Here is a 45,013-nt window from a genome sequence, read left to right on the forward strand (position 1 = left end):
GCCGGATCCGCAGCGATTCGACGGGGCGGTCCACCGAACGCCGCGGGAGACGTCACGGGGGACGTCACGGGGGACGCGCCCGGGAGCATCACCGGAGACATTCCAAGACGATACGTATCGGTTCGTCCGGGGGTAGATTGGCCGCATGGCACCCACCAAGGCACCCGACTCCAGCCGCCGCAGCGACCGCTCCCGCCGCGCCATCCACGACGCCGCCCTCGCCCTCGTCACGGAGGTGGGATACCGGCGGACGACGATCGAGGGTATCGCCGCCCGCGCCGGGGTGGGCAAGCAGACCATCTACCGCTGGTGGCCCTCCAAGGCCGCCGTGCTGATGGACGCCTTCCTGGACCTGGCGGGCCGGGCCGCCGAGGAGGTCGGGGCCGGGCCCGGCGAGACCGCCCCGGGCATTCCCGACACCGGTGACCTGGTCGCCGACCTCAAGCTCGTCCTGCGGGCCACCGTCGACGAGCTGAACGACCCGACGCTGGAGGCCCCCACCCGCGCGCTGACCGCCGAGGGCGTCGTGGACGCGAAGCTCGGGGCCGAGTTCGTCCACAAGCTGCTCGACCCGCAGCTCGCGTTGTACGTCACACGGCTGCGGGCCGCCCAGGAGGCCGGGGACGTACGCGCCGACGTCGATCCCCGGATCGCCCTGGAACTGCTCATCGGGCCGCTGATGCACCGCTGGCTGCTCCGGACCCTGCCGCTCACCCACGCGTACGCCGACGAGATCGTCGATTACGCGATCGGCGGGCTCGCTCCGCGAACGTGACCACCCACCCCCTCCGTCGTATCCAGAATATGGGGATATCGGGCGTGATGGTGCTCACTCGGCGCAGTGGTACACGGCCCCGCTGGTGAACTCTGGCCACCCGAACCGCAGGATGGTGCGACCATGGACAGGCAACGCTGAGGTGAACTGCTGAGGTGAGGGGATAGATGGGCGCCGATTCCGGCCGTTTCCGCGGCACAGAGAGCAGGATCTCCCAGTGGCTGCGGCGACGTCCCAGATCATCGGGGGCCGACACCGACGAGTCGGCCCGGGTGGCGCTGCTCCTGGCGGTCGCCGAGGCGGGCATGCCGATCGCGCCCGCCGCCCACCCCGTCGGATACCGGTGTTCGTGCGAACGCATCGGCTGTCCCACCCCCGCCCGGCATCCCGTCTCCTTCGCCTGGCAGACCCAGTCGACCACCGACCGGGCCCAGATCGAGCGCTGGGCGGCCGGTCAGCCGCAGGCCAACTTCATCACCGCGACCGGCATGATCCACGACGTGCTGGACGTACCGCTCACCGCCGGCCGGAGCGCCCTGGAGCGACTTCTCGACGCGGGCATCGACGTCGGTCCGGTCGCCGAGTCCGGCGACGACCGGATGCTCTTCTTCACCGCCACCCGCGGCACCCCCGAGGACGAGGACGAGTGGTGGCCCTGCGAGCTGGACTGCCACCCCGAGACGATGGACGCCCACCCGGGTCTGCGCTGGCACTGCCGGGGCAGCTATGTCCTCCTGCCGCCCGCCCGGCTCCCCGGTGAGCTGGACGTCCGCTGGGTGCGCGGGCCCGAGCACGAGCTGCCCGACCCGCTGACCCTGCTGGAGACGCTCACGGATGCCTGCGCGCGGTACGTGGGCAGCGCCGAGCAGAGCGAGCTGGACCACGACGCGATCGCCTGGCCGCTGAGCCGCTGAGCCGCGCGGAATCGCGGAAGAGCTGAGCCGCGCGGAAGAGCTGAGCCGCGCAAAAGAGCTGAGCCGCGCGGAGGCGCCGATCCGCGCCGGGCGCCTATTCGCCCTTCGCCGCGATCAGGCCCGGCAGCCGGTTCAGCATCCGCACCTTGCCGCCGGAGCCCGCCTCCGCACCGGCCCCCGCGGCCCGCGGCGGCACGTGCACCAGCTGGCTGGAGACCCGCTCCTTGGTGAGGGTGCTGTTCACCTCGCCGGTGAGCAGCGCCTTCACATCCGGGTTGACCTCGGGCCGCAGCCCCTTCGCGGCGACCTGCCGCTCGAAGTGCTTGCTGTTGAAGAAGACCAGCGCCCCGCCGTCCTCGGTGCGCAGCCCCAGCGGCGCGAACGTGCTGCCCGTCAGCGGCTGGTCGACGTACTGGTACGAGAACCCCGCCCGCCGGGTGGTGCGGCGCGTCTCGCGCCAGCCGGAGGTCGAGGTGGACGGGGCGAACACGTCCGGGGTGCCGTTCTGCAGATAGCCGGTGTACGAGGCGCTCAGATCCGCGGGCGGCACGGCCAGCTCCTCATCCCGCGGCTTCACCGGGGTGGCGAGCCCGTCCCCGTCCAGAGTGAACTCCGGCACCTGGGCCGCCGGGAGGACGCCGAGGTAGGCCGCCTTCCACAGGGCGTCGGGGCCCGTCCGCACGAACACCACCAGCCAGCGGGTGTCCAGCTTCCCGCCGTCCTGGTCCCGGTTGGAGTCGGTGTCCGCGAGGAACCAGCGCGGCCAGCCCGCCTTCTTGGGGATGACGTAGGTCGCGTCGTCCAGCACCAACGGCTTGTGCGCCTTGTTGCCGTCCGGGTTGTACGTCCGGCGGGCCTTCAGCCCGGCCTGGTTGATCGCGCCGAGCGAGCCCGTCACCCGGTCCGCGTCCAGCGCCGGATCGAACGCCTTGTCCGCCGCGTTGTAGGCGTCGGTGAAGTCCTTGAGCGCCTGGGCGGCCTCGGACTTCTTCGCCCCGGGCAGCACTTCCAGCTCCCCGTGCACCGTCACACAGCCCGTCGCCGTCAGGCACAGCACCGTCGCCGTCGCGAGCCCCGCCGTCAGCCGGCCCAGCCCAGGGTGTCTCGTCATCCGCTGCTTCTGCGCCTTCCGCATCCGTCGCCCGCACTGACCGTCGAAACCCTACCGGGGCGACGAAGGGCGCGCGGGCACGGACCGGATACAGCGTCCACACCGTGACCTGCCGGCCTGATCGACAGGACACCCCCTGGAACCGCGTCAGTTCGGACGTACCGGCACGATCAGCGGTGTGCCCGTACGCGGATGGGGGAAGACCTCCACCGGCTGCCGGTAGACCTCGCCGAGCAGCTCGCCGCTGAACACCGCCTCGGGCGGGCCCAGTTCCGCGATCCGCCCGTCGTGCAGGACGGCGGCCCGGTCCGCGTACGCCGCCGCGAGCCCCAGATCGTGCAGGACGACGACCACCGCGTCCCCGGCGGCGGCCCGCTCCCGGCAGATCCGCAGCACCAGCTCCTGGTGGCGCAGGTCCAGGGCGGCGGTCGGCTCGTCGAGCAGCATCAGCGGAGCCCGCTGGGCCAGCACCCGGGCCAGCGCCACCCGCGCCTTCTCGCCGCCCGACAGCGCCGAGAACGGGCGGGCCGCGAACCGGGTCACCTCGGTCGCCGCCATCGCCGCGGCCACCGCCGCGTCGTCCTCGTCCTCCCGCTCCGTACCGGCCCAGGGCGCGCGCCCCATCCGTACGACGTCCTCCACCGGGAACGGGAAGGACAGCACGGCGGCCTGCGGCAGCACCGAGCGGCGCAGCGCCAGTTCGGGCGCGGACCAGGCGGCCGCCGGGCGGCCGTCGATCCGCACCTCGCCGCTTCCGGGGGCCAGATCGGCGGCCAGCGCGGCCAGCAGCGTCGACTTGCCGGCCCCGTTCGGTCCGACCAGGGCGACCACCTCGCCGGCGTGCGCGGTCAGGTCGACGGAGTCCAGCACCTGCCGCTGCCCGAGGCGGACCGAGAGTCCGGCGGCCTCCACGGCGGGGGAGCCGGGCGCGACGGGCGAGGGCAGCTCCCGGGTGCGTACCGCGAACAGATCTCTCAGCGTCCTCATGCCCAACCCCCTTGCTTGCGACGGGTCCTGCGCAGCAGCCAGAAGAAGAACGGGCTGCCGAAGAGCGCGGTCAGCACCCCGAGCGGCAGCTCGGCCGGGGCCGCCACCGTCCGGGCCGCGAGGTCGCCCGCCACCAGCACCAGGGCGCCGCCGAGCGCGCTGCCCGGGACGAGGAAGCGGTGACCGGGGCCGTTCGCCATCCGCAGCAGATGCGGGACGAGCAGCCCGACGAAGGAGATGATCCCGGCCACGGCGACCGCGGCCGCCGTCAGCAGCGCCACCACCAGCACCAGCACGATCCGCAGCCGCTCCACGTCCACGCCCAGGTGCCGGGCGGGCCGTTCGCCCAGCGCCAGCAGGTCCAGCTTGCGCGAGTGGAACGGGGCGATGAGCAGCCCGGCCAGCGCGCACGGCAGTACGGCCAGCACCTTGGGCCAGGTCGCCTGGGAGAGGGAGCCGAGCTGCCAGAAGGTGATCTGGGTGATCTGCGCGTTGTCCGCGAAGAAGATGAACAGGCCGATCAGCGCGCCCGCGAAGGCGTTGACGGCGATACCGGTGAGGATCAGCGTCACCACCTCGGTCCGGCCGCCGGAGCGCGACAGCGCGTAGACGAGCAGCACGGTGGCCAGTCCCGCGACGAACGCGAAGACGGTGATGGTCCAGTTGCCGAAGAAGGTCAGGCCGAGCGCGATCGAGGCGACCGCGCCGACCGCCGCGCCCGCCGAGATCCCGATCACGCCGGGTTCGGCGAGCGGGTTGCCGAACACGCCCTGCATCAGGGCGCCCGCGCAGCCGAGCGACGCGCCGACGAGCACCGCGAGGGCGACCCGGGGGAGCCGCACGTTCCACAGGACGCTCTCGCCGACCCGGTCCAGCGCCTGCCCGCCGAGCCCGATGCGGTGCTGCACGGAGGACACGACGTCCCCGAGCGGGATGTCGTACGCGCCGATCGCCGCCGACAGCAGACAGCCGGCGAGCAGGGTGAGCGAGAGCCCCACGGTGAGCAGATACGCCTTGCCGTGCGGGGACTTGGCGCCAGGCGTGTCGGGCGCGGCGCCCTTCGGCGGTCCGGCCGGGGACTTCTCCACGGGGCCGGTGCGTTCCTCGTACGAGGTGGTCACTGGCCCTTTCCGCCCTTCGCGTACAGCTGCTCGACGATCTCGGTGAGCACCCGGTCGGTGCGCGGGCCGTAGTTCAGCAGCACGCCGTCGTCGACCGTGACGACCCGGCGGTCCAGGCCGGCCGGGGTCTCCGCGATCCCCGGGATCTTCACCAGGCCGTCCATGCCGCCGACCGACTCGAACCCCTTGGTCATCAACAGGATCGCGTCCGGAGCGGCCTTGGCGAGCGCCTCGCTGGTGATGGCGGTGAAGTCCTTGTCCAGCCCCGATTCCTTCCCGGCGTCGACCGCGCCCGCGGCCTCCAGCAGCGAACTGGCCCCGGACTCCGCGCCGCCCAGCAGATAGACGGAGGCCGAACCGCGCAGATAGAGGAAGGCGACCCGGGGCTTCTTGCCGTCGGCGGGGGCCGGGACGGACTTCTGGACGTCGGCGATCCGCTTCTCGGTGCGCTTCTTCAGCTCCGTACCGGCCGACGGTACGCCGAGGGCCTCGGCGACGGTGTCGATCCGGCGGCCCACGTCGGACAGCTCCTCGGCGGGCTCGACGACGAGCAGCGGGATGCCCGCGTCCCGGATCTGGTCGATGGCCTCGGACGGTCCCGTGGTGGTGTCGGCCAGCACGATCGTCGGCTTCAGGGAGAGCACGCTCTCCGCCGAGACGTCGTGGGCGCGGGTCACCACCGGCAGTTTCTCGGCCTGTTCGAAGGTGGCGGTGATGTCCCGGGCGACGACCTGTTTGCCGAGGCCCAGGGTGAAGACGATCTCGCTGAGCGACCCCGTCAGCGGCACGATCCGCTCGGTGGAGTCGATCGTGACCTCCTTGCCGTCCGCCGAGTCGACCGTCACCGGCAGCCTCGGCGCGGGGGTACCGGCCAGCGGCTCGACCCGGTCCGCGTCGGCGGAGCTCCGGGCGGACGCGGACTTCGGCGCGGAATCGCTGCCTCCACCGCAGCCGGTCAGGACCAGGGCGAAGGCGACGGCAGCGGTGAGCGCGGCGGCGGCCCTGCCCCGGGCCGGGCGACGGCGGGCCGTCGTCGCGGCGTCCGGGCCCATCGAGGCGAAGTCCTGCGAGATGCGCACTGAGGCACCGTCCTGTCGTTCTGCTGCGTGCGGTGGGTGGTTCGGGTGCGTGGCGAGGGTGGAGGTGGCGGAGGGGTTCCGGCGCGGCCTGAACGTAGCTTAGGTTAGCCTTACCTGACTATCCAGTCCTCGGAGGGTCCCTCATGCCGTCGCCCAGATCCCCCCGCGCGCTCGCCGTCGCGCTCCTCGCGGTCCTGCTGGGAGCCCTGCTCCCCGCCGCCACCGCGCAAGCGGCAAGCCGCACGGTGCAGGGTGGACGGCTGGACTGGGGTATCAAGGCGTCCTTCCAGAGCTATGTCACCGGGCCCATCGCGAACGGCAGTTGGAACCTGACCGGCGGCGCGGCCACGGTCGGCGGCAGCCAGTTCCGCTTCCACTCGGCGACCGGCTCCTACGACCCGGACTCCGGGGCGTTCGCCTCCGGCTTCTCCGGGGGCGTGCACTTCACCGGTCACCAGAAGGCCGACGGCGGCAATGAGCTGGACCTCACGATCAGCCGCCCCACGATCCGCGTCAGCGGCGGCAGCGGCATGCTCCACGCGGATGTGGTCAGCAAGGAGCGGGGGACCGGCAAGGTCTCCGGCCGCTCCCAGGTGCCCCTGGCCAGGCTCGCCCTCGGCGGGATCAACATGAAGGGCGGTTCCACCCCCATCGCCCTCACCGGCGTCCCCACCACGCTGACCGCCGAAGGAGCCTCCGCCTTCGCCGGCTACTACACCGAGGGCACCCCGCTCGACCCGGTCAGCCTCTCCGTCGACACCAGGGGCGGCGCTGAGCCGAAGCCCTCCGCCCCCGCCAAGGAGAAGGACGAGGGCGAGAAGAAGGACAAGGCGGAGAAGAAGGACAAGGAGAAGGCGGGCCGCTTCGAGGACGCCGCCGTCGACTGGGGTGTGCGCCGCACCTTCCGCGAGTACGTCACCGGCTCCATCGGGCAGGGCACATGGACGCTCGCCGACGGTGCGGAGGACGGCGGGGCCCTGTTCCGCTTCCCGCAGGGCAAGGGAACGTACGACGCGAAGAAGGAGACGCTGGACGCGCAGTTCAGCGGCAGCATCCGCTTCACCGGCGCCCACGGCCTCGACCTGAAGTTCTCCGCCGTCACCGTCGCCGTCGCCAAGGGCGAAGGCACCCTCTCGGCCGACGTCACCAGCGAGGGCAGGACCACCACGGACGTCCCGATCGTCACCTTCGAGGCCGAGGACTTCGCGCCCGAGGACGGCCTCGCCGCCCTGACCGAAGCCCCCGCCGCCCTCACCGCCGAAGGCTCCGAGGCGTTCGGCTCCATGTACCGGGCGGGCACCGCGATGGACCCGGTCTCGCTCGCCGTGACCGTCGACGAGAAGGCCCGGCTGCCCGCGCTGCCCGACCTCGGCAGCGAGCCGACCGCGGCCGCCGAGCCCACCGGGAAGCCCGCCGAGGAGCCCTCCGCCGCACCGGCGGCCGCCTCCTCCGACTCCGGCCCGGGCGCCGGCACCTGGGCGGCCGTCGGCGGCGGTGCGCTGCTCCTTCTCGGAGCCGTGGCGGCGTTCTTCGCCCTGCGCCGCCGGTCCGCGCGGCCGGCCCCCGAGGCCGCCGACGCCACCGATTCCCCCCGGACTTCCTGACCCCGGCACCCCCATGTGTGCCTCATGGATCCTCACGCCCCTCCCCCCACGCTTCTCTTCTCTCTTCCGCCCCCTCTCCCCTTAGGAGACACACCGACATGGCAGCAAACCGCCGCCCCGCAGCCCTTGCCGCGGCCGTCGCCACGGCCGCCGCCCTCGGCGCCACCGCCTTCGCCCTCCCGGCGCTCGCCGCCGGCTCCCCGGCCGCCGGCCCTGCCGCCGCCCCGAAGTTCGAGATCGTGGACGGCACGCTGGACTGGGGCATCAAGGAGTCCTTCCGCACGTACATCGCCGGCCCCATCGCCCAGGGCGAGATCACCGTCGCCGACGGCGCTGAACAGGCCGAAGGCAACGGTGTGTTCACCTTCGTCGACGGCAAGGGCTCCTACGACGTCGGGACGCACGCCTCCGACACCGCGTTCAAGGGCGGCGTCCGGTTCGAGGGCCACCACGGCGCACTCGACGTCGAGCTGAGCGACATCAAGGCCGGCACGGGCCGGGAGACCGGCACCATCACCGCCGACTTCACCACCAAGAAGATGGACGGCACCGTCGTCACCAAGGACGACGCCCCCATCGCCGCCCTCGACATCACCGGCGCCGAGCGCGGTCGCGGCGCGAACGGCGAGACGGTCTTCACCGGCATTCCGGCCAGGCTCACCGCCGATGGCTCGGAGGCCTTCGCCGGCTTCTACGCGGAAGGCGCCGAGCTCGACCCGGCGACGCTGACGCTGAAGACCGCGGCCCCGAGCCCGACCCCGTCGGACGACCCGACCAAGGACCCGACGAAGGACCCCGACCCGACGAAGGACCCGGATCCCACCAAGGACCCGGACCCGACGACGGACCCGACCAAGGGCCCGGACCCCACCACGGACCCGACCAGGGGCCCGAGCACCGACCCCGCCCCCACCGCCTCCGAGACCGCCGCGCCCGTCAGCGGTCCGGTCGTCGACGGCACCCTCGACTGGGGCGTCAGGGAGGCGTTCCGCACGTACGTCGTCGGCACCATCGCCCACGGCAGGATCGAGACGAGCGACGGCGCGTCCGCCGGCGGCGACAGCTACCGCTTCACCAAGGCCACCGGTCTCCTCGACGCCGACAAGAACACCCTCGACGCCGCGTTCAAGGGCAGGGTGCGCTTCCTGGGCCACGAGACCCAGGGCGAGTACCTCCTCGACCTCTCCCTCAGCAACCTGAAGGTCGACATCGAGGGCACCTCCGGCACGCTCCTCGCCGACGTCTCCTCCAAGGACCGGAAGAGCGGTGAGGTCAGCGAGTTCACCGCCCTGTCCCTGGCCGACCTGAAGGTGCCCGCCGGTGCGCTCGCCGCCAAGGGCGGCATCGTGAACCTCACGGGCATCCCGGCGACGCTCACCGCGGACGGCGCCAGGGCGTTCGGCGGCTTCTACCAGAAGGGCGAGGCGCTCGACGCGCTGAACGTCGCGGTCTCCATCGACAAGGACGCCCAGCTGCCGGGCGACGCCACCGGCTCCACCGGAGGCTCCGGCTCCACCGGAGGCTCCGGCTCCACCGGCGGTCCGGGCTCCACCGGCGGCTCCACGGCGGGCGGTTCGACCGCCGCAGGCGGCACGGTCGGCGGCGGCTCCACCGGCGGTTCGGTCGGCGGCTCCGGTGCGCTGGCCTCCACCGGCTCCGACGTCCCGACCGGCGCCCTGATCGCCGCCTCCGGCGTCGTCGTGGCGGCCGGTGCCGGTGTCGTGATCGCGGCGCGCCGCCGCCGCGACACCACCGCCTGATCCACCCGCACATCCCCCGGGGCCGGGCGCGCGAGCACACCCGCTCGCGCACCCGGCCCCGGGGCCGTACCCGGCTCGCTTCCCGCCCGCGCGCCCGGCAGTGCTTGAATGCCCTGGTGAACGACTACGACGTACCCCGGGGCATCGACGTCCTGCGGGTGTTCTGCGGACCCGACGGCCGGTACGGCAACGCCCTCGGCGTCGTACGCGACGGAAGCGGCCACCCCGACGACGCGTCCCGGCAGCGGCTGACCTGTCAACTGGGCTTCAGCGAGACCGTGTTCGTCGACGATCCGGAGCGCGGCCGGGTGGACATCCACACTCCGGGGCTCCGGCTGCCGTTCGCCGGGCACCCGCTGGTGGGCGCGGCCTGGCTGCTGGACCTGGAGATCCTGGAACTGGCCGTCGGGGACGTGTTCGCGCGCCAGGACGGCGAGTTCACCTGGATCACCGCCCGCCCCGAATGGGCCCCGCCGCGCACGCTCCAGCAGTACGCGAACGCCGCCGAGGTCGAGGCGCTGCCGGGACCGCCGCCCGGCGAGGGCTGGCTCTACGCCTGGGCCTGGGAGGACGAGGCGGCCGGACGGGTGCGCGCGCGGGCCTTCCCGAGGCGGGGCGGGGAGGGAATCGTCGAGGACGAGGCGACGGGCGCCGCGGCCATGCTGCTGAGCGCCCACCTCGGCCGGGCCCTGAACATCACACAAGGACGCGGCTCCCAGATCCTCACCGCACCAGCGCCGGACGGCACGGTGGAGGTCGGGGGCCGCGTCCTGTTGGCCGCCCGGGGCCGAACCCGGGCGGCGGCAGACCGTGGAGCAGCGGTCACGCGCTGAGCGGGAAGACCTCGCCCAGCTCGCGGAAGACCGCGGTGTTCAGCGCGAAGGCGCGCTTGCACTCCTCGATGACGCGCTGCTTCTCCAGGTCGTCCGCGTTCACCCCGTCCAGCAGCTCGCGGTAACCCCGCTTGAAGGCGGCCGGGTTGGTGATCTGCTCGAAGACGTAGAACCGGACGCCGTCGCCCTTGCGCTCGAAGCCCCAGGTCTTCTCCGCCTTGTCGCGGATGATCTGACCGCCCGACAGATCGCCCAGGTAGCGCGTGTAGTGGTGGGCGATGTAGCCGGCGGGCCAGGTGCGCGCGCACTCCGCGACCCGGGCCGCGTACGCCGCGGTGGCGGGCAGCGGTTCGAGCCCCTCGCGCCAGTCGGCCCCACGCAGATGCGCCAGATCGCGCTCCAGCTCGGTGGAGCGCATCAGCTCGGGCTGGATGAACGGACCGGCGACCGGGTCGTCGCGCAGGGCCTCCGCGCCCTCCTCCAGCGCCCGGTACACGAACCACAGCTGCTCGGTGTAGCGCGTGTACGCGTCCACTCCCAGCCGCCCGCCGAGCAGGTCACTCATGAAGGTCGAGGTCTCGGCCTCGGTGTGCTGCTCGTGCGACGCGGTGCGGATGAGCGTCGAGAAGGGAGTGACGGTGGCGGTTGCGTCCAAGGCGGGCCTCCGGGGACCGAGGGGACGGGGCAGTCCAGAAAGAGACGGACATATCGGCAGGCGGCCGTCGCGACGGTGCGTGCCGATACGCCGATCCTCCTACTTAGGCTTACCTAAGTCAACTGGTTCCCGACTGCTTGTCGGTAAAAAAACACGCCAGGAAGGAGCGGAGGGCCCGATATCAGACAGTTCGGGGTGATCGGTTCGAGGTGATTACGGCAGGGTGAGGATCTCCGCTCCGGTCTCCGTGACGACCAACGTGTGCTCGAACTGGGCCGTCCGCTTCCGGTCCTTCGTCACCACGGTCCAGCCGTCCTCCCACATGTCGTACTCGTGGGTGCCCAGCGTCAGCATCGGCTCGATGGTGAACGTCATACCCGGCTGCATCACCGTGGTGGCGTGCGGGCTGTCGTAGTGCGGGATGATCAGGCCGGAGTGGAACGAGGTGTTGATCCCGTGGCCGGTGAAGTCGCGGACGACTCCGTAGCCGAACCGCTTGGCGTACGACTCGATGACCCGGCCGATGACGTTGATCTGCCGCCCGGGCTTCACCGCCTTGATGGCCCGGTTCAGGGATTCCCGGGTGCGCTCGACCAGCAGCCGGGACTCCTCGTCCACGTCGCCGCAGAGGTAGGTGGCGTTGTTGTCGCCGTGCACCCCGTTGATGTACGCGGTGACGTCGAGGTTCACGATGTCCCCGTCGCGCAGGACGGTGGAGTCGGGGATGCCGTGGCAGATGACCTCGTTGAGCGAGCTGCACAGCGACTTCGGGAAGCCCCGGTAGCCGAGGGTGGAGGGGTACGCGCCGTGGTCGATCATGAACTCGTGGGCGACCCGGTCCAGCTCGTCGGTGGTCACGCCCGGGGCGATGTGCTTGGCCGCCTCCTCCATCGCCTGCGCGGCGATACGGCCCGCGATGCGCATCCGCTCGATGGTGTCGGCGTCCTGGACCTCCGGGCCGGTGTACGGCGTCGGAGCCGGCTTCCCCACGTATTCGGGGCGCCGGATGTTTCCGGGTACGGAACGGACGGGAGTGATCTCCCCTGGTACGAGAAGCGACTGGCCAGACATGCCAGCGAGTCTAACCAGCGGCGTCGGGGCACCATGGCGGTAAGGAAAGGAGCCGTCGATGGCCCTGTTCAAGAAGCGCACGGTCGGCAAACCGGGCGAGTGGTACTACTGCCTGGAGCACAAGAAGGTCGAGGAAGGCCCGGAGTGCCCGGCGCTGAACCGTTTCGGCCCGTACACCTCCCGCGAGGCGGCCCAGCACGCGATGGACACCGCGCGCGACCGCAACCTGGAGTGGGACACGGACCCGAAATGGCACGACGAGGACAAGGGCCCATCAAGCCCGCCCGGCGGCAACCCGAGCACGTCCGGCGATTGAGGGCATCCTCTCGGCGCCTCCGGCGCTCGGGGCGCGGGGCTCGGGGCGCGGCCCCGGAACCGGGTCACCCCTCCACCCGGGCCTCCCGCCTGCGCACCGCGTCCTCGTCCGTCTCCGAGTCGTACCGCACCAGCTTCGGCAACGCGGCCGTCAACAGCGCCACCGACGCCACGCACGCCACCCCGCCCGTCCAGATCGCCGACCGGGTCCCGGTCCAGCCGGCCATCGCACCGGCCCGCACCTGACCCAGCTGCGGGCCGACGCTGTACGACAGCACCTCGATACCCGCCAGCCGCCCCCGCAGCTCCTCCGGAATGGTCTGGTTCCAGATCGTCGAGCGCCCCAGCCCGCTCAGCATGTCGCCCGCCCCCGCCACGGCCAGGCAGACCAGCACCACCCACACGCTGGAGAACCAGCCGGCCGCCGCGATCGCCAGCCCCCACGCCGCCGCCCCGAACACCACGAACAGCCCGTGCCTGCGCACCCGGCTCGTCCAGCCGCTGGTCAGCCCCAGCACCAGCGAGCCGACCGAGCCCGCCGCGTACATCAGCCCCAGCGACCACTCCGCGTCCAGCTCGTCCGCCAGGAACGGGAAGATCGTGTTCGGGAAGGCGAAGAACATCGCCGCCAGATCGATCGCGTACGTCCCCAGCAGCACCGGCCGGCTCCAGGCGTACCGCGCCCCCTCCACGATGCCGCGCAGCGACGGCTTCGACGCCTCCTTGGCGGGCGGCGCGGGGGAGAGCCGCAGACAGAGCACGACGGAGACGGCGAACGTGCACACCGTCACCGCGTACGCCGTGCCGTGACCGGCGTACGCCACCACCAGACCGGCCAGCGCCGGGCCCGCGATCGCCCCGATCTGCCAGCGCAGCGAGTTCAGTGCGGCCGCCGCCGTCTGCTGCTCGTGCGGCACGATCCGGGCCATCAGGGAGTCCAGCGCGGGCCGCTGCAGCCCGGCGAGCGCGGACACCCCGCCGGCCACCACGTACAGCGGCCACAGCAGCGGCTCCGGGAGCAGGGCGTTCACCAGCAGGATCCCGGCGAGCACCCCGAGCCCGGCCTCGGTGAGCAGGATCACCCGGCGGCGGTCCACCGAGTCCGCGAGCGCCCCGCCGTACAGTCCGAATACCACCAGCGGCACCAGCTCCACCGCGCCCATCGCCCCGACCGCGAGCGGGGAGCCCGTGAGGTCCTTGATCTGGAGCGGCAGCGCGATGAGCGCCATGAAGCTGCCGAAGTACGTGATCAGGCCCTGCACCCACAGCAGCCGGAAGTCCGGCGAGGAACGCCACGGCGAGAGATCCGGCAGCAGGGCACGCAACCGCCCCGGTCGTGACGGCGGCGGGGACGAGGGGGAGGCGGGGGGCGGGGGAGGCGCTGAGGTCACGAAGGGCCATGATCCGGACCCCGGGGTGGGGCGGGCAACGGGTTTTCCGCCCACCCCCCTCCGGCGGGCCCGGTCCGGCTACCAGCGGACCGGCGGTGGCTGGGTCAGCCGGTCGGCCAGCAGGGCGAGCCGGTCCCGGAACGTGCGCCGGCCGCCCGCCGGAGGCCGCCCGTTCTCCCCGGCGGCGGCGCTCACCAGGTGCTGCACGATGTCGAGGTCCACGTCGTCGTCCCCGGCGACCACCAGCGACTCGTGCGCCAGGCCGCCGACCTCGGGGTCGCCGCCGTCCAGGGTGAGCACCCGTGCCCCGGCCCGCCGGGCGTCGTGCACCCGCTCCAGCAGGCCCTCGCCCGGCCGCTCCGGTGCGACCAGCAGCACCGTCTCGCCGCGCCCCGCCGCCGCGATCCGGCCGAGCCCGACCGCCAGGTGCGCCGGGTCGCCCGCCGCCACCCGGTGCCGGACGAGGGTGGGTGTCAGCTCCGGCAGCCCCGACCAGGCGGACTCGTCGGACAGATGCGCCGCCAGATGCCACGGCTCGTACGCCTCGGTCCCCGCCAGCAGCAGGCGGCCGCGCGGGACGACGGAGGCGCGCAGGGCCAGCGCGAACCGGCGGGCGTCCTGCGGCCACCGGGTTCCCGCCAGCACATCGCGGAGCAGGGCGACACGTACGGCATCCATGGCCCGGCATCCTGCCCCGGTCCGCCGCCCCGGTCGCCCCCGGTCGGCCGCCCCTCACCCGAACGGAGGACGGCGCGCCGAGCGGAACCGGGCCGGAGGCCGGCCGGGCCCGCGGGGGCCGACGGGGCCGCTGCCCCGGGCGCTACCTGGCAGTAGGGTCGGCCCATGACTACACAGGACAGCAGCGGCAGCGCGCCCAAGCCCCCCGCCAAGGACCCCTGGGACCTCCCCGACGTATCCGGGCTGAGCGTCGGTGTGCTCGGCGGCACCGGACCGCAGGGCCGCGGCCTCGCCTACCGGCTCGCCCGCGCCGGGCAGAAGGTCACCCTCGGCTCCCGGGACGCGGCCCGCGCCGAGCGGGCGGCGGCCGAGCTCGGCTTCGGCGTCGAGGGCGCGGACAACGCCGAGTGCGCCCGGCGCAGCGACATCGTGATCGTCGCCGTGCCGTGGGACGGCCACGCCGAGACGCTCCAGTCCCTGCGCGAGGAACTCGCGGGCAAGCTCGTCATCGACTGCGTCAACCCGCTCGGCTTCGACAAGAAGGGCGCCTACGCCCTCAAGCCCGAGGAGGGCAGCGCCGCCGAACAGGCCGCGGCCCTGCTGCCGGACTCCCGGGTCACCGCCGCCTTCCACCACCTCTCGGCCGTGCTGCTCCAGGACGAGTCCATCGAGGAGATCGACACCGATGTCCTGGTCCTGGGCGAGGCGCGCGCCGACACCGACCTCGTCCAGGCGCTGGCAGGCCGGATCGCCGGGATGCGGGGCATCTTCGCCGGCCGGCTGCGCAACGCCCACCAGGTCGAGTCGCTGGTCGCCAACCTGATCTCGGTCAACCGCCGCTACAAGGCCCACGCCGGACTGCGCACCACCGACGTCTGACCGGGCCGGCCCCCGGGGGCGCTCCGAAACGGGTCCGGGCGCTCCCCGGGGCGGGGCACAACGGGGCATGGGGGACACTGGACGGGACCGCGACCGTTCCCGGCAGGGAGCGCGACCCGTTCCCGACAGGAGCCGTTCCCCATGCCCCGCATCGCCCTCTACGCCCTCGTCGTCTGCGTCCTCGCCGTCGTGGCGGCCGTGGTCTCCTTCGCCCAGGGCAGCCTGCTCGGGATCGTCTGGGTGCTCATCGCGGGTCTCTCGTCCAACATGACCTGGTTCTACGTACGCAGGCACCGCCTGGCCACCGCCACCACCACGGCGACCGCCTCCGACGCGGGCTGACCCCACCTCGCTCCCCGCTCCACCGCTCCCCGCTCCACCGTTCCCGGCTTCCGCCAATCCGGTCGAGCCCGCCCCTCCCCGGGCGTGCCCCGGCCGGGCGGCGCCCCCGGGGGCCGAGCATGTGACGGCCCTGCCACGCACGTGGCGGAACCGGACGAGGGAGGCCGTGTGGCAGACGCGAGGGACGACGTTTCGGGGTCGACCGTGCAGGCGGGGGACCGTACCCAGGGATTCTGGGAGGAAGTGCGGGACGCCGTCTCGACCCGGGCCGCTCTGGTCATGCTCGGGGTACTCCTGCTGCAACTGGGCTTCGCCCTCTCCTACATGGGCGCCTTCCACGCACCCGAGCCGCACCGGGTGCCGATCACCCTGGTCGCCCCGCCCGCCGTGCAGCGGGACCTGGTGGCCCGCCTCGACGCGCTGCCCGGCGACCCGCTTCGGGTCACGGCCGTCCAGGACCGTGCCGAGGCACGCGCGCGGCTGCTCGACCGCCGTACGGATGCCGCCCTCGTGGTGGATCCGGCGAGCCGCACCGACACCCTGATCGTGGCGTCGGCGGGCGGGCCCTCGGCCACCGCCGCGGCCACCGGGATCCTTCAGGAGGTCGCCCGGGCGGAGAACCGGACGATCGTCGTCCGAGACATCCGGCCGCCCGCCGCCGGAGACTCCCGGGGCCTCTCCTCCTTCTACATCGTCCTCAGCTGGACCATCGGCGGCTATCTCGCGGCCTCGGCCCTGAACATGGCGGCCGGTTCCAAGAAGCCCACCCTGCGCCGCACCCTCGTCCGGCTGGCGGCGATGCTGCCGTACGGCTTCGTCTCGGGCATCGGCGGCGCGATCATCGTGGGCCCGGTGCTGGACTGCCTGCCGGGCGCGTTCTGGGAACTCGTCGGGATCGGCACCCTCGTGGTGTTCGCCTCCGGCGCGGTGGGCGTCGCCCTCCAGTCGGTGGCGGGCACGATCGGCCTCGGCCTCACCATCCTGATCTTCACGATCCTGGGGAACCCCAGCTCCGGCGGGGTGTACCCGTCCTCGCTGCTGCCGCCGTTCTGGAGCGCGATCGGCCAGGCGCTCCCGCCGGGCGCCGGGACGACCGTGGTGCGCAACACCGTCTACTTCGACGGCAACGCCACCACCGGCGCCCTGTGGATTCTCGGCGCCTGGGCCTTCGGCGGCGTCGTGGTCGCGATCCTCGCCGCCGCCGTGCGGGCGTCCCGGGCCGCTCGCCCCGCCGCCCCGGCCGGCGGGCCCACCGCCCCGGCGGTCTGACACGGCGACCCGGGCCGCGCGGTCAGCCGACCGCGCAGCCCGGATCCTGCTCGTCGAAGAGTCCCCGCCAGAAGCGGTACAGGTCGTAGCCGCAGTACCGCTGGTACTCCTCGACGCCCAGCGCCCGCAGCAGCGTGTGGATCGCGTCGAAGAAGGCGATGTTCACCTCGGGGATCCACAGGATCGCGAACACGGCGATCAGCCCGAACGGTGCGATCGGCTCCACCTGGCGGCGGATCCGGTACGAGAGCCAGGGCTCGATCACCCCGTAGCCGTCCAGCCCCGGGATCGGCAGGGAGTTCAGGATCGCCGCCGTCACCTGGAGCATCGCCAGGAACGCCAGCGCGTACTGGAAGGCACGCGGCACCCCGTCCAGCGCGTCCAGCCAGAACGGGGCCGTACAGAGAAGCGCGAACGCCACGTTCGTCAGGGGGCCCGCCGCCGAGATCAGGCTGTGTTTCCACCGGCCGTGGATCCGCCCGCGCTCGATGTAGACGGCACCGCCGGGCAGCCCGATCCCGCCCATGATCACGAAGAGCACCGGCAGCACGACGCTCAGCAGCGCGTGCGTGTACTTCAGCGGGTTGAGCGTCAGATAGCCCTTCGCCCCCACCGACAGGTCCCCGCTGTGCAGCGCGGTGCGGGCGTGCGCGTACTCGTGGAGGCAGAGGGAGACGATCCAGGCCCCGGTGACGAACAGGAAGACCGCGAAGCCGGTGGCGTCCGCGAAGCCCGTCCACACCGCCCAGCCCGCGACCGCGGTGACGGCGGCGATACCGAGGAAGACCGGGCTGATCCTCCGGTCGCCGCGAGTGGCTGCGGTGGTCATCGGCGTTCGGCTCCTGGGGCAGGCGACGGGGAGATCGTACGGTCCGGCACGGCTGGAACGTCCGTGACCGCTCGTGGAGTTCCACCCGGTCAACGTCGGTCCGCCGCCCGTCACGGACAATGGGCTCCGTGCACTACTGCGTCCTCGGTACCACCCGGGCACTCCGCGACGACGGCACGGCCGTCACCCTCGGCGGGGCACGGCTGCGCGCCCTGCTCACCGTTCTCGCGCTGCGCCCCGGCCGGACCGTCCCGGCCGGACACCTCGTCGACGAGGTGTGGGGCGGCGACCCGCCCGCCGACGCGGCCGGCGCGCTCCAGGCCCTGGTCGGCCGGTTGCGGCGGGCCCTGGGCCGCGGCGCCGTCGAATCCGTGGCGGGCGGCTACCGGCTCGCCGCCCCGCCGGACGCCGTGGACCTGCACCGCTTCGAGCGGCTGGCGGGGGAGGGGAGCCGGGCCCTGGAGAACGGCAACGCCGCCGGTGCCCTCGCCGTCCTGGGGGAGGCCCTCGCCCTGTGGCACGGGCCCGCCCTCGCCGATCTGCCCGACCGTACGGCGATCGCGTCGCGCTGGGAGGCCCGCAGGCTCGACGCGCGGCGGGCCGCGCTCGGGGCGCTCCTCGCCCTCGGGAGACCGGGGGAGGCGCTGCCCGAGCTGGCCGTGCTCTGCGGCACCCACCCGCTCGACGAACCGCTCCAGGCCCTGCGCATCAGGGCCCTGCGGGACGCCGGACGCCCGGCCGAGGCGCTGGCCGCGTACGAAGAGGTCCGCACCCTGCTGGACGACCGCCTCGGCACCGCCCCGGGACCGGCCCTGCGGGCCCTGCACACGGAACTGCTCCGACCGGAGCCGTTCCCGCACCCCTCGGGCGCGCCCGCGCCGGGGCCTGACCCCCGGTCCTCGGGTGCGCCCGCGCCGGGGCCCGACGGCCGGTCCTCGGGTGCGCAGCGGCCCGCGCCCCGGCCCGGGTCCGGCCCGTCGGCGCCCTCGGTTCCGCGCCCGGCCCCGGACGCGGCGGCGGAGAGCAGCTCGCAGCCCGCGCCCCGGACCGCCGCAGGGCGGGAACAGGACACCGCGCAGCGGCCCGCACCCACGACCGGGGCCGCGCCCGGCCCCGAGGCCGTACCCGTGACCGGGGCCGCCCCCGGGACCGCGCCCGCGACGCAGCCGCCCGTCACCGGCCCCGGAGCCGCGGCCGCCCTCGCCCCGGAGGCCGCACCCGCCACGGCCCAGCCGCCCGCCCACGGAAACCTCCGGGCCCGGCTCACCAGCTTCGTCGGGCGCGACACCGACATGGCCGCCCTGCGCGAGGACCTCGGCCGCGCCCGGCTGATCACCCTGCTCGGGCCCGGCGGCGCGGGCAAGACCCGGTTGTCGCAGGAGGCCGCGGAGGCCGTCGCCGAGGCCTGGCCCGACGGCGTCTGGCTGGCCGAACTGGCCCCCGTCGACGACCCGGACACCGTGCCCGAGGCCGTCCTCACCGCGCTCGGCGCCCGCGAGACCGTGCTGCGCGGGGCCGGGGCGGAGGAGTTGCGAGCCACCGACCGCACGGCCGCCGACCCCGTCGTCCGGCTCACCGAACACTGCGCCCCCCGCCGGATGCTGCTCCTGCTGGACAACTGCGAGCACGTCATCGGCGCCGCCGCCGCCCTCACCGACCACCTCCTCACCCACTGCCCCCAGCTCACCGTCATCGCCACCAGCCGCGAACCCCTCGGCGTACCGGGCGAGTTCGTCCGTCCCGTCGACCCGCTGCCCGACCCGATGGCCCTGCGGCTGCTCGCCGAACGCGGGGCCGCCGCCCGCCCCGGCTTCCGTACCGACGCCGACGAGGCGACCGCCGCCGCCTGCGCCGAGATCTGCCGCCGGCTGGACGGGCTGCCGCTCGCCATCGAACTCGCCGCCGCCCGGCTGCGGATGCTCACCCCGCGTCAGATCGCCGACCGGCTCGACGACCGCTTCCGCCTCCTCACCAACGGCAGCCGCACCGTGCTGCCCCGCCAGCAGACCCTGCGCGCCGTCGTCGACTGGTCGTGGGACCTGCTGGACGCCGCCGAACGCGCGGTGCTGCGCCGCCTCTCCGTCTTCGCCGGAGGCTGCTCGCTGGCCGCCGCCGAGGAGGTCTGCGCGCTGCCCGCCGGACCGGGTGGCCCCGCCGTCGACAGCCTCGACGTGGCGGCCCTGCTCGGCTCCCTCGTCGACAAGTCCCTCGTGGTCGCCGCGCCCGGTGACGACGGGGAGATGCGCTACCGGCTGCTGGAGACGGTCGGCGAGTACGCGGGCGAGCGCCTCGACGAAGCGGGGGAGCGGGACGCGGTGGGCCGGCGCCACCTGGTCCACTTCCGGGAGCTGGCCCGGACGACCGGGCCGGCCATGCGGGGGGCGGGGCAGCGCGCGGCCATCGCGGCCATCCGCCGCGAGTACGAGAACCTGCGCACCGCGCTCCGCCACGCCGTCGCCGCCCGGGACGAGCACGAGGCGCTGTGCATCGTGCTGTCGATGTCCTGGTACTGGATGCTGCGCGACCTGCGCGCGGATGCCCGGCAGTGGGCCGAGTCCGCCTCCTCGCTGGGCCCCGACCCGTTCGCGCGGCCCGGGGTCCGGGCCCCCTCGCTGCCGGAGGCGGCCACCGACCGGCCGCCGCCGATGGACGACGACCAACTCGCGGAGGCGCGGCGCGGGTCGGCGCTGATCCAGATCGGCAGCGTGGACGACGTCTTCTCCGCCTGGTCGGACGCCGAGGGGCAGACGCGGCTCCAGATCATCGCCGACGCCTACCGGCCGGGACAGCCGCAGACCTGCCGCATGCCCGGCACGTTCTGGATGTACGCGAACATGTTCACCGGGGACATGGCCCGCACCCGCGAGGCGCTGGACGCGACGGTCGGGACCTGCCGCGCCTACGGCTACGAGTGGGAGCTGGCCGCCGCGCTTCAGCTGCGCGCCAACTTCCTGGCCGGCCACTCCGGTCACGCGGACCTGGCGCGCGTCGACGCCGACGAGAGCCTGGAGATCTTCACCCGGCTCGACGACGACTGGGGCATGGCCGAGGCCCTGGCGTCCCGGGGCGAGGCCAACGAACGGACGGGCTGCTTCAGCGAGGCCCTGGACGATTACGCAGCCGCCGTGGAGTACGCGCGGAAGATCGGTGCCCGGTCCCAGGTGGCGCTGTTGCGCGCCCGGTACGCCGGGCCGCTCGCCGAGCTCGGCCGGCTGCCGGAGGCCGAGGCCGTGCTGCGGGAGGTCTGCGAAGGGGACCGGTTCTCGAACCACGAGGCCATGCCGGTCGCCCGCATGCATCTGGCCTTCGTCCTCGGTGCGCGCGGCCGGGTGGCCGAGGCCCGCGCCCAGGTGGAGATGATCAAGGATGAGTTCACCCGGGGCGACATCGCCGTCTTCGGTGGCTTCGCCTTCGGCATGCTGGCCTGGCTGGACAACCTGGAGGGCGCCTACGCCGCCGCCCTGCGCGACGCCCTGACCGCGCTGGAGCGTTCGCGGGACCGGCTGTCCACGATGATCGCCCCTCACCTGCCCTCGGCTCACCTGACGGCGATCGCCCGAGCCCTGGCGGGGCTCGCCGCCGAGGGCGGGGCCGAGGAAGGCGCGTACGCGGACGCCGCCCGGCTGCTGGGCCTTCAGGCGGCGCTGCTGTCCCCCAAGTACGTGCCGACGGTGATCGAGCGCCGCAACCTGGCCGAGGCGGAGGAGGCCGTGCGGGCCGGCCTCGACGACGCGGCGTACACCTGGGCGTACGAGCAGGGCGGCGGCCTCACCCTCGACGAGGCCACCGCCCTGGCGGAGACGTACCGGCGGACGCGTCCGCCCACGTGACGGCCTGCGGTTCAGGCCTTGTTGCGGAACTTGGCCACCGCCAGCGGAGCCGTCACCAGCGTGATGCCGGCGGCCCAGGCGAGCGTCCACCAGGCCGAGTCGCCGACCGGGCCGCCCTGCATGAGCGCCCGCGCCGCGTCCGCGAGGTTGGAGAGCGGGTTGTAGTCGGTGAAGGCCTGGAGCCAGCCCGGCATGGTCTGGGTCGGCACGAAGATCGAGGATCCGAACTGCAGGGGCATCAGCACGAGCATCGCCGTCCCTTGAACGGCCTGGGCCGTCTTCATGGACAGCCCGAGCAGGATGAAGATCCACATGATGGCGGCGCCGAACACCGCCGACAGCGCGACCGCCGCGAGGAGCCCGAACACCGAGCCGTGCAGCTCCATGCCGACGACGAACCCCATGACCAGCAGGATGAGCATGGCGACCATCAGCCGTCCCAGCTCGACCACGATCTTGGCGATGAGCACCGAGGACCGGGCGATCGGCATTGTCCGGAACCGGTCCATCACCCCCTTGCGAAAGTCGTCGTTGACGCCGGTCCCGACGGCCATGGCGATGTTCAGCCCCATCATCGCCATCAGCCCCGGCACCAGGTAGTTCACGTACTCCTGCCGGTTCCCGCCGAGGCTGGCGCCGACCGAGCCGCCGAAGACGTACACGAACAACAGGATGAAGATGACCGGCATCAGAAGGACGTCGAACATCGACTCCGGGTCCTTCTTGATCTGGAGCATGTTGCGCCGCGCCAGGGCCCCGATGTGCCGGAGGTTGGCCCGCAGACCGATCCGGCCCTCGTCGGCCCCGGCCGTCTTCACGGGGGCGGGGCCCGGGGGCCCGGCGGGAGCTGCGGCCGGTGTGGTGGCGGTAGTGGTGCTGCTCATGCGGCGGCCTCCTGGGGAGCGGGGTCGAAGAGGGGAGAGGCCTTGTCACCGGTGATCGCGAGGAACACCTCGTCCAGGCTGGGCAGGGCGGTGGAGACATGGGCGAGCGAGAAGCCGCGTACGCCCAGCAGCCCGATGACGGCGGTCAGCTGCGCGTCGCTGAGGATCGGCACGTACAGCAGTCCCTCGTCCGGCACGGCCTGCGCCCCGGCGACGCCGTCGAGCCCGGCCTCCCGGACCGCCTGCGCCATCGCGGCCAGCTCCGCCGGGTCCGAGGGCCGGATGTGCAGGGTGCGGCCGCCGACCTTGGCCTTCAGCTCGTCGACCCCGCCCCGGGCGATGATCTTCCCCCGGTCGATGACCGTCAGCTCCTTGGCGAGCTGCTCGGCCTCTTCCATGTACTGCGTGGTCAGCAGGACGGTGGCGCCCTCGGCGACCATCCGCTGCACCTCGTCCCAGACCTCGTTACGGGTCCGGGGGTCGAGCCCCGTCGTCGGCTCGTCCAGATACAGCACGGCCGGGCTGCCGATCATCGAGGCGGCCAGGTCGAGGCGGCGGCGCATCCCGCCGGAGTACTCCATGGCCGCCCGCCTGGCCGCCTCGGTGAGCGAGAACCGCTCCAGCAGCTCGTCGGCGCGGGCCCGGGCCTGCTTGCGGGGCAGATCGAGCAGCCGCCCGATCATGTAGAGGTTCTCCCAGCCGGAGAGCTTCTCGTCGACCGAGGCGTACTGCCCGGTGAGGCCGATGACGCGGCGCAGCTCGCGGGGCTGCTTCACCACGTCGTAGCCCGCGACGACCGCGTGGCCGGCGTCGGGGGTGATCAGGGTGGACAGACAGCGTACGAGGGTGGTCTTGCCGGCGCCGTTGGGGCCGAGCACACCGAGGACGGTGCCCTCGCGCACATGGAGGTCCACGCCGTCCAGAGCTCTGGTCTCGCCGTAGTGCTTGACCAGCCCCCGCACCTCGACGGCGTTCCGGCCGTTGCTGGGGTTCTTGTCGATTCGTTCCATGCCCACCAGCAGACCAGCGCCCACCGACAGCTCACCGACAGCCCGCCGACACGGGCTCCGGGCGTGCTCCGGCGGGCTCCGGGCGTGCGACAGCCCGCCGATGGGGGATGTCGGCGGGCTGTCGGTGGTGCGGGAAATGGTCGGTGGGCGCCGCGGCCGAGGAGCGGCGGCGCCCCGGTGGATCAGTGGAAGGTGTGCTCCGCCGCCGGGAACGTGCCCCCGACGACCTCGTCCGCGAACTCCTTCGCCGCGTCACCGAGCACCTTGCGCAGGTCGGCGTACTGCTTGGTGAAGCGCGGCACCTTGCCGCCGGTCAGCCCGACCATGTCCGTGTAGACGAGCACCTGCGCGTCGGTCCCGGCACCGGCGCCGATGCCGACGGTCGGGATGTGCAGCGTACGGGTGACCTCGGCGGCCAGCTCGGCGGGGACCAGCTCCAGCACGACGGCGAACGCGCCCGCGTCCTGGACGGCCTTGGCGTCCCGCAGCAGCTGCTGGGCGGCCTCCTCGCCGCGGCCCTGGACCCGGTAGCCCATCGCGTTGACGGACTGCGGGGTCAGGCCGATGTGCCCCATGACCGGGATGCCGGCCTCGACGAGCAGCCGGATCTGCTCGTGGGACCGCTCGCCGCCCTCCAGCTTGACCGCGCCGACGCCCGACTCCTTGACCAGCCGGGTGGCGTTGCGCAGCGCCTGGACGGGCCCCTCCTGGTACGAGCCGAAGGGCAGGTCGGCGACGACCATGGCGCGCTTGGTGCCCCGTACGACGGCGGCGGACAGCATGGCGATCTCGTCCATCGTGACGGGCACGGTGGTCTCGTAACCGAGGTGGACGTTGCCCATCGAGTCGCCGACGAGCATGACCGGGATCCCGGCCTCGTCGAAGACGGACGCGGTCATCGCGTCGTAGGCGGTGAGCATGGGCCACTTCTCGCCGCGCTCGGTGGCGGCGGCGATGTCGTGGACGGTGATGCGGCGGGTGGACTTCCCCCCGTACAGCGCTTTGCTGCTGTCGGTGGGCGGGCCCGCGGGGGAGGACTGATTCTGCGCAGCCTGAAGCGACATGGCCAACGGCTCCTTCGTCATCTCGAGGCGCCCTGACGGCGTCCCCGGATCCCTTCCATGGTGGCATCCCGCCCCACCACTCGGGAAGTGGGCCCACGGGCACTCCGGGATGTGGGTCCGCACACCCCGCCGTACGGCCCCGTTGGGCAAAGCTTTAACTATACGAGACGGTCTCGTATCGAAATGGGGTTAGGCTCGTCCTCATGTCCCTACCGTCCGGCACCCCCGCCGTGCCCGCCGTGCCCCGTGTTCCCGAGGCGATCCACCGCCGCCGCTGGTGGATCCTCGCCGTCCTCATGTTCAGCCTGCTCATCGTGGTGCTGGACAACTCGATCCTGAACGTCGCGGTCAAGACCATCGCGAGCCCCGCCCCCACCGGCATCGGCGCCACCCAGAGCGAGCTGGAGTGGGCGATCAACTCCTACACGCTCGTCTTCGCCGGACTGCTGTTCACCGCGGGCCTCCTCGGCGACCGGATCGGCCGGAAGAAGGTCCTCCTGGCCGGCACCCTGGTCTTCGGCATCGGCTCCGCCCTGGCCGCCTTCTCCACCTCGCCCGGTGAGCTCATCACCTGGCGGGCCCTGATGGGCTTCGGCGCCGCGTTCGTGATGCCCGCCACGCTCGCCGTCCTGATGAACGTCTTCGAGCGAGACGAGCAGCCCAAGGCCATCGGTATCTGGGCGGGCAGCGTCGGCCTCGGCATCGCCATCGGCCCGATCACCGGCGGACTGCTCCTGGAGCACTTCTGGTGGGGCTCGATCTTCCTGGTGAACGTCCCCGTGGTCGTCATCGCCCTGATCGCCATGGCGATCATCGTCCCCGACTCCCGCGACCCGAAGCCCGGAAAGGTCGACCCGCCGGGCGTCGCGCTCTCCATCGTGGGCCTGGTCCTGCTGGTGTACGGGATCATCCGGGGCGGCGAACTGGCCGACTTCACCGACACCACCGTCATCCTCGCCATCGTCGGCGGGCTGCTCGTGCTGGCCGGATTCGTCTGGCACGAGAAGCGCAGCAGCCACCCGGCCATCGACATCACGTACTTCCGGAAGCCCGCGTTCTCCGCCGCCGTGGCCGCCATAGCGCTGGTCTTCTTCGCCCTCATGGGCGTGACCTTCTTCTCGGCCTTCTACCTCCAGAGCGTGCGCGGCTACACCGCCCTGGAGTCGGGCCTGCTGATCGTTCCGCTCGCGGCCGCCCAGATGATCTTCGCGCCCCGGGCCCGGCTGGTCGTCGACCGCTTCGGCGCCCGCGCGGTCTGTACGGCCGGCATGCTGCTCGTCGCGGCCGGACTCGCGTCGTTCGCCCTGTTCGACGCCGGTACACCGGTGTGGGTCATGTGCCTCGTCTTCTTCGTCCAGGGCACCGGGATGGCGCACATCATGCCGCCCGTCACCGTCGCCGTGATGCAGGCGCTGCCCCGCGAGAAGGCCGGTTCCGGTTCGGCAGTCAACAACACGTTCCGCCAGGTCGGCGGGGCGCTCGGCATCGCGGTCCTGGGCTCGGTGCTCTCGACCGTCTACCGGGGTGACATCGAGGGCCACCTCGGCGCGGTCCCGGCGGGGGTCAGGGACGTGGCGGGCGAGTCCATCGAGGCCACGCTCGGCGTCGCCGAGAAGCTCGGCCCGGTGGCCGGAAAGCCCCTGGCCGCCGCCGCCAACGACGCGTTCATCAGCGCCATGCACGTGACCGCGCTCGGCTCGGCGGCCGTGGCCCTGATCGGCGCCGTGGTCGTCGGCCTGTTCCTGCCCGGCCGCCCTCCGGCGACGACCGAGGCCCCCGAGGAAGCCCGGCCCCCGGCGGAGCAGCTGACCCGCTGACCCGCCGCCCCGACGAGCCCCGTCGATCCGCGTCCCCCGGGTCGGCGAGAATCGGGGCGACGGACGTACGGCGACGACGGCGCGGCGAGAGGCGGCTTCACGGTGCAAGGCCAGGACGGCGAGCGGGACCGGCGCGGGGCGAGGAACGGGGGCGAACCGCAGGCCGGGGCACCGACCGGGGCGCCGGCCAGGACGCCGGCAGAGGCTCCGGCCGGGGCGCCGGATGCGGAGCCCCGCCGCGGACGCCCCCGTTCCGCCGCGGCGGAACGGGCGATCCTGGACGCCGTGATCGCGCTCCTGGAGGCGGGCGAACCGCTCGCGGGCCTCTCCATCGAGCGCATCGCACGTACGGCGGGCGTCGGCAAGGCCACCATCTACCGCCGCTGGTCGGGCAAGGAGGAGCTGTTCGTCGACGTCGTACGGGACATGGAGCCCGACGACCCGCCGGTCTCCGGCACCGAGGGCCTCGCCGACGTCCGCGTCATGCTGGAGTCCCTGCGCACCCGCAGCCTCGCCCAGCGCTCCTCGGCGCTGCTGCACAACATCTTCGCGCAGATGAAGAGCCATCCGAAGCTGTGGAACGAGTACCACGGCACGGTCATCGCGCCCCGCCGCGTCGTGATGCTGGAGGCGGTGCGGCGCGCGGTGGCGGCCGGGGAGCTGCGCGACGATCTCGACGTGGAGCTGATCGACGACCTCTTCATCGGCCCCATGCTCGCCCGCACGGTCCACCGCCCCGACGCGCCGCTGCCCGACGACCTCGCGGACCGCATCATCACCACCCTGCTGCAGGGGCTCGCCCCGGCGGCGCGAGTGTGATCGTTCTGTCACAAGGCACCCCGGTACGCCCCGGGCCGGAACCCGTCGTCCCGCCTCCGTCGTCCTGATCTCCGTACGGCATCTCCGTACGGTCGTCGGAGGCGGGACACCGGCCGGACCGCCACGTCGGCGGCCCGGCGGCGGGCCGTCGGGCCGGCAGCGGGAAAGGCGCCGCTCATCACCTAGGGTCGAGGGCGCGGCGATGTGCAGGGCAAGGCAGTGAGGACAGCGCGATGGTGCAGGCGTACGGAGCGGACACGGACAACGGCAGCGCGGAGCAGCCCGGGGCCCGCGGATCCCGCTTCCGGGACCTGTGGCACAGGCTGCGGAACGACCGGGGCGTCTGGCGGCGCGGCATCCTCCTGGCCCTCTGCTCGGTCCTGCTGACCCTGCTGATGGTCGTCCACGCGCAGATCCCCAACCGGCTCGGCAATCTCGGCAGCCTCATCGAGACCTTTCTGCCGTGGGTCGCCGTCTTCCTCCCGGTGCTGCTGGTCCTGGGCCTGCTCCGCCGCTCGGCGACCGCATTGATCGCGCTCGTGCTGCCCGCCGTCGTCTGGCTCAACGCGTTCGGCGGCCTGCTCACCGACAAGTCCGGCGGCGGCGGCGACCTCACCGTCGCCACCCACAACGTCAACGCGGACAACCCCGACCCCCAGGGCACGGCCCAGCAGGTCGCCGGATCCGGGGCGGACGTCGTGGCCCTCCAGGAACTCCCGGGCCGACAGGTCTCCACGTACGAGAAGTCGCTGGCCGGCCGCTATCCGTACCACGCGGTCCAGGGCACCGTGGGCCTGTGGAGCAAGTACCCGCTGGCCGACACCAAGCCCGTCGACATCAAGATGGGCTGGACCCGGGCGATGCGCTCGACGGTGAAGACCCCGCAGGGCGAGGTCGCGGTGTACGTGGCCCACCTGCCGTCCGTCCGCGTGAAGCTGCACGCCGGGTTCACCGCCAACCAGCGCGACAACAGCGCCGACGCGCTCGGCGAGGCCATCGCCGACGAGCGCGTGGAGCGTGTCGTCCTCCTCGGCGACCTGAACGGCACCATGAACGACCGCTCGCTGAACGCGGTCACCGCGCAGATGCGCTCCACCCAGGGCGCGGCGGGCGACGGCTTCGGCTTCAGTTGGCCCGCCTCGTTCCCGATGGCCCGGATCGACCAGATCATGGTCAAGGGCGTCGAGCCGATGGCCTCCTGGACCCTCGCCGCGACCGACAGCGACCACCTTCCGATCGCGGCCCGCGTGGAACTGTGATCACGGCCACGCAACCGCCCGTTCACCACCCGGCATAAAACGTCTGCGACAATTTGTTCCTGTCGCATACATAAACGAGACTCAGCCGTCGCCCGGCGTCCACGCCGAGGCGACGGCTCTTCGTTCTGCCCCCGCTTCGAGATTGCGAAGGTTCCCCATGCCCCTGGCCCTGCTCGCCCTGGCCGTGAGCGCCTTCGGCATAGGCACGACGGAGTTCGTCATGATGGGCCTGCTGCCCAACGTGGCGGACGACCTCGGCACGTCGGTGCCCACCGCCGGACACCTCGTGTCGGCGTACGCGATCGGCGTCGTCCTCGGCGCACCGCTCCTCACCGGCCTGGGCTCCCGTGTCCCGCGCAAGCGGATGCTGCTGCTCCTGATGGCGCTGTTCACCGTCGGCAACCTCGCTTCCGCGCTCGCCCCCGACTTCGGCTGGCTGGTCGCGGGCCGCTTCCTCGCCGGTCTCCCGCACGGCGCGTTCTTCGGCGTCGGCGCGGTGGTCGCCGCCCGGCTGGTCGCCGAGGGCCGTCAGGCGCGGGCGGTGGCGACGATGTTCCTGGGCCTGACGGTGGCGAACATCGTCGGCGTCCCCGCCGCCACCCTCCTCGGCCAGCACCTCGGCTGGCGGGCCACCTTCCTCGTCGTCGCGGCGATCGGGCTGGCCGCGATGGCGGCCCTGGCCCGGCTGGTGCCTCGCATGCCGGTCGAGGCCCACCAGGACGTACGCCGGGAACTGCGCGCCCTCGGGAACCGCCAGGTGCTCCTCGGTCTGCTGACCGCCGTCTTCGGCTTCGCCGGGGTCTTCGCGGTCTACTCCTACCTCTCGGCCATGACCACGAAGGCGATGGGCTTCGGCGAATCCTCCGTCACCCTGGTCCTGGCCCTCTTCGGCATCGGCATGACCCTGGGCGCCCTGGCCGCGGGCCCTCTCACGGACCGTGCGCTGCGCCCGACGCTGTACGGATCGCTCGGCGCACTCGCGGTGGTCCTGGTGGTGTTCCCGTTCACGGTGCACGTGCCGTGGGCGGCGCTGGTGATGGTGGTGCTGCTGGGCGCCGTCGGCTTCATGACGACGACCCCGCTCCAGATGCTGGTGATGAACAAGGCGAAGGACGCCCCCACCCTGGCCTCCGCCTCCAACCACTCCGCCTTCAACCTGGCCAACGCGGGCGGCGCCTGGCTGGGCGGCGTGGCGATCGCGGCGGGCTGGGGCTGGACGTCCCCGGCGTTCGTGGGCGCGGTGCTGGCGGTGGCGGGCCTGGCGATCGCGGCAACGGCGGGATTCCTGGACCGGGGCGAGGGGAAGGGCTCCCGGGTGGTGGCGGCCCACTCGGCCACTCCGGCCCGTCCGGCGTGTGAGGACGGAACCGTCGCGCGGGACGAACCCGGGGCACCATCGCCGTCGACCAGGTCGAGCCACTCCGGGTAGTCGACCAGGTCGAGCCACTCCGGCTAGTCGACCAGGCCGAGCCACTCCGGCTAGCGCGACGCCCCACTCCGGCCCGTCCGGCGCTTGAGGGCGGAACCGACACGCCGGACGGGCCGGCCACCCACGTGGGAGCCCAGCCCGTCCGGCGTGTCGGTTCCGGACAAGGACGGCCGCCGGACGCCCCGGCAACCGCAACCCCGCTAAGACGACTCGCGCCAGCGATTCGTGATCGGCAACCGCCGGTCCTTCCCGAACCCCTTCGGCGAGATCTTCGTCCCCGGCGGATACTGCCGCCGCTTGTACTCCGCCGTATCCACCATCCGCAACGTCTTCGCCACCAGCTCCGCGTCGAACCCGGCCGCGACGATCGCGTCCATCCCCTGATCCCGGTCCACGTACAGCTCCAGGATCGCGTCGAGCACCTCGTAGTCCGGCAGCGAGTCCGTGTCGACCTGACCCGGCCGCAGCTCCGCGCTCGGCGGCTTGGTGATCGAGGCCTCGGGGATCGGCGGGGTCTGACCCCGCTCCTCCGCCGCCCGGTTGCGCCACTTCGCCAGCCGGAACACCGACGACTTGTAGACGTCCTTGATCGGCCCGTACGCACCGACCGCGTCCCCGTACAGCGTGGAGTAGCCGACCGCCAGCTCCGACTTGTTGCCGGGCGCCAGCACGATCTGCCCCTCCTGGTTGGAGAGGGCCATCAGCGTCGTACCGCGCAGCCGGGCCTGGAGGTTCTCCTCCGCCAGGCCGCTGAGCTCCAGCGACCCCATGTACGCGTCGAACATCGGCCCGATCGGCACCGTACGGAAGTTGAGCCCGGTACGCCGCGCCAGCTCGGCCGCGTCGTCCTTGGAGTGCTCCGAGGAGTACTTCGACGGCATCGAGACCCCGTACACGTTCTGCGCCCCGAGCGCATCGCACGCGATGGCCGCGCAGATCGCCGAGTCGATCCCGCCGGAGAGCCCGATCAGCACACTGCTGAAACCGTTCTTCGCAGCGTACGCACGGAGCCCCACGACCAGCGCCGAGTAGATCTCCTCCTCGTCCTCCAGCCGCTCCGCGTACCCGCCCGCGAGCTCCGGCTCGTACGCGGCGACCGGCTCGTCGGAGATCACCACGTGGTCGATCCGCAGCCCGTCGTCCACCACGCCCGAAGGCGCTTCGGCGGCCGCCGCGGGCAGCTCCAGATCGAGGATCACGCTGCCCTCGGAGAACTGCGGGGCGCGGGCGATGACCTCGCCCTCCTTGTCGACGACGATCGAGTCACCGTCGAAGACCAGCTCGTCCTGCCCGCCGATCATCGCCAGATAGGCCGTCGTGCAGCCGGCCTCCTGGGCCCGCTTGCGGACCAGCTCCAGCCGGGTGTCGTCCTTGTCCCGCTCGTACGGCGAGGCGTTGATCGACAGCAGCAGCCCGGCCCCGGCGGACCGGGCGGCCGGGACGCGTCCGCCGTCCTGCCACAGGTCCTCGCAGATCGCGAGGGCCACGTCGATGCCGCGGACCCGGACGACGGGCATCGAATCGCCCGGCACGAAGTACCGGAACTCGTCGAAGACGCCGTAGTTCGGCAGGTGGTGCTTGGCGAAGTTGAGCGCGATCCCGCCGCGGTGCAGCACCGCGGCGGCGTTGCGCGGGGAGCCGGCCGGCTGACCGTAGCGCGCCGCGGCGTGCTCGGAGCGGTCCAGGTAGCCGACGACGACCGGCAGTTCGCCGAAGCCCTCCGCGTCGAGCCGGGCGGCCAGTGCGCGGAGCGCCTGCCGCGAGGCCTCGACGAAGGACGACCGCAGGGCCAGGTCCTCGACGGGGTAGCCGGTCAGCACCATCTCGGGGAACGCCACGAGGTGGGCGCCCTGCTCGGCGGCGTGCCGGGTCCAGTGGACGATCGCCTCGGAGTTGCCGGCGAGGTCGCCGACGGTCGAGTCGATCTGATTCAGTGCGAGGCGTAGTTGAGGCACGTCCGCCAGTGTAATCGTCTTTCTGACGCGATGTCCCGGTGGGCCGGGCAAAATCTGCTCCGGCCCACCGGAACCGCAGGTGGGAGTGGCTGTCCGTGCCGCGCCACGGAGGGGCGCGGGAGGTCAGCCCCGGTAACCGAGGACCGTCATCATCCCCGCTTCCGCGTGGTAGACGTTGTGGCAGTGGACCATCCACAGCCCCGGGTTGTCGGCGTCGAAGTCCACCGTCAGCGACCGGTGCGGCAACACGATGGCGGTGTCCTTGCGGGCCCCGGCGGCGTTCCCGCCGAGGGCGAAGGTGTGGCCGTGCAGATGGAGCGGATGCCACATGGCCGTCCCGTTGTCGAAGATCAGCCGCACCCGCTCGCCCGCCTCCACCGGCCGCCGCCGCTTCGCGTCGTACGGCTGCCCGTCGAAGGCCCAGTCGTACCGGGCCATCCCGCCGGTGAGCCGGATCCGGATCGTCCGGTCCGGCAGCCGGGTGGGCAGTGCCACGGACGGGTCCGGGGCCAGCCGCCCCGCCTGCACCACCTTCCCCTCCAGCTCCTTCGGCCGTACGGAGGAGGCGGGCGCGGACCCGCTCCCGGTCCGCAGGACGGCGAGGGCGGCCGCCTTCTTCCCCTCCGCCACCGCCGTCAGCGGGAACACCCCGTCCCCGGCGGTGACGAGGACGTCGTACCGCTCGCCCATGCCCAGCAGCAGCGCGTCCCCCGTGGTGTGCCGGACCGGGAACCCGTCGGTGTGCGTCACGGTCATCCGGTGCCCGCCGAGCGCGACGCGGAAGGCGGTGTCGCCGCCGGCGTTGATGATCCGCAGCCGAATGCGGTCACCGGGCCGCGCCCGGAACGTCTCCGGATCGTCCGCGACCCGCCCGTTGACGAGGTGGTGCGGATAGGCGACATCACCGGCATCGCCACCGAGCAGCTCACTGCGGGCGCCCATCATCATCCGCGAGGGCCCGTCGCCGGCCCCCTTCCTCGGCTCCTCCTTCTTCGGCTCCTCCTCCGCCATGGTGTGCGCGCCGTGGTCCATCCCGCCGTGCCCGCCGCCGCTCATGCCCCCGGACAGCTCCTTGAGGACGGCGTCCGGCGTGGACCCGTCCACCCCGTCGACCCAGTCGTCGAGGACGACGACCCACTCCTTGTCGTACGCCAACGGCTCCTTCGGGTCCTCGACGATCAGCGGTGCGTACAGCCCCCGGTCCTGCTGGACGCCGGAGTGCGGGTGGAACCAGTACGTCCCCGGATGCGGCACGGCGAACCGGTAGGCGAACTCCGCCCCCGGGGCGATGTCCCGCTGGGTCAGCCCGGGAACCCCGTCCATGTCGTTGCGCAGCGCGAGCCCGTGCCAGTGCAGGGAGGTGGGCTGCGGAAGGTGGTTGGCGAGAGTGAGGGCCAGGGTGTCCCCGGCCGTCACCCGCACCTCGCGCCCGGGCAGCCGGTCCCCGTAGGCCCAGGAGGAGACGGTGGTGCCGCCGCCCAGATCGAGCCGGGCCCGGGTGGCGGTGAGGGAGACCTTCCGTACGGGCCCGGAGCCGCGCGCCGCCTCGGCGGCCTCGACCTCCTTGCCGCCGGGCGAGACGTACGTACCGGAGTCCTGGGCTCCAACGCCGGGGGAGTGGGCGCCGCCGTGGCCGCTGTTGCCGTCGGAACAGGCGGCGAGGGCCCCCGTACCGGCGACGGCGAGAGCGGCGCCGAGCACGGCGCGTCGGGGGAGTTGGTACATGGGCATGCTGAAGACACCTCTGGAGTGCTGTGGTTCGGGTCAAGGAGAAGGGGCGGAGGTGAGACGCCCACTCCTACATGCGCAGCATCGAGACGCTGGCGAGCACCGATATCGGGGGAGGCGGATTCGGCCGCAGCAGGCGCAGGAGCCCCGCCCCGACCGGCGTACCGAGAGGCCGCCCGTCGGCGCGCCGTCCGAGCAGCCAGGAACCGAGGGCGGCGAGGCCCCAGACACCGAGGACCGCGAGGCAGACGGAGAGCGGATCCATGCCGCTCATGGGGGCGTCGGCCCCGGGGGAGCCGTGCGGCGAGGGGTGCTCGCCCATGGCGGCCGGAGACTCGGACGCCGACGCGGATGCCTCCATCGGCGAGGACGCGGCCGACATCGCGGCCGCTTTGCCGTGCTCGGCCGGATGTCCGACCGTATGCATGGTGACGATGCCGAACAGCAGAGCGGCGAACAGCGTCAGCTGCCCGTACGTCACGCTCCTGCTCCGCGTCCTGCCCGCCATGCGGGCCACCCTACCCCGGGCGGGTATACGGACGGACGGCGGCCCGGCACCCCTCCGCCGAAGCGGACCGGGGGCGCCGGGCAGCCGTCACGCTCACGATGCGGCCTCTCGGGCGGGCAGTCAGCTGCGGGAGTAGACCTTCTCCGCCCAACCCGCGATCTGCTCCTCGGTGAGGTGCTGTGCGAGGTCGGCCTCGCTGATCATGCCGACCAGCTTCTTGTTCTCGACGACGGGAAGCCGGCGGATGCGGTGGGTCTGCATCTCCTCCAGGACCGCGTCCACATCGGCCTCCGCCTCGATCCACCGGGGCGTGCCCTGCGCGAGATCGCCCGCCGTGACCTTCGATGGGTCGTGCCCCTTGGCCACACAGCCGACGACGATGTCGCGGTCGGTGATGATGCCGACCATCCGGTCCGAGTCGCCGTCGGCGGAGACGGGCAGGGCGCCCACGTTGTGCTCGCGCATCAGCTGCGCCGCACGGTCGAGGGTCTCGTGGGCCGGGATCCAGCGGGCCCCGCTGTGCATGATGTCTTTGGCGGTCGTCATGGGGGATTTCCTCCTGAGTGCCGATGGCACTGCCGTACGGCCCCGAGCGCACCCATCGTCGTCGGCCGGGAGGGCACGCGCGACCGCAATCACCCGTTCGGGTGCGCCGACGCGGGGACGCGAGCTGACGCGCGGCGTCCGGGGCTCAGGACCGGGGCCGGAGCGCAGAACCGGGGCCGGGGCTCAGGACCGGGGCCGGGCCTTCCGCTCGGTGAGCATGTCGCGCATCAGCCCCAGCTCGGACTGCTGCCCCTCGACCATGCCCCGGGCGAGCCGCTGCTCCACCGGGACGGTGCACCGGGAGGCGCAGGCCTCGGCCATGGCGACGCCGCCCTTGTGGTGGTCCGTCATGAGCTGGAGGTAGAAGACCTCGGCTTCCTCGCCGTCGAGGCGCGCGAGCCGCTCCAACTCGGCGCGGGAAGCCATCCCGGCCATGAGCACGCCGTCGCCGTCGCCGTCACCGTCCGGATGATGCCCGCCGTGGGCGTGCCGGCCCCCGCCGCTGCCGCCCATCCACGCCATCGGGGGTTCGTCGCCGCCCGCGATCTTGGGCAGCCCCCACAGGTCGAGCCAGCCGAGAAGCATGCCGCGCTGGTTGGCCTGGGTGTTGGCGATGTCGTACGCGAGACGGCGTACGTCCTCGTCCTTCGTACGGTCGCGGACGATGAACGACATCTCGACGGCCTGCTGATGGTGGACGGCCATATCCCGGGCGAACCCGGCGTCGGCGGAGTCCGGGGCGGGTGCACCGGCCGCGCGGGGCGCCGGGCCGTCCTCACGGGCGGAGGCGACGGCGGCGGCCCCGGCGAAGAGCAGGGCAAGGGCCACGGCGGCCCCGGCCGCCCACCGGACGCGCGCGGTCTTCCGCCGTTCGGCACCGACCGCCGGGTCAGCCGCTTCTGCCGCGTCAGCCGTGTCCGTCACCGCGGTGCCGCTTCCAGACCGCCGGTGCAGGGAGCGCCGGGCTCGGGCGTCTGGGCGCCCTGGACGTACTGGGCGAGGAACTGGTCCACCCGCCGGTCGTCGGCGGAGTCCACGGTGACCTGCTTGCCCCAGGCGCTGAGCGTGATCGCGCCTTCCTGGCCGGTGTACGGGCTCATCAGGGTGAACGGGGTCTTCCTGACGCGCTGCGCGAGCGCGGCCACGTCGCTGTCGGCGGCCTTGTCGTTGTACGTGACCCAGACCGCACCGTGCTCCAGGGAGTGGACGGTGTTGACGTCGGGGAGGGCCTCTTCGTATACGTCGCCGTCGCAGTTCATCCAGGACGGGTTGTGGTCGCCGCCGACCGGAGGCTTCATCGGATAGCCGACGTCGCCCGCCACGTGGTTACGGGTCAGCTTCGCCGCGTCCCAGGACTTCAGCCCCTCGATGGCCCCGCCCTTGGCGTCGCCGTGCCCGTCCGGGTGCTTGCCGTCGTGGGCTGCCGAGGCGTTGTCGGACTTCTCGTCGGCCGCGGAGTTCTCCAGCAGCATGAACGAGCCGAACGCGACGAGACCGGCCACGACGGCGGCGCTCAGCCCTATGGCGACGGCCCGGTTGCGGGTGGAGCGCGCGCGAGGGTCGGGGGCCTGGGGCTGGGGGTACCGGGGGTCGAAACTCATGTCGTGTGAGTCCTTCTGCGAAGGGGCCGGGTGGCGGGGAGCGGTCCGTGGACCGGGATGCGCGGAGGGGCGGGAAGCCGCAGCGGGAGCGGGCCCCGGGGCCGTCCGCCGCTCGGTCGCCGATCGTAGTGGGTGGCCGAGTGCTCTCTCTCACACCCTGTGCGTAATCTGGGGGAAATCCCGGGTCGCGATACTGAAGTGTCCCCCTACCCCGGGCGGTGGTGCACGGACCGTCTGAACTGCAAGGATGTGGCAATGGACAAGCAGCAGGAATTCGTCCTCAGGACCCTTGAGGAGCGCGACATCCGCTTCGTGCGGCTGTGGTTCACCGACGTCCTCGGGTTCCTCAAGTCCGTCGCCGTCGCCCCGGCCGAGCTGGAGCAGGCCTTCGACGAGGGCATCGGCTTCGACGGCTCGGCGATCGAGGGCTTCGCACGGGTCTACGAGTCGGACATGATCGCCAAGCCCGACCCGGGCACCTTCCAGATCCTGCCCTGGCGTGCGGAGGCTCCCGGCACGGCGCGGATGTTCTGCGACATCCTGATGCCGGACGGCTCGCCGTCCTTCGCGGACCCGCGCTACGTCCTGAAGCGGATCCTGGCCAAGACGTCCGACCTGGGCTTCACCTTCTACACGCACCCCGAGATCGAGTTCTTCCTGCTGAAGAACAAGCCGGTCGACGGCACCCGCCCGACGCCGGCGGACAGCTCGGGCTACTTCGACCACACGCCGCAGAACGTCGGCATGGACTTCCGGCGCCAGGCGATCACGATGCTCGAATCGATGGGCATCTCGGTGGAGTTCAGCCACCACGAGGGCGCCCCGGGCCAGCAGGAGATCGACCTCCGCTACGCGGACGCGCTGTCGACGGCGGACAACATCATGACGTTCCGCCTGGTGATGAAGCAGGTGGCGCTGGAGCAGGGCGTGCAGGCGACGTTCATGCCGAAGCCGTTCTCGGAGTACCCGGGCTCGGGCATGCACACCCACCTCTCCCTCTTCGAGGGCGACCGCAACGCGTTCTACGAGTCGGGCGCGGAGTACCAGCTCTCCAAGGTGGGCCGCTCGTTCATCGCGGGCCTCCTGAAGCACGCGGCGGAGATCTCGGCCGTCACCAACCAGTGGGTCAACTCCTACAAGCGCATCTGGGGCGGCTCCTCCCGCGCGGCCGGCGCGGGCGGCGAGGCCCCCTCGTACATCTGCTGGGGCCACAACAACCGCTCCGCCCTCATCCGCGTCCCGATGTACAAGCCCGGCAAGACCGGTTCGGCCCGCGTCGAGGTCCGCTCCATCGACTCCGGCGCCAACCCGTACCTCACGTACGCGGTCCTGCTCGCCGCAGGCCTCAAGGGCATCGAGGAGGGCTACGAACTCCCGGCCGGCGCCGACGACGACGTCTGGGCCCTCTCCGACGCGGAGCGCCGCGCGATGGGCATCGAACCGCTCCCGCAGAACCTGGGCGAGGCGATCTCGCTGATGGAGAAGAGCGAGCTGGTCGCCGAGACCCTGGGCGAGCACGTCTTCGACTTCTTCCTCCGCAACAAGAAGCAGGAGTGGGAGGAGTACCGCAGCGAGGTCACGGCCTTCGAGCTGAAGAACCTGCTGCCGGTGCTGTAGCGGTGGTTCGGACGGCTGCGGTCGTCGAGGTGTGACCCCGGGGCCGGAGGCCATGAGCCTCCGGCCCCGGGGGCGTCCCGGTGGGTGCCGGGCCGGGTCTTCGGGCGCCGTGGGATCGCCGAGGGGGCCGGCTGCTCGCCCCGGAGGTTCGGAATCCTGTTGATGAGAGCCCCCACTCCATGAAGCGCGTGTCCTCGGGTCCACGACGGCGAGCCCGCGCACAGTCCTCTCCAGCGCTGTCCACTTGGACCTGAATCGACCGACGATTTCTCCGGACACCCTGGGCTGGTCGGAAGAAGGGGCTTCATGGACGAGAAGCTCATCCGGAATGGCCGTAGAGGTTTCCGTTTTCCAGGTAGTTGGCGATGCCCGAGGACCGCGCCGGCGGCGGGCGCAGCTGTGGGACAGTCCGTTCGGGTTGGCAGTTCGTTCAGGATTGACGGCCATGCCCTCCAGGGAAAGGCTTGCACCTTCCGCAGCGGCATGTGGTCCGGTGGGCGTACGCCCCGATCCCGTGAGAGAAGGTCTCCTCCCATGCCCGCGTCTTTCATGCCACCCCGTCAGGTCAGGATCGGCGACGCGGCGGCCTTTGTCGGCTGCACGCCACGGGCGATTCGCCACTACCATGCGATCGGCCTGCTTCCCGAGCCCGAGCGGGGTGGCGATGACCGTCGTCGCTACGGGTACGAGGACATGATCCGGCTGCTGTGGATCCGCAGGATGGCCGAGGCCGGGATCGCGCTGGAGGACGTTCGCGACGCTTTCACCACCGGCCGGGATTCCGCCGGTGCGGACGGCGGAGACGGTGTCGAGTCCATGTTGGAGCGTGTGGAGGAATCCCTCGCCGCTCAAGAGGCGGAACTGCGGCGGCAACGGGCCGCTGTGCAGCGGATGAGGGTCGAAGGCAGCCGGATGGGTCTGCTTTCCGACCTCGTCACCGAACGCCTCAAGGACCTGCCCGAACACTCCCTGCGCCAGGCGGACCTGGACACGCTCCTGGTCACCGAGCGGATCTTCGGCCCACTCGGAGCAGCCGTGCAGGCCACGCGGTTCGTCGCCCTGGCCATGCATCCCGCTCTGCGGGAGGAATCCGACCGCATCGACGACGCCGAGGAGGCGCTCGACGACAGCATCGCCGTCGACGACCCCCGAGTGGCCCGAGTGGCCGCCGAACGGCACGCCTTCGAAACCGCGCTGCACGCCGTCATCGAGGAGTCCGGCCTCGAGAAGGACGACGATGTGCTTCTCGACGCCTGGGACGCTGCGCACCCTGAGCCCGGCGATGACGAGGAGAACGGTTCGGGCTCCAACTCCGACAGGGTCATGAGCGTGCTCGAAGCCACCGGCAAAATGCCCTACGACTTCTCCCCGGCCCGCCTGCGCTGTATGGAGCTGGCCGAGGAACTTTCCGCCAAGAATGCTCAGCTGTAGGGGACGTGGGAGGAGGCGAACCGTCCGTAGTGATGGCTATTCCTGCACTGCTCGCGTACGTGTGGCTTCAGCGGGGGCCAATGACGACCGCATGGCCGTCATGAGCTTCTGGCGGGCTTCCCGGAAGGTGCGCCGTGCCTGCGTGCACTCCGGGGTCGTCCCGCAGGTGTCCCGCGACCACCGCGTCCCGGTACAGAAGCAGGCGGTCCGTGCGCAGCGTCTCTCTGTCCCGCTCGCGCGTGTCCCGTCGCCAACTCACCCGGTCCGTGACGAGCGTGCTGCCGACGCCGATGGCCGCCCCCCACCACTGTGGCGGCCAACGCTGTCCATTCCGTGGGCTGGAGAGTGGAAGCCTCCCCAGTCCGTCGGCCAGGGGGCGTGCTGTCCCTCCCGGGTCGCGGAGCTGGGATGAGGGGGGTGGGAATCCACGGCCTGCAACATAGTCCCGAGGTGGCTCCCGGGGACCTTTGTGCCCACCCCCCTTGACCGCGTACCTCGAAGGTCTGACCGGTCTCCAGCCACCGCACAATCTAGCGGGCGGCACTGACAACGGGCGACGTCCGGAGGGACCGTCGGTTCAGTACCGGTGCCCCGGCCAGTGCGGGTCCTCCCACCGGGCCGGGCCGGAGAGTCCGATCAGCCGGATGCGGTGGAGCAGAGTTCCGCAGCCCTCCCGGGTGCGCAGCCGGGTCGGCGCGTGGCGGACGAGCCAGGTGGTCAGCTCGCCGCGGAGGCCGCTCTCGTCCTCGTCGTCCCACGCGTCCCAGGGCAGTTGGTCGCCCAGCAGGCCGTACTCCCACGCGGCGACAGCCTCGGCCAGGTGCCGGTCGGGCACCTCGTCGTCGAGCGACTCCCAGACGGCGAGCCAGGGGACCGTCGTGGACGAGGCCTCGGCACACAGGGCGAACAGTTCGTGGACGGGAACGGCTGGCGCCGGGTCCAAGAGGCTGTGGGCCCACCAGGCGTGCAGGAACTCGCGGACCGCGGAGCTCTGCCGCGTGGGCCACAGCTGCCAGTGTCCTCGGGCGAACGAACGGCCGACCTCGTACATACCGAACATGGGCTCCACCTCGCCGCCCACCAACACCCCGGCGAACTGGGGCAGGATCCGGCGCAGCACGGCCCCGTGGTCGGCCCAGTCCGGGGCGTCCCAGGTGCGGCGGAGGAGGTCTGGAGCGAGGGGCACATCCGGGGTCTTCAGCAGCGCCAGCTCCGCAGAGCTGCCCCAGTGGCAGTCGCACTGGACCTCGTCGGCGCGCGCGGTCATTCCGCCGAAGGCATCGGCCAGCCCGTCCAGGGCGAGGTCCAGCCGGAGTTGGGTGGGGGTGGTGTCGGGGTGCATGGTGATCGGCACAGCCTCGGGGAACTCCAGGAGGCTTTCGCCTGCCGAAGATGGTCACCTTACTCATTCGGAGCGACGTTGTCGCCGGGGCCGATGGATACGACGACATCGTCGAGGGGCCCCGCAGATCGGCCACGACGCGCCGATAGATCGTGCGGTCATCGCGGATCACCACGCGGCGACTGTTGCCACCTGGTGACCCCGGCGGAGCCCCGCCCGCACCCCGCGCTCCTCGGCGGCTGGTCCGAGCGCGGGGCGCCGGCAGGGCGGGAGCGCCGGGTCCTACACCGGTGGCGTTCCCGGCGGTGACGGGGCCGGGGGAGGGTTGGGCAGCGGCGGGCCCGGGTTGGGCGGGAGCTTCGGGGGGCCGCTGCCGTGGCGGCCGTCGTTCAGGAGCTTGCGGGGCGTCAGCCCGTAGATGCCGAACGGCGGGAAGAGGTCGACGCGGCGCGGGTAGTCGCCCTCCGCGCACTCCTCGCAGAGCAGGTCGCGGCCCGCCGGGGTCTGCCGGGCGGCGGTGACCGGGGCGTTCCAGCACGCCTCGCAGTCGAGGACGTCCGTCGGGGAGAGGGTGATCATCCGGGCCTCCCGGGGTGAGCCGGTAACGCCGGGTGGGTGCTGCGCATCAGGTGCCTCCGTCGCTGGTGGGAGTGGTGGGAGTGGTGGGTGCAATGGGTGTGGTGGGGCTGATGCGGCCGGGGACGCTCGTCGCCGTCGGCCCTCACCGGCGGGTCTCCCGCCAGACGCGGACGAGCTTGGCCGCGTCGGGGCAGATCGCCCCGGTCCGGCAGGCGGTGCAGGTCGTCGTGTGGCCGAGCAGGGCGCGGTAGGCCGTGTCGGGGGTCTCGGTCGTGGTCACGTTCGCCTCTCTGCTGATCTCGGCCCAGACGTACTCGGCGGCGCGGGTACGCGTGTGCCCGTAGCGGTCCGCCGTGGCCAGGGCGGCGAGGACGGCCGTATGCGCGGTCGCGCTCAATTCGGCGGGGAGATCGGCCTCGACGCGGAAAGCGTGCGGGTCGGCGGCGACGCGCGGTTCGGTGCCCGTGGCGGCGCCGAGCATGCCGGTCAGCGCCGCGACCCGCGCTTGTGCAGAGCGCACACTTCTCCCCTGGTGAACCGAGCGTCACTCCATGTAATGCTGAATATTCAGCTTCAACCTGATGGGTTAGCTTTGTCAACCAGCGACGCCCATATCGACGCCGAACCCACGGAGCTGCTCAAATGCCACGTGATACGCCGTACTTGCAGGTGGCGGACAAGTTGCGGGCTCGCATCCGAGCCGGTGAATGGGCCGTCGGCGACAAGCTGCCGTCCCGGGCGCGGTTCGCCGAGGAGTACGGCGTCGGTCAGTCCGTGGCGCAGCGGGCCATGGAGCGTCTGATCATCGAGGGCATCCTCGAAGGCCGCGCCGGCTCCGGTACGTATGTCCGCCGGGCCCGCGAGCGTCGGCGCATGATCCGCTCACGCCACCGCGAGCAGCGGAACAAGAGTCCGTTCGCCTCGGACATGGCCGAGCTCGACCACGAGGCGGACTGGGAGTGCACCAGCACGGCCCGGGTCCCCGCTCCCGAGGACATCGCGGAGCGCCTGGCGATCGAGCCCGGCGACCTCTGCGTCGTGACGGACTACGAGTTCCTCGCCGACGGCATGCCCGTACAACTCGCCAAGAGCTGGGAGCCGATGGCCATCACGGGTGGGACGCCGGTCCTGCTCCCGGAGATGGGGCCGCACGGCAAGATGGGCGTCGTGCGGCGCATGCGCTCCATCGGCGTGGACATCGCCACCGGCATCGAACTGCCCCGCCCGGCCCGCGCGACGCGTGAACAGGCCAACCTGCTCGGGATCTCCATCGGCGACCTGGTCATCGAGATCGAGCGCACCTACTTCGACCGCGAGGGCCGCCCCGTGGAGACGGCGGACGTCGTCGTGCCGGACATCCGCTGGGAGATCGCCTACGAGATCCGCATCGACCAGCCGGACTCCGACCAGCCGGATTCCTGAGACGAGTGCCGAGGTGGCCGCGTCCCGCCGCGCCGGTCCCCTCGGCACCCGCCCTCGGCGGGTCAGGCCGTGATGACCGACGGGCCCGTGAACTCCGAGGCCAACGCGTCCATCAGGATCTCGTCGCAGACCGTGCCGAGCCAGTAGCCCGCCTCCCGGAGGGCCCCCGCGGCGCGGAAACCGGCCTTCTCGTAGGAGCGCACCGCAGCCTTGTTGGGCGCGAGCACCTTGAGCCAGACCATCCGCAGGTTCGTGACGTGGAACGCGTAGTCCAGCACCAGCCGAGTGGCGCTCGTGCCCAGTCCACGCCCCCGCGCTTCCGGGGCGAGCATCACGACGTACTCCGCCGTGCGCACCGACGAATCGGGCAGCAGCGTGGCCACGCCCGCAGGGACCGGCGTGCCCGTCGCCAGGTCGTACACCGTGAAACGGATGTTGTCTCCGCGCAGTTGGTGGGCGATGCCCTCCGTGCGGGCCTCCAGGGACACCGGCTGCTGGCGGCCGTAGCCGACCAGGAGCGCCGGGTCCTGTTCCCAGCGCCAGTACATCTCCACCAGGTCCGCCCGGTAGGGGCCGAGAGCGCAGGTGTCGGTGCCGATCCAGAGGACGGGGTCAGGGGTGGTGCTGATGGCGGGCTCCGATGGTCAGGGCCGGGGTGTACGCGCGAGTCGAGGGCGGCTCGGCGACCGGGTCGCCGTCCACAGTCTGTACCCAAGCGTGCAGGCGGACAGGGTCTGCGGCGATTCCGTGACACCAGACCACGGAAAGCCGCCGGGCCGCGAGCAGGAACGTGGCAGCGGCTGATTCTTCCAGGCAGGCAGTTCGTACGGGGGCGTGCCACGCGGTGCGGCGAACTGCGAGGACAACTTCCGATGCCTCTGCGGGCGAAGCCGGTCGGCCAGCCGTGGAAGTGGACGCCCAAAGAGCCCTGACGAGCCGGTTCATTGCCCGCTTCCTCCTGCCGGTACGCGTGATGCTCCACGTCGTGGCGAGCGCGACCGCCGCCGTCGCGCTGAAGGGGCCGGTCACCTGCGTGAGCCCGGCAGGATGCTCCGCGCCGCCCCAGCTCGCCGCAGGAGTCGGGGCCGGGAGCGGAGCGTCCCATGGTGTGGGCATCTGCGTGGGGCGCAGGGCCCCTGTGCGAATCAGATGGCCCGCAAGTGGCTGCGGCATCGTGGTCAACCGGCCGGATCGGGCCGCGTCCTGCCAGTGGGCCGCAGCTTGGGGCAACAGGCACTGCACATGGCCGTTCCGGTAGTCGATGAGGACCAGGACGTGGGGGAAGGCGACGGCACGGACATGCCGCGCGGCTTGGGCGAACGGAGTGACGTCAGTCATCATTCGGCCCCAACGGTGAGACGGTCCAGGCAGGCTCAGGTTCTCGCGCGTGCGCCGCCAGCCAGGCTTCGGATCCGAGGGCCTGCTCGAGAGCAGCCAGGGACATGGGCACGCCTGCGGCAGCTTGCCCCAGGCACTGAACCAGGCGTGTGGCATCAATCAGCCCCATTTCTGCCAAGCGGCCGTGTGCCAGTCCCAACAGTTCGGACATGTTCGCCCGAAGGCCTGCGTAGTGGTCGGCCTCGAAGCTGCCTTTCGTCTGCCGGCTCGCGACGGCATGAGGCAGGAGACCAGCCATCGCACTACTCAGAAGCGGTTTGTAGGAGTGGAGCGACGGACGTCGATCAAGGGGCGTCCTGAGCACGGCGTCCACGACCAACGGGTCGAGAAAAGGGTTGTTGAGATCGATTCCCCAGGCCGCAGCCAGCTCGGCGTCCGCGACAGCAGTGCGCGCGACTTCACGGACCTCGTCCACCAGGGTGCGTACCGAAGCGTCGAGACCGGGCAACTGATCCGGGGCCGAGCCGGCCCGATGTGCACTGGTGCTCAGCAGTGCAGGCGCGCGCGCACCAGCCCACGAGGGGCAGGGCAGCATGGGAAACCAGCAGACTCTTCCATGGTCGCTGTGTCGTCTGCCGCCGACAGAGCCGATGAGCTCGGCCAGGGCTCTGGTTCGGGACGTCCGCGATACGAGGATCGCGTCGCGGAGGAAGGGCAGAGGAGACGCGCGGCGCAGCCTGGCCCAGCCGAAGCCCTCGTTCACGGCGCGCCGGATGCGGCCGTGGCGAACGAGGTCGGCCAGATGGACCGGGGGCTGGAAGAGCAGGCTGTCGCCACCGTCGCCCGTCATGTGGGTGCGGGTTCCGAACTCCTCCCGCAGCCAGCGGAACTGTCCCGTGAGCCGAGCTTGTGTGATCGTTGAAGGGGCCGGTTCGTCGGTCGCCGGGACGGTCGACATCCCGGTGTACGGGAGGTGCTTCGCCGACAGGGCCAGAAGGCGGTGGTTGATCCGTCCTGAGTGCGCAGCGGCTGCCTGCCGCGCGTACCCGAGGTCCGCGCCCCCTGTATCGCCCTCCGGGTGGATGGTGATGGCGTTGAGTCGAGTGCCGTACGGCAGGGCGACAGTTGCGAGCGCTGCGATCGAGGTGGAGTCGAGTCCGCCTGAGAAAGTGTTGGGTAACTGATCAACTGCTGCTTGTAGTCGACGGCGGTGATCTTCGT

At 72.3% G+C, this 45,013-nt stretch carries 42 protein-coding genes (1 of these 42 cut by a window edge); 17 read left to right on the forward strand and 25 right to left on the reverse strand.

Features of this window, described 5'->3' with window-relative positions:
- Positions 1-17 carry the start of a dimethylargininase gene (gene ddaH / locus IE145_RS26405; RefSeq protein WP_373296640.1) on the reverse strand. Its footprint begins 901 nt before the window's first position, so 17 of the gene's 918 nt are visible here — the first part of the coding sequence; it begins with the start codon at positions 15-17; its stop codon lies beyond the left edge, outside the window.
- A 128-nt stretch (positions 18-145) separates the two neighbouring features.
- On the opposite strand from ddaH, the gene IE145_RS26410 reads away from it, so the two are divergent.
- Complete coding sequence (locus IE145_RS26410; protein ID WP_189527952.1) at positions 146-775, forward strand: TetR/AcrR family transcriptional regulator; 630 nt, start codon at positions 146-148, stop codon at positions 773-775.
- Between the two features lie 167 nt (positions 776-942).
- Complete coding sequence (locus tag IE145_RS26415; protein ID WP_189527953.1) at positions 943-1,689, forward strand: bifunctional DNA primase/polymerase; 747 nt, start codon at positions 943-945, stop codon at positions 1,687-1,689.
- A gap of 94 nt (positions 1,690-1,783) precedes the next feature.
- Here the strand turns inward: IE145_RS26415 and IE145_RS26420 are convergent, their stop codons facing one another.
- The 4 genes from IE145_RS26420 to IE145_RS26435 all read right to left on the reverse strand — a co-directional run bounded on the left by IE145_RS26420 (position 1,784) and on the right by IE145_RS26435 (position 5,987).
- The gene (locus IE145_RS26420) at positions 1,784-2,800 is read right to left on the reverse strand and encodes an SCO2278 family lipoprotein (protein WP_189527954.1); all 1,017 of its coding nucleotides are present in this window, start codon (positions 2,798-2,800) and stop codon (positions 1,784-1,786) included.
- Between the two features lie 147 nt (positions 2,801-2,947).
- Complete coding sequence (locus IE145_RS26425; RefSeq protein WP_189527955.1) at positions 2,948-3,787, reverse strand: heme ABC transporter ATP-binding protein; 840 nt, start codon at positions 3,785-3,787, stop codon at positions 2,948-2,950.
- A complete protein-coding gene (locus IE145_RS26430) occupies positions 3,784-4,908 on the reverse strand; it encodes a FecCD family ABC transporter permease (protein ID WP_189527956.1) in 1,125 nt (374 codons plus the stop codon). Before IE145_RS26430 ends, IE145_RS26425 begins: the two co-directional genes overlap by 4 nt.
- The gene (locus IE145_RS26435) at positions 4,905-5,987 is read right to left on the reverse strand and encodes a heme/hemin ABC transporter substrate-binding protein (RefSeq protein ID WP_189527957.1); all 1,083 of its coding nucleotides are present in this window, start codon (positions 5,985-5,987) and stop codon (positions 4,905-4,907) included. The genes IE145_RS26430 and IE145_RS26435 overlap by 4 nt, the downstream gene beginning before the upstream one ends.
- A 143-nt stretch (positions 5,988-6,130) precedes the next feature.
- On the opposite strand from IE145_RS26435, the gene IE145_RS26440 reads away from it, so the two are divergent.
- From IE145_RS26440 to IE145_RS26450, 3 genes are all read left to right on the forward strand, one after another.
- Complete coding sequence (locus IE145_RS26440; RefSeq protein ID WP_189527958.1) at positions 6,131-7,591, forward strand: HtaA domain-containing protein; 1,461 nt, start codon at positions 6,131-6,133, stop codon at positions 7,589-7,591.
- Between the two features lie 98 nt (positions 7,592-7,689).
- Complete coding sequence (locus IE145_RS26445) at positions 7,690-9,351, forward strand: HtaA domain-containing protein (RefSeq protein ID WP_189527959.1); 1,662 nt, start codon at positions 7,690-7,692, stop codon at positions 9,349-9,351.
- A gap of 116 nt (positions 9,352-9,467) precedes the next feature.
- The gene (locus tag IE145_RS26450; protein ID WP_189527960.1) at positions 9,468-10,184 is read left to right on the forward strand and encodes a PhzF family phenazine biosynthesis protein; all 717 of its coding nucleotides are present in this window, start codon (positions 9,468-9,470) and stop codon (positions 10,182-10,184) included.
- On the opposite strand, the gene IE145_RS26455 is transcribed toward IE145_RS26450, so the two are convergent.
- Positions 10,174-10,839: a biliverdin-producing heme oxygenase gene (locus IE145_RS26455; protein ID WP_189527961.1), complete on the reverse strand. Its 666-nt coding sequence runs from the start codon at positions 10,837-10,839 to the stop codon at positions 10,174-10,176. The two genes, IE145_RS26450 and IE145_RS26455, sit on opposite strands and share 11 nt — an antisense overlap.
- A 213-nt stretch (positions 10,840-11,052) precedes the next feature.
- Positions 11,053-11,910 carry a type I methionyl aminopeptidase gene (map, locus tag IE145_RS26460; RefSeq protein WP_189527962.1) on the reverse strand — a complete coding sequence of 286 codons (858 nt, stop codon included), beginning with the start codon at positions 11,908-11,910 and terminating at the stop codon, positions 11,053-11,055.
- Positions 11,911-11,968: 58 nt separating this feature from the next.
- Here map and IE145_RS26465 point away from each other — a divergent pair, with 58 nt between their 5' ends.
- A complete protein-coding gene (locus tag IE145_RS26465) occupies positions 11,969-12,226 on the forward strand; it encodes a hypothetical protein (RefSeq protein WP_189527963.1) in 258 nt (85 codons plus the stop codon).
- A 64-nt stretch (positions 12,227-12,290) separates the two neighbouring features.
- Here the strand turns inward: IE145_RS26465 and IE145_RS26470 are convergent, their stop codons facing one another.
- Together IE145_RS26470 and IE145_RS26475 are read right to left on the reverse strand one after the other, a co-directional pair.
- Positions 12,291-13,550: an MFS transporter gene (locus IE145_RS26470; protein ID WP_189527990.1), complete on the reverse strand. Its 1,260-nt coding sequence runs from the start codon at positions 13,548-13,550 to the stop codon at positions 12,291-12,293.
- A gap of 144 nt (positions 13,551-13,694) precedes the next feature.
- The gene (locus IE145_RS26475; RefSeq protein ID WP_189527964.1) at positions 13,695-14,294 is read right to left on the reverse strand and encodes a hypothetical protein; all 600 of its coding nucleotides are present in this window, start codon (positions 14,292-14,294) and stop codon (positions 13,695-13,697) included.
- 165 nt (positions 14,295-14,459) lie between these two features.
- On the opposite strand from IE145_RS26475, the gene npdG reads away from it, so the two are divergent.
- The 3 genes from npdG (at position 14,460) to IE145_RS26490 (ending at position 16,784) form a co-directional block, all read left to right on the forward strand.
- The gene (npdG, locus tag IE145_RS26480; RefSeq protein WP_189527965.1) at positions 14,460-15,173 is read left to right on the forward strand and encodes an NADPH-dependent F420 reductase; all 714 of its coding nucleotides are present in this window, start codon (positions 14,460-14,462) and stop codon (positions 15,171-15,173) included.
- 141 nt (positions 15,174-15,314) lie between these two features.
- Positions 15,315-15,515 carry a hypothetical protein gene (locus tag IE145_RS26485; protein WP_189527966.1) on the forward strand — a complete coding sequence of 67 codons (201 nt, stop codon included), beginning with the start codon at positions 15,315-15,317 and terminating at the stop codon, positions 15,513-15,515.
- 168 nt (positions 15,516-15,683) lie between these two features.
- Entirely contained in the window at positions 15,684-16,784 is a 1,101-nt protein-coding gene (locus IE145_RS26490; RefSeq protein ID WP_189527967.1) for an ABC transporter permease, read from the forward strand.
- Between the two features lie 22 nt (positions 16,785-16,806).
- On the opposite strand, the gene IE145_RS26495 is transcribed toward IE145_RS26490, so the two are convergent.
- Positions 16,807-17,613: a site-2 protease family protein gene (locus IE145_RS26495; protein ID WP_189527968.1), complete on the reverse strand. Its 807-nt coding sequence runs from the start codon at positions 17,611-17,613 to the stop codon at positions 16,807-16,809.
- A gap of 119 nt (positions 17,614-17,732) precedes the next feature.
- Between IE145_RS26495 and IE145_RS26500 the strand changes: the two genes are divergently transcribed.
- Positions 17,733-21,443 (forward strand): AfsR/SARP family transcriptional regulator, encoded by a 3,711-nt coding sequence (locus IE145_RS26500; protein WP_189527969.1) that lies wholly within the window; start codon positions 17,733-17,735, stop codon positions 21,441-21,443.
- 11 nt (positions 21,444-21,454) lie between these two features.
- Here the strand turns inward: IE145_RS26500 and IE145_RS26505 are convergent, their stop codons facing one another.
- The 3 genes from IE145_RS26505 to panB all read right to left on the reverse strand — a co-directional run bounded on the left by IE145_RS26505 (position 21,455) and on the right by panB (position 24,401).
- The gene (locus IE145_RS26505; RefSeq protein WP_189527970.1) at positions 21,455-22,327 is read right to left on the reverse strand and encodes an ABC transporter permease; all 873 of its coding nucleotides are present in this window, start codon (positions 22,325-22,327) and stop codon (positions 21,455-21,457) included.
- On the reverse strand, positions 22,324-23,337 hold the full coding sequence (locus IE145_RS26510; protein WP_189527971.1) for an ATP-binding cassette domain-containing protein: 1,014 nt from the start codon (positions 23,335-23,337) through the stop codon (positions 22,324-22,326). Before IE145_RS26510 ends, IE145_RS26505 begins: the two co-directional genes overlap by 4 nt.
- A 182-nt stretch (positions 23,338-23,519) precedes the next feature.
- Positions 23,520-24,401 (reverse strand): 3-methyl-2-oxobutanoate hydroxymethyltransferase, encoded by an 882-nt coding sequence (panB, locus tag IE145_RS26515; RefSeq protein WP_189527972.1) that lies wholly within the window; start codon positions 24,399-24,401, stop codon positions 23,520-23,522.
- A gap of 203 nt (positions 24,402-24,604) precedes the next feature.
- On the opposite strand from panB, the gene IE145_RS26520 reads away from it, so the two are divergent.
- From IE145_RS26520 to IE145_RS26535, 4 genes are all read left to right on the forward strand, one after another.
- Positions 24,605-26,218 (forward strand): DHA2 family efflux MFS transporter permease subunit, encoded by a 1,614-nt coding sequence (locus tag IE145_RS26520; protein WP_189527973.1) that lies wholly within the window; start codon positions 24,605-24,607, stop codon positions 26,216-26,218.
- 102 nt (positions 26,219-26,320) lie between these two features.
- Complete coding sequence (locus IE145_RS26525) at positions 26,321-27,037, forward strand: TetR/AcrR family transcriptional regulator (protein WP_189527974.1); 717 nt, start codon at positions 26,321-26,323, stop codon at positions 27,035-27,037.
- A gap of 233 nt (positions 27,038-27,270) precedes the next feature.
- Complete coding sequence (locus IE145_RS26530; protein WP_189527975.1) at positions 27,271-28,296, forward strand: endonuclease/exonuclease/phosphatase family protein; 1,026 nt, start codon at positions 27,271-27,273, stop codon at positions 28,294-28,296.
- A gap of 157 nt (positions 28,297-28,453) precedes the next feature.
- Positions 28,454-29,725, forward strand: coding sequence for an MFS transporter (locus tag IE145_RS26535; protein WP_189527976.1), 1,272 nt, complete (start codon positions 28,454-28,456; stop codon positions 29,723-29,725).
- A gap of 200 nt (positions 29,726-29,925) precedes the next feature.
- Here IE145_RS26535 and IE145_RS26540 read toward each other — a convergent pair whose 3' ends face one another.
- The 6 genes from IE145_RS26540 to IE145_RS26565 form a co-directional block, all read right to left on the reverse strand.
- Positions 29,926-31,680 carry an NAD+ synthase gene (locus IE145_RS26540; RefSeq protein WP_189527977.1) on the reverse strand — a complete coding sequence of 585 codons (1,755 nt, stop codon included), beginning with the start codon at positions 31,678-31,680 and terminating at the stop codon, positions 29,926-29,928.
- A gap of 123 nt (positions 31,681-31,803) precedes the next feature.
- The gene (locus IE145_RS26545; RefSeq protein ID WP_189527978.1) at positions 31,804-33,411 is read right to left on the reverse strand and encodes a multicopper oxidase family protein; all 1,608 of its coding nucleotides are present in this window, start codon (positions 33,409-33,411) and stop codon (positions 31,804-31,806) included.
- Positions 33,412-33,478: 67 nt separating this feature from the next.
- Complete coding sequence (locus IE145_RS26550) at positions 33,479-33,916, reverse strand: hypothetical protein (RefSeq protein WP_189527979.1); 438 nt, start codon at positions 33,914-33,916, stop codon at positions 33,479-33,481.
- A gap of 120 nt (positions 33,917-34,036) precedes the next feature.
- On the reverse strand, positions 34,037-34,462 hold the full coding sequence (locus IE145_RS26555) for a CBS domain-containing protein (protein ID WP_010057672.1): 426 nt from the start codon (positions 34,460-34,462) through the stop codon (positions 34,037-34,039).
- A 183-nt stretch (positions 34,463-34,645) separates the two neighbouring features.
- Entirely contained in the window at positions 34,646-35,386 is a 741-nt protein-coding gene (locus tag IE145_RS26560; protein WP_189527980.1) for a DUF305 domain-containing protein, read from the reverse strand.
- A complete protein-coding gene (locus tag IE145_RS26565; protein ID WP_189527981.1) occupies positions 35,383-36,063 on the reverse strand; it encodes a thioredoxin-like domain-containing protein in 681 nt (226 codons plus the stop codon). The genes IE145_RS26560 and IE145_RS26565 overlap by 4 nt, the downstream gene beginning before the upstream one ends.
- A 255-nt stretch (positions 36,064-36,318) precedes the next feature.
- On the opposite strand from IE145_RS26565, the gene glnA2 reads away from it, so the two are divergent.
- Entirely contained in the window at positions 36,319-37,680 is a 1,362-nt protein-coding gene (glnA2, locus tag IE145_RS26570; protein WP_030080862.1) for a gamma-glutamylpolyamine synthetase GlnA2, read from the forward strand.
- A gap of 534 nt (positions 37,681-38,214) precedes the next feature.
- Positions 38,215-39,111 (forward strand): MerR family transcriptional regulator, encoded by an 897-nt coding sequence (locus IE145_RS26575; RefSeq protein ID WP_189527991.1) that lies wholly within the window; start codon positions 38,215-38,217, stop codon positions 39,109-39,111.
- 577 nt (positions 39,112-39,688) lie between these two features.
- Here IE145_RS26575 and IE145_RS26580 read toward each other — a convergent pair.
- The 3 genes from IE145_RS26580 to IE145_RS26590 form a co-directional block, all read right to left on the reverse strand.
- Positions 39,689-40,453: a hypothetical protein gene (locus IE145_RS26580; RefSeq protein ID WP_189527992.1), complete on the reverse strand. Its 765-nt coding sequence runs from the start codon at positions 40,451-40,453 to the stop codon at positions 39,689-39,691.
- Positions 40,454-40,735: 282 nt separating this feature from the next.
- Complete coding sequence (locus tag IE145_RS26585; protein ID WP_097882721.1) at positions 40,736-41,032, reverse strand: hypothetical protein; 297 nt, start codon at positions 41,030-41,032, stop codon at positions 40,736-40,738.
- Between the two features lie 142 nt (positions 41,033-41,174).
- A complete protein-coding gene (locus tag IE145_RS26590) occupies positions 41,175-41,513 on the reverse strand; it encodes a hypothetical protein (protein WP_189527993.1) in 339 nt (112 codons plus the stop codon).
- Positions 41,514-41,674: 161 nt separating this feature from the next.
- On the opposite strand from IE145_RS26590, the gene IE145_RS26595 reads away from it, so the two are divergent.
- Entirely contained in the window at positions 41,675-42,454 is a 780-nt protein-coding gene (locus IE145_RS26595) for a GntR family transcriptional regulator (RefSeq protein ID WP_069737962.1), read from the forward strand.
- Positions 42,455-42,516: 62 nt separating this feature from the next.
- Here IE145_RS26595 and IE145_RS26600 read toward each other — a convergent pair whose 3' ends face one another.
- From IE145_RS26600 to IE145_RS26610, 3 genes are all read right to left on the reverse strand, one after another.
- Positions 42,517-43,008, reverse strand: coding sequence for a GNAT family N-acetyltransferase (locus IE145_RS26600; protein WP_229825824.1), 492 nt, complete (start codon positions 43,006-43,008; stop codon positions 42,517-42,519).
- A gap of 58 nt (positions 43,009-43,066) precedes the next feature.
- Positions 43,067-43,795, reverse strand: coding sequence for a lasso peptide biosynthesis B2 protein (locus IE145_RS26605; RefSeq protein WP_308427837.1), 729 nt, complete (start codon positions 43,793-43,795; stop codon positions 43,067-43,069).
- A partial coding sequence (locus IE145_RS26610; protein ID WP_189527982.1) for an albusnodin/ikarugamycin family macrolactam cyclase occupies positions 43,785-45,013 on the reverse strand: 1,229 nt, incomplete at its 5' end. The genes IE145_RS26605 and IE145_RS26610, both read right to left, overlap by 11 nt.

This window comes from Streptomyces sindenensis, assembly GCF_014649035.1.
GTDB classification, from domain to species: Bacteria; Actinomycetota; Actinomycetes; order Streptomycetales; family Streptomycetaceae; genus Streptomyces; species Streptomyces sindenensis.

What these genes read in the sequence shown, in the direction of transcription:
- IE145_RS26440 (WP_189527958.1), top strand. Translation starts at nt 6,131, where the DNA reads ATGCCGTCGCCCAGATCCCCCCGCGCGCTCGCCGTCGCGCTCCTCGCG.
- IE145_RS26465 (WP_189527963.1), top strand. Translation starts at nt 11,969, where the DNA reads ATGGCCCTGTTCAAGAAGCGCACGGTCGGCAAACCGGGCGAGTGGTAC.
- IE145_RS26575 (WP_189527991.1), top strand. Translation starts at nt 38,215, where the DNA reads ATGCCCGCGTCTTTCATGCCACCCCGTCAGGTCAGGATCGGCGACGCG.
- IE145_RS26495 (WP_189527968.1), bottom strand. Translation starts at nt 17,613, where the DNA reads ATGACCACCGCAGCCACTCGCGGCGACCGGAGGATCAGCCCGGTCTTC.
- IE145_RS26415 (WP_189527953.1), top strand. Translation starts at nt 943, where the DNA reads ATGGGCGCCGATTCCGGCCGTTTCCGCGGCACAGAGAGCAGGATCTCC.
- IE145_RS26550 (WP_189527979.1), bottom strand. Translation starts at nt 33,916, where the DNA reads ATGGCGGGCAGGACGCGGAGCAGGAGCGTGACGTACGGGCAGCTGACG.
- IE145_RS26565 (WP_189527981.1), bottom strand. Translation starts at nt 36,063, where the DNA reads ATGAGTTTCGACCCCCGGTACCCCCAGCCCCAGGCCCCCGACCCTCGC.
- IE145_RS26530 (WP_189527975.1), top strand. Translation starts at nt 27,271, where the DNA reads ATGGTGCAGGCGTACGGAGCGGACACGGACAACGGCAGCGCGGAGCAG.
- IE145_RS26475 (WP_189527964.1), bottom strand. Translation starts at nt 14,294, where the DNA reads ATGGATGCCGTACGTGTCGCCCTGCTCCGCGATGTGCTGGCGGGAACC.
- IE145_RS26585 (WP_097882721.1), bottom strand. Translation starts at nt 41,032, where the DNA reads ATGATCACCCTCTCCCCGACGGACGTCCTCGACTGCGAGGCGTGCTGG.
- npdG (WP_189527965.1), top strand. Translation starts at nt 14,460, where the DNA reads ATGACTACACAGGACAGCAGCGGCAGCGCGCCCAAGCCCCCCGCCAAG.
- IE145_RS26535 (WP_189527976.1), top strand. Translation starts at nt 28,454, where the DNA reads ATGCCCCTGGCCCTGCTCGCCCTGGCCGTGAGCGCCTTCGGCATAGGC.
- IE145_RS26510 (WP_189527971.1), bottom strand. Translation starts at nt 23,337, where the DNA reads ATGGAACGAATCGACAAGAACCCCAGCAACGGCCGGAACGCCGTCGAG.
- IE145_RS26425 (WP_189527955.1), bottom strand. Translation starts at nt 3,787, where the DNA reads ATGAGGACGCTGAGAGATCTGTTCGCGGTACGCACCCGGGAGCTGCCC.
- IE145_RS26595 (WP_069737962.1), top strand. Translation starts at nt 41,675, where the DNA reads ATGCCACGTGATACGCCGTACTTGCAGGTGGCGGACAAGTTGCGGGCT.
- IE145_RS26505 (WP_189527970.1), bottom strand. Translation starts at nt 22,327, where the DNA reads ATGAGCAGCACCACTACCGCCACCACACCGGCCGCAGCTCCCGCCGGG.
- IE145_RS26520 (WP_189527973.1), top strand. Translation starts at nt 24,605, where the DNA reads ATGTCCCTACCGTCCGGCACCCCCGCCGTGCCCGCCGTGCCCCGTGTT.
- IE145_RS26485 (WP_189527966.1), top strand. Translation starts at nt 15,315, where the DNA reads ATGCCCCGCATCGCCCTCTACGCCCTCGTCGTCTGCGTCCTCGCCGTC.
- glnA2 (WP_030080862.1), top strand. Translation starts at nt 36,319, where the DNA reads ATGGACAAGCAGCAGGAATTCGTCCTCAGGACCCTTGAGGAGCGCGAC.
- map (WP_189527962.1), bottom strand. Translation starts at nt 11,910, where the DNA reads ATGTCTGGCCAGTCGCTTCTCGTACCAGGGGAGATCACTCCCGTCCGT.
- IE145_RS26545 (WP_189527978.1), bottom strand. Translation starts at nt 33,411, where the DNA reads ATGCCCATGTACCAACTCCCCCGACGCGCCGTGCTCGGCGCCGCTCTC.
- IE145_RS26605 (WP_308427837.1), bottom strand. Translation starts at nt 43,795, where the DNA reads ATGATGACTGACGTCACTCCGTTCGCCCAAGCCGCGCGGCATGTCCGT.
- IE145_RS26500 (WP_189527969.1), top strand. Translation starts at nt 17,733, where the DNA reads ATGGGCTCCGTGCACTACTGCGTCCTCGGTACCACCCGGGCACTCCGC.
- IE145_RS26410 (WP_189527952.1), top strand. Translation starts at nt 146, where the DNA reads ATGGCACCCACCAAGGCACCCGACTCCAGCCGCCGCAGCGACCGCTCC.
- IE145_RS26445 (WP_189527959.1), top strand. Translation starts at nt 7,690, where the DNA reads ATGGCAGCAAACCGCCGCCCCGCAGCCCTTGCCGCGGCCGTCGCCACG.
- panB (WP_189527972.1), bottom strand. Translation starts at nt 24,401, where the DNA reads ATGTCGCTTCAGGCTGCGCAGAATCAGTCCTCCCCCGCGGGCCCGCCC.
- IE145_RS26555 (WP_010057672.1), bottom strand. Translation starts at nt 34,462, where the DNA reads ATGACGACCGCCAAAGACATCATGCACAGCGGGGCCCGCTGGATCCCG.
- IE145_RS26420 (WP_189527954.1), bottom strand. Translation starts at nt 2,800, where the DNA reads ATGACGAGACACCCTGGGCTGGGCCGGCTGACGGCGGGGCTCGCGACG.
- IE145_RS26590 (WP_189527993.1), bottom strand. Translation starts at nt 41,513, where the DNA reads ATGCTCGGCGCCGCCACGGGCACCGAACCGCGCGTCGCCGCCGACCCG.
- IE145_RS26580 (WP_189527992.1), bottom strand. Translation starts at nt 40,453, where the DNA reads ATGCACCCCGACACCACCCCCACCCAACTCCGGCTGGACCTCGCCCTG.